This is a genomic window from Natronobiforma cellulositropha (genome assembly GCF_025629245.1).
Classification (GTDB): Archaea; Halobacteriota; Halobacteria; order Halobacteriales; family Natrialbaceae; genus Natronobiforma; species Natronobiforma cellulositropha.
In genome coordinates, this window is sequence record NZ_JANZXN010000059.1 from 1 (window position 1) to 56,542 (window position 56,542).

Sequence of the window (56,542 nt, forward strand, 5' to 3'; positions counted from 1 at the left end):
CGCTTCACTTCCTAGTAACCTCGACAAGTAGCAGCTCTTGCTAGAACCCTAGAACTTACTAGCCAGGGGCTCAGGAGGCCAATTTCGAACGTCTAAACAAGGCCGATTCGTCAACATCAGCTATGTGGTTACCTCCTTTGGACTCCCAATCATCGGAACCGATGAATTTTCGATCGTCAGTAAAGCAAATGAATAAATACCTATAACGTTGTTCTGTTCTTGTATTGGCTAAAGCGCTAACATGTTTTAGCAGTTTGAATTGTCTTTCTTTTCCTATGTCGGTATTGTCATTATGGATGAATATTTGTCTCTTGTCATCATAAAGTCGACTTTCTTCATTAGGGACTTTATCCTCTATGAATTTGATTATTGAGTCTCCGCTGTCCGAACCCGAGTCTAACATGGTGTGTAGGGTTTCAGTCCAATGAATAGAGTCGCTCTCAGACATATGACATAGATAGCTGATTCAAGCTAAGTGAATGTTTGGAAGCGAAGTTGTTTCGACTGTTTTGTCCACAGCATATGCATATGGCATCATGAGAGTCCACGCGTAGTACGGCGATTCCCAGCCCCTGTGTGGCGAATGGTGACGGGGTCGAACCGAAGCAAACCGGTCGCTCGTTCCGTTCGCGTTGTGACTTGCAGGATTCGAACCGTCAGCAATCTACTCCGTAAAGCTCGAGAATTGTTCGGTTTGCTCAATGGGCCCTGACGGATTCGAACTACGCCGTCACCTCGCTCCGCTCGGTGCCGTCTACTTCGAACCGTCAGTGCATCATTCCGCGAGGCTCACGACGTGTTCGCCTCGCTCCATGGGCCCTGACGGATTCGAACCATCGACCACTCGGTATCTCACACCCCCAGACCAGCCTGGAGACGTTATGAGCCGAGCGCTCTAACCAACTGAGCTAAGGGCCCTCACTCGAGCGAACAGACCCGTGCGCGATAGTTAACCCTTACTCTCTCGAGCGAAACCGCCCTCAGTCGCGGCGGGCGTACGCCAGGGTGTAGTAGTCGCGCTCGAGTAGCGCTGCGGGGTCGTCGGTGACGAGTGTCTCGCCCTGCTCCATGAACAGCCGTCGGCCGAAGGTGACCGTGTAGCCCGCCGCGGTCAGCTTCCGGTGGGTTTCGGGGGCGTCGGTCACTTTGAAGAGGATCATGCGGTCGGCGAGGGTGGGTGCGGCGCCGTCTGCGGCTTCGGCGAGTGCGAGGTCGCTCCCGGCTTCGATGTCGACGCCGAGGGCGGTCGCGAAGGCGGTGACCGAACTCACGCCGGGGACGACCTCGAGGTCGACGTCGGGGTGGTCGCGCTCGAGGGTGCGCCGGAGGTGGCCGAACGTCGAGTAGACGTTGGGGTCGCCGAGGGTGACGAACGCGGCGTCGGCTTCGCGTGCGGTGGGGGCGACGGTGGCTGCGGCCTCGCGCCAAGCGCGCTCGAGGACCTCGGGGTCGCGCGTCATCGGGAACTCGAGGTCGCTCAGCGTGTCTTCGTCGACGTACTCGGCGGCGACCGACCGCGAGAGGCGGCCGGGGGAGTAGACGACGGAGACCGACTCGAGGACCCGTTTGCCGCGGACGGTCAGCAGGTCGGCCTGGCCGGGTCCGAGACCGACGCCGTAGAGGGTCATCGCGGGACCTCCGGTGTGGTCGCCGCGAGCGGGCGGTCACTCCTCATTCTGGAACTCGGCGAGGCTCTGGTCGGCCGCGCCGACGCGGTGGCTGGTGGCGAGTCCGGCGAGGTGTGGGGCTTCGGGGACGATGAGTTGCTCGCAGGCGGTGCGGCAGGCGTTGGTGCTACCGGGCAGACAGAAGACGGGCGTGTCGGCGGCGATGCCAGCGGTGGCGCGCGAGGCCATCGCGCGCGTGCCGACTTCCTCCCAGGAGAGCGCGCGGAACAGTTCGCCGAAGCCGGGCAGTTCGCGCTCGAACAGCGCGGAGGTGGCCTCGGGTGAGACGTCGTCGGCGGTGACGCCCGTCCCGCCGGTGGTCACCACCACGTCGACGTCCCGGCGGGCGACCAGCGCACGGACGGCGGTGCGGATGGCCGCGTAGTCGTCGCGGACGAGTTCGCGCGCGCGGACCTCGTGTCCCGCCTCCTCGAAACAGGCGGCGATGGTGTCACCGCCCGGGTCCGCAGGCGTCTCGCCGCTCGAGCGGGCGTCGCTCGCGCGCGAACTCGAGACGGTGACGATGGCGACGTAGAGGGGGTCGATGACGTCGTGGCCGTGCTCGTCGGTGCTCCGTCGGGAGTCGGGAGTCATGGGCGGGGGTACTCACCCCGGGGGAAATACGTTTTCGACGTCGGGCGCTCGGCACCGAGACATCGCTCACTCCTCCGGGCGCTCCGCGAAGTAGGTGCGCATCGTCCGGCGCGAGCGCTCGAGGCGGCGCTCGCGTTCCTCGTGGTCGATCGCTTCGACGCCGTCCGGAACGGCGCGGTCGTAGGCCTCGTAGTAGCCCTCGGGAACGACCCAGTCGTTGTAGTACGACGGGCGGACGTCGCGGACGAGTGCGAGCGCGACGTGGGCGCCGTGGCCCGCGTTGACGATCGCCTGGTGGTGCTGGTCGGTGAGGCGACCGGCCGCGTAGATGCCCTCGACGGAGGTCCGGCCGTCGTCGTCGATCTCGACGATCGGGACGTGTCCGCCCTCCTCGATGCCCGTCTCGACGCCGACCGCCTCGAGGAACGAACAGTCCGACCAGGAGGCGACGAGGACGAACGCGGCGTCGATGACGCCGTCGGTGGTGGCGGCGCGAAAGCGACCCGCGTCGCCGTCGGTGCGCTCGACGGACTCGACGGTGGCGGTCTCGTAGGTACAGCCAGCGGTGCGGGCGTGATCGCGTGCTATCTCGAGGAAGGTCTGCGGGCGGACGCCGTCGGGGAAGCCGAGGTAGTTCTCGAGGTGGGCCGACTTGCGCAGGAGCGAGCGGCGGTGTTCGACGATGTGGGTCTCGAGTCCGGCGCGGGCGGTGAAGACGCCCGCAGAGCAGCCCGCGGGACCGCCGCCGACGACGAGCACGTCACAGCTCGTGGCGTCCTCGTGGCCCGTCTCGGCGGTCATCGCTCGCCCTCCGAGGGGGTTCCGTCACCGGCGGCCGACTCGCGGTAGCCGAACTCGCTCCAGCGGGTCATGTGCGGGACCGAGTGGAGTTCGGGACCGGTGGTGGTCGCTCGCTGGCCGAGGACGTACTCCTTGTAGTAGACCGGGATCACGGCCCCGGTGTCCATGACGCGGTGTTGGACCTCGCGGTAGGCGTCGTGTTTGACCGTCTCGTCGAGTGCGCGGTCACCGCGCTCGATGAGTTCGTCGACCTCGGGTCCGGGGTTCGAGACGCCCGTTCCCTCGGACTCGTAGAGCGCGCGGTTGTCCCCACCCATCGAGTGAAACTGCAGGTGGACGAGGTAGTCCGCCGCGCCGTTGATCGAACCCAGTTCGACGAGGATCAGGTTCGCCTCGCGCTTGTTCTCGACCTCGAAGAACGAACTCGAGTCGAGCTGTCGGATATCCATCTCGACGCCGATTTCGGCGAAGCGCGACTGCATGACCGAGGCGATGTCGTGTTCGTGTGGATTCGCGTTCGAGACGATCAGGTCGAGGTGGAGGTCGTCGGCGTCGTACGACGAGCGCTCGAGCAGGTCTCGCGCGCGCTCGAGGTCGGGACCGTAGGCCGGCAACTCAGCGTGGGCAGACCAGGGAATCGACTCGGCGTAGGGTCCACGCGCGGGGTCGCCGATGCCCTCTAAGACGGTGTCGACGATGGTCTCCTGGTCGATCGCGTAGTTCAACGCCCGGCGAACGTACTCGTCGTCGGTGGGCGCACGGTACAGGTTCACCATCGCCAGTCCCGTCCGTGGCTCGGTCTCGGTCCTGACGACGACGTCGTCGTCAGCTGCGAGCGAGTCGTAGTGTGAGCGGGGCAGGTCGAACGCGAGGTCGGTCTCGGCGCTCTCGAGTCCGAGCGAGCGGGTGTTCGGATCGACGACGCCCTCGAAGGTCAGCTCCTCGAGCTGTGGCGGGACGCCCCAGTAGGACTCGAAGGCGACGGTGTGAACCGGCTCGCCGAACTCGATGGCCGGTGTCTCGTAGGGACCGGTGCCGACCGGACGCTCGGGTTCGGCGTCGTCGCGGCGCTGGATGCCGAACAGCGGGTGGCTGAGGGTGCCAGGGAGTGCGCCGAAGCGCTCGAAGGGTTCGACGATCAGGTCGCCGTCTTCGGCGCTGAAACTGTCTTCGTCACACTTCGCCCAGTCGTAGCGCTCGTGTTCGAACAGCGTTCCCAGCGAGGTCGCGACGGCGTCGGCGTCCAGCGGCGAGCCGTCGTGGAAGGTGACGTCCTCGCGGAGCGTAAAGCGCCAGGTCTGGTCGTCGACCGCCTCCCAGTCGGTCGCGAGCCACGGCTCGATCGACTCGAAGTCGTGGGTCGCTGCGGTGAGCGTCTCGTGGACCGGCGTGTAGTACGGCGTCAGCCCGCCGTAGAGGTCCCAGTTTCCGTCGGCCGGGTCGCTGATCAGCGAGACGCGAGCGGCCCGTCGATCCCCCTCATCCCCATCGTCTGAGAGCGAACTGAAACAGCCCGCGAGCGCACCTGCCGTGACGGCCGCCGTCCCGGCGAGCGCGCGCCTCCGAGTGAATGTCGGTGCCATAGTTACCAACTTTAAACCTTTAGTTAATAAGAATTCGTAAATTTGATTTCTGTATTGGTAATATCGGGTGGGCCGCGGGCACGCCGTCGGAACCGGTCGTCTCGCCAGTCGTGGCGAGAGAAGTCACTCGAGTGTACGAACGGCCGAAGCGCCGAGCGCGTCGAGGAGGTTAGATCGTCGGCGGCGCCTCGAGGTCGACCGTCACCGTCGCGCCCATCGCGGTCGGTGCGGGGTTCTCGTAGCCGGTCCACTCGTCTTCGGCGGCGAGTTCCTCGTCGGTGAGCAGACACTCGTCGAGGCGGGCCGCCAGCGCCTCCACATCGAGGTCCCGGCCGATGAGTGCCAGCCGGCTCTCGCGGTCGCCCCAGCGTTCGTCCCACGGGAGGTCGGGCTGGCCGCGCCGGTAGGGCTCCTGGCGGCTCTCGGGGAGGCTCGCGATCCAGCGGCCGGTGACCCCGAGTGTGGTCTGGCTGCCCGCGAAGCTCATGGTGATCGCCTGATCTTCGCGGCCGGCGATCCAGCAGAGACCTTTCGCGCGGACGAGACCGTCGGGGAGCGAGGCGAGCAGGCGCGCGAAGCGTTCGGGGTGGAACGGCCGTCCGCGCCGGTAGCCGTCGACCTCGATACCGTAGCGTGCGTGTGCGCTCTCGTGGTCGTGACTCGAGTGATCGTGGTCGTGCTCGCACGCCTCGCCGTGGTCGTGGCCGCAGTCCTCACCGTGACCGTGGTCGTGCGAGTGCTCGTCGTGGCCGTGGTCGTGCGAGTGTTCGTCGTGGCCGTGGTCGTGCGAGTGCTCGTCGTGGCCGTGGTCGTGCGAGTGCTCGTCGTGGCCGTGGTCGTGCGAGTGCTCGTCGTGATCACCCTCGGCGGAGTCGTGACCGGTGTGAGTATCCAGGTCGTCCTCGAGTGACTCGACCGCCTGTTTCCAGCCAGCCGCGCGTTTGATCGACTCCAGATCGACACCGCCGCGCTCGAGGATCGTGTCGGGGTCGACGACACCGTACTCGGTGGTGACGACGTCCGCGTGTGGCTGGAGCGTCTCGAGCAGGGCGACGGCAGCGTCGCGCTCGTCGGCGCTGACGAGGTCGCACTTGTTGAGCACGAGGTGGTCGCAGAACTCGATCTGCTCGAGCAGGAGGTCCGAGAGCGGGCGGGTCGCGTCGGTGTCCGCGAGCGTCGAGCGCGTCGGCACCGTGCCGTCGCGGCCGGCGACGAAGCGGTCGTAGAAGTCGCGGGCGTCGACGACGGTGACGAGCGCGTCGAGGTCGTAGGGACCGCCGGCGGGACCGCGGACGAACTGCTCTGCGATCGGTTCGGGTTCGCCGACGCCGGAGGCTTCGATGACGAGCGCATCGAAGTCGTGGTTTCGCCAGAGGTCGATGACGGCCCGGGAGAGTTCGCCGCCGAGGCTACAGCAGATACAGCCGTTCTCGAGGGCGACGAGTTCGCCGCCGTCGGCGAGGTCGGTCCGGGCCTCGACGAGGTCGGCGTCGACGTTCACCTCGCCGACGTCGTTGACGAGGACGGCGACGTCGCGCTCGTCGCTCGCGAGGAGGTGTGAGAGCAGCGTCGTCTTCCCCGCGCCGAGTGCGCCACAGAGGACGGTGACTGGAGTCGAAGACATCTAGTCGTTGGCGAGCGCGAGTTCACGTCGCTCTTGCGGTTCGAACGGATCGGGGTAGGTCGACCAGTCCTCGTCCATCTCGGCGTCGGTGAGCGCACAGTCGTCGAGGGCGTCGATCAGGCCGTCGGCGTCGAACTCGCGTCCGATGAAGACGAGGCGGGTCATCCGGTCGCCCCACTGTTCGTCCCAGTCGTCTTTCAGTCCCGGCCGGGCGGCGAAGTACTGCTGGCGCTGGGCTTCGGGGAGCGTCGCGAGCCACGTCCCCGAGGGACCGGCGCGGACGGAGGTACCGGCCTTGTCCATCCCCATCGCGGCGTCCTCGCGGCCGGCGCTCCAGAAGAAGCCCTTCGCGCGGATGAGTTCGTCGGGCATGTCGCTGAGGAGTCGCGCGATACGCAGCGGGTGGAACGGCCGTTTCTGCTCGTAGACGAAGGAGGTGACGCCGTGTTCCTCGAGCGGGTCGTGGTGGTGGTCGTGCTGGAGTTCGTGTTTCCAGCCCGCACCGCCCTGGGCGGCCTCGAAGTCGAACCGGCCCGTTCCCAGGATCTGTTCGGGCTCGAGGTCGCCGTGGACCGTCCGGACGAGCGTCGCCCGCGGCTGGAGGCGCTCGAGGACGGCTTCGATCTCGTCGAGGGCGTCGTCGGGGACGAGGTCGCACTTGTTGAGCACGAGGACGTCACAGAACTCGATCTGATCGAGCAACACCTCTTCGGGAACGCGGCCGGCGTCGGGGGTCAGGCCATCGTCGGTGAGTGCCGCACCGGAATCGAAGGACTCGTAGAAGCTGTGGGCGTTGACGACGGTCACCATCGTGTCGAGTGCGTAGGTGTCGGTCGGGTCGAAACTGGCGTCTTCGAAGCCGAGTGCGAACGTCTGGGCGACGGGAATCGGTTCGGAGATGCCCGAGGACTCGACGAGCAGGTAGTCGAACTCCCGACGCTCGGCGAGGCGGCCGACCTCCTCGAGCATGTCGCCCCGGAGACGACAGCAGATACAGCCGTTCGAGAGTTCGATGATCTCCTCGTCGCCGCCGAGGTCAGACTGCTGGGCGACGGCTTCGGCGTCGACGTTCACCTCCCCCATGTCGTTGACCACGACGGCCACCTCGAGTCCGTGGTCGGCGCTCAGAATGTGGTTCAACACCGTCGTCTTGCCCGCACCGAGACTGCCGCTCAGGACGGTCACTGGAATACGGTCGTCAGGCATAGTTCGCTCGAGTGTATGATCTACAGCTACGTCAATGTTAGTTATTACGCTGCGAACCCCAAGTGAATAACAAATACTATTAGATGCATATTGTAGATTAATACATGCCTGTCGTCAGTGTCTCGATGCCAGCGGACTTGATCGACCGTCTCGACGCGTTCGCGGCAGATCACGATTACACCGGCCGAAGCGAAGTCGTCCGCGAGGGAGCGAGAGCCTTACTCACCGAGTTCGACAACGAACGTCTCGAGGAGCGTCCGCTCGCCGCCGTCGTGAGCGCCCTCTACGACTTCGGCTCGCGTCCCGCCGAACGCCGGATCACGCGTCTCAGACACGAGTACGAGGCGGAAATCGCCTCGAACGTCCACAGCCACGTCGACGAGTACTGTATGGAGCTGTTCGTCCTCGAGACCGACCTCGAGACGGTGTCGACGTTCGTCGGCCAGGTGCGCTCGACCGAGGACGTCCAGTCGGTCGAGTACTCGTTGCTCGCGCTCGATACGGTCGGTCAGCTACCGGAACGCTACGGGTGAGCACTCGGGTGTGACGGTCGCTCGAGGCTGACGGATCGCGTGAGACATCGGAGAGAATCGGAGCGCCGCCACCAGGACTCGAACCTGGGACCACCTCGTCTCTGCGGCGACCAGCCGAAACTGTGTCACCGTAACAGCGAGGTGCTCTACCATCTGAGCTATGGCGGCTCACCTGCAGTTTGTCGGGTGTATTTGATAGGGCTTTCGTTTTCTCCGCCCACCGTGTCGCCGGCTAGCAGTCTGCTCGGGAAATCCGGCCCGCCGTCTTCGACACGCTTTCCCGCTCGGCTCGAGTACTCCCCATCGATGACCGACGAGGATGCCGGGAGCGCCGAGGCGGCCGGGGACGCCTTCGAGGACGTGATTCGCTGGGCGCGCGAGCGCTTCGAACCGGACGCGGACGAGCGCGAGACGCTCGAGCAGGTCGCAGCCGCCCTCGCCGAGCGCGCAGAGACCGCGGCACTCGAGCTGTGTCCCGACGCCGACGTCCTGCGCGTCGGCTCGACGGCGCGGGGGACCTGGATCAGCGGCGACCGCGACGTCGACGTCTTCGTGCGTTTCCCACCAGGACTCGAGCGCGAGACCCTCCGGGAGTACGGGCTGACCGTCGGCCACGCGACGCTGCCCGACGGCCACGAGGAGTTCGCAGAACACCCCTACGTGAAGGGCGTCTTCGACGGCTTCGACGTCGACGTCGTCCCCTGTTACCGCGTCGAGCGGGCGACGGAGATCAAGTCGGCGGTCGACCGGACGCCGTTTCACAACCGCTACCTCGCCGACCGGCTCGACGACCGCCTCGCCGGCGAGGTCCGGCTCACCAAGGCCTTCCTGAAGGGCATCGGCGTCTACGGCAGCGACCTCCGGACGCAGGGGTTCAGCGGCTACCTGACCGAACTGCTCGTCTGTGAGTACGGCGGCTTCCGCCCGCTGCTCGAGACCGCCGCCGACTGGCAGCCCCCGGTCACTCTCGACCCCGAGACCCACGGGACGGTCAGTTTCGACGACCCGCTCGTCGTGATCGATCCGACCGACCCCGAGCGGAACGTCGCTGCCGTCTGCTCGGCCGAGAACGTCGCCCGGTTCCAGCACTACGCGCGCGAGGCGCTCGCGAACCCGCGTCGCGACCTCTTCGAGCCGGACGAGCCAGCACCGCTGACGGCGTCGGAACTCCGCGAGTACCTCGAGCGCCGCGAGACGACGGTGCTCGCGCTACGTTTCGACGCACCCGACGTCGTCGACGACCAGCTCTACCCCCAGCTTCGCAAGTCGCTCGCGGGCGTCACGAGCGGGCTCGAGCAGCGGGAGTTCCCGGTCTTCCGCTCGGCGGCGTTCGCCGACGACGCAGCAGTGTTGCTGGTCGAACTCGCGGCCGCCGAACGCCCGCGTGTCGAGCGCCACGAGGGACCGCCCGTCTCGGTCCGCGCCCACGCCGAAGGGTTCTACGAGACGTACGCCGCCGACCCCGACGTCTACGGCCCGTTTCTCGACGGCGGGCGCTACGTCGTCGAGCGCGAGCGCGAGTTCACCACCGCCCGAGCGTTCCTCGAGAGCGAGCACCTCTTCGACGTCGGTCTCGGCGCACACGTTCAGCGCGCGCTCGAGGACGGCTACGAGGTGCTCGAGGGCAACGCACTCGCGACGCTCCTCCCAGCGTTCGGGCCGGAACTTCGCCGCTACGTCGAGCCACAGCCCTGAGCGCGTCGGGACGGTCAGGCGCCCCGGTGTTAATACGCAATAATATATTTTAACCCCCATAATAGGAGCGCTTAATACGGTCGGCCGTGTGAGTCTGTATCATGGTGAACGCGAACCCGCAATCGCTTCCCACGCTGGCCACCACCGGTCACAGCCGACACTCGAGTGCGAGTCTCGAGGGTGGTCCTGGACGCCCGGGCTCGAGCGTCCGTTCTGCCTGTCACGTGTGGTTCACGTCACGAACCCGGCGGTCTGAGAGCGACCCCGACACGACGGAAGAGACAGGTGTGCCCTGCGCACCAGCACGTCAGATCGAGCCAGTCGAAGGCTACGCAACCCTGTGCCACGGTTTCGTGTAAGTGAGTCGCGAACGCGTCTCGTGTGCGCGCCGCGGCTGTCGCTCACGCGTTTTTCAGCCATGCCCCACGAGTCTCAGACGGACTCGTGGGCGTCAGTGACCGTCTCGAGCACCGCGGCGACGTCGTCGCTCACGTCGCCGTCGGGTTCGATCGGCGGCCGGCCGTCGAAGGTCTCGTGAACCATCGCGATGCTCTCGGCGAGGACGTCCAGTCCGTAGCCACCCTCGAGAACGAACGCGAGGGCGGCGTCGGTGTCGGCTGCGACCGTCCTGAGCCGGTCGCTCGCGAGCGCGTAGGTCTCCGTCGAGAGGCGAATGCGCGAGATCGGATCGTGTTTGTGTGCGTCGAAGCCCGCACTGACGAGCACGCAGTCGGGGTCGAACGCGGCCAGCGCCGGGTCGACCACGTCGTCGAACGCCGCGAGGTAGTCGACGTCGTCGCTTCCCGGCGGCATCGGGACGTTCATCGTCGCCCCCGCACCCGCACCGGTGCCGATCTCGTCGGCCGCGCCGGTGCCCGGGTACAGCCCCTGTTCGTGGAGCGAGATCACGAACACGTCCTCGCGGTCGGCGAAGATGTCCTGGGTGCCGTTGCCGTGGTGGACGTCCCAGTCGACGATGGCGACCCGGTCACAGCCGCAGTCGTCGAGGGCGTGCTGGGCGGCGACGGCGACGTTGTTGACGAAACAGAAGCCCATCGCGTCGTCGAACACCGCGTGGTGGCCCGGCGGCCGCCCCAGCGCGAAGGGCGTCTCGCGCCCGTCGGCCCCCTCGAGCGCCGACTCGGCCGCCCAGCAGGCCAGGCCCGCGCTCTTGGCGATGGCGTCCCAGCTCTCCTCGACCGCGGTCGTGTCGGGGTCCCAGTCACCGCCACCCGCCGCACAGAACTCGCGCAGTGACTCGAGATAGTCACGGTCGTGGACGGCGGCCATCGTCTCGAACGAGGCGGGTGGGGCGTCGACGTACTCGACACCGTGTTTGCGCTTCAGTCCCTCGCGGATCGCCCGGAGGCGGTCCGGCGTCTCCGGGTGGCGCGCGCCGGGGTCGTGTTCGAGGCAGACGTCGCTGTAACCGAATCGCATCAGAGGCTCACACTCACTCGAACAGCGCGAAGTAGGTCTCGATGTCGTCGGCCGTGATGGTCCGACGGTCGGCGTGACGCGCGAGCGTCGCCGCCGCGCGGGCGACGTTGTCCGCGTAGTCCTCGAGGATGTCGGCGAGAGCGACACGGGCGTTCATCGAGACCCGGTAGCGCTCGTCGATCTCGATGCGCGCGATGCGGTCGACCGGCGCGACCGGCAGCTCGAGGGTGTCGGTGTCGATCACCGTCTCGACGCCGAAGTCAGACGCCATGAGCGTCTTCCGGCCGTCGGCGGTCGCCCGCTCGGCGGCGTCCTCGGCGAGCGTCGCGCCGTGACGCTGGATCCGTCTGGCGAGTTCTTTCGAAGCGTCGGCGCTCACCCGAAGTTCCCCCGCGTTGCGCCGAATAATCGTGTCCACCGGCGCAAACGGTAGCTCGACGTTCATACCTTGATACCGGAAGCTGACACCCTTAACGATTTTGCAACGCCGCCGAGAGCACCCCTCGAGCGGTCAGAACACGTCGTTCGCGACGAGACGGCCGTCACGGACGACCCCGCGGGCGGTCACCTCCTCGCCGAGTCCGACGTCCGCGCTGGTCTCGACGCTCATCGTCGTCTCGCCGTCGTCGAGGACGACCGGGTCGCCAGCCTGGACGACGACACCCGTGAACTCGAGTTCTTCGCCCTCGTCGTCGGCCGGGTCCGCACTCGTACTCGCGCCAGTATCGCCACCGGCAGCGGCCGACCCCTCGTCGCTCGCACCCTCGTCCCCACTACCGGCAGCGCCGTCAGCGAACGCCGAGAGACCGACCGCGTCGTCGTCCGCCTCCGCACCGCCACTCCCGGTCGGCGAGGCGTCGAGCACCGTGATCGTCGAGCGCCAGCCAGCGGAGGCCTCGAGGTCGTCCTGCCAGCCGTCCTGAATCTCGACGTCCGCGAGCGCCACTTCGTCGCCCGGGCCGACGTCGACGTCCGCCTTCTCCCCCCAGAGGGCGACGCGGATGTCGCCGGTCGCGTCCTGGAGCCGGATGTTCCTGACCTGGCCTTCCGAGCCATCGTCGCGGTCGAACGTCCGGATCGGATCGGCCGAGCGGACCACGCCCGTCAGGTCGACGATCTGATCGATCTCGACGCTCTCGATGGGCGTGCTCTCGGGGACGTACTCGACCGACTCGTCGACCTCCTCGACCGCACCGCGCGAGCCGACGTGTAACTCGAGCGCGCCGTCTCGCTCGCGGACGTAGCCGTCGACGACCTCGACGGTCACCCCGCTCGAGAGTTCCTCCGCTCGGTCTGCCTGTTCGTCCCAGAGCGTCACGCGAATCCGTCCCGTCGAGTCGCCGAGGGTGAGGTTCGCCACCCGGCCCTCGGAACCGTCGTCGCGATCGAAAGTGCGCACCGTACCGGTGTCGAGCACCAGCCCGACGAGGTTCACGTTCGAGAGCCCGAGCGAGAGGCTCTCGACGGTGTGCGTATCGGTGATCTGGACGTCGATCTCGGCGTCCTCGTCGATCTCGACGTCGTTGACGCTCACCTCGACGCCGGTGAACCCCTCCTTGGGCCGGCCCGCGATCCGGAGCACCTGGCCGACCTCGAGTTCCTCGACGGCGGCCGCTGCGTGTTCGTCCCAGAAGGCCGCCCGCAGCGCCCCCGTCTCGTCGGCGACCTCGACGTTGACCACGCGGCCCTCGGCGTCCTCGCCCTCGCGCTCGAAGGTGCGCACCTCGCCGATGCTCACCACCTTCGCGAGGAACTTCGCCTCCTCCATCCCCGGCTCGACGTCCGCGACGCCGTTGACCTCCGTCTCGCCGAGTTCGTGGGCGACGAGCATCGCCGCCGTCTCCTCGTCGGCGAGCCCACCCATCTGTTCGACCTTCTCCGCGACGGCCTCACGAAACGCGTCGAGAGAGACGTCGGCCTCGAGGTCGTCGTAGATGTCCTCGATGTCGCTCATACTATGCTCGTGCAGGCGAACCCCGCGCATAAGCGTTATCCTCTGCCCGCGTCGACACGTCGGCGCAACGAGAGACCGAGCGCCGCCGCGACCGACGCGAAGCCCGCGAGAACGACGAACGCGGCGAGTACCGAGACCGTCAGCGCCACCCCGACGACCGTCGCCCCGAGCGCACCGACGCCGAACAGCGCCAGGTAGACGACGCCGAAGGAGAGTCCGCGCGTCTCGGGGTTCGAGTACTTCGCGATGGTCGCCTGCTCGAGCGGCTGCATCCCGAACAGCGCGAAGCCGAGGACGGCGCTGAGCGCGAGCAGTGGGAGGAGGCCAGCATTGGCGGCCGGGACGAACGCCAGCGAGATGACGACGAGCAGACAGAGCACGCCGACCAGCCCCCGGTCGGGTTCGATCGCGTCGCTGAGCCGTCCGCCGACGTACTGGCCCGCGATACCGACGGTCAACAGACCCACGTAGAGGTACTGAGCGAGGTCGAACTCATCGGCGAGCGGGCTCTCGGGGTCGAACAGCTGCGGGTCGCCGACGGCCGCCTCGAGAAAGTCCCCGAGGACGTCCGGCAGGAACGTCAACAGCCCGCGGTAGTAGAGTCCGACGAACGTCGCGAGCACGATCACGGTGAGAAACGCCGGGGTGAACAGCCGCCGCAGGTCGCCCGCGAGCGCGCCAGCCGACCGACGGAGCCGCTCCGAAAGCGGCGATGTGCTCGAATCGCCGCGAGCCGAATCGTCGGGCGCGTCAGCACGCGGGTTCCACTCACGCTCGCCCGCCTCGACGGCCGCGAACTCGTCGAAGCGGAGGAACCAGCCGACGGCGGCGGCGACCAGCGCGGGGACCGCGAGGACGACGGCGACGGTTCGCCAGTCGAACGCCAGCAACAACAGCGCGGTCGCGAGCGGTCCGGCCGCGATGCCGACGCTGCCCGCCATGCCGTGGTAGGCGAAGCCCAGCCCCCGCTCGTGGACGCCGTTGCTGATCAGGGCGAGTCCCGCCGGGTGGTAGACGCTCGCGGCGATGCCCCAGCAAGCGAGCACAGCCGTCAGCGAGGCGATGCCGGGGACGAGCGCCAGCGCGGCGAACGAGAGTCCCATCCCCGCCAGACAGGCACAGATCAGCGGCCGCGACCCGTAACGGTCGGCGAGCAGCCCACCCGGCAGCGCCCCCGCGCCGAAGAGCGCGTAGCCAACCGTCACCGCCCCGCCGAGCACCGCCGTCGTCACCGAGAACTCGAGCAGCCAGATCGTCATCAGGATCGGAATCGAGAGCTCGTAGGTGTGAACCAGCCCGTGGCCGACCATCGTGAAGCCGACGATCGAGCGGTCGTTACGCTCCACGGGCACGCTCACCTCGTCCGCGAGCGCCACCTACCCGACCGCCGCCGATGCGATCACCGCCGACGCGACCACCACCCCACCCGACGAGCGCCGGGTCGGTCTCGAGCCAGCCATCCATACGAGGAGTGTCGGGGCCGGACCTACGGCTCTATCGGAAGCGGTCAGGCGTGCAGAAAGGGGAGAACCAATGGCGTGTGTGGCGAGCGGCAGTCAGCGACGCGGCCGACCGATCGGCTGAGAGCCGCCCGACCCCTCGTGTCTGACGACGACGTCGGTGACGCTCGAGTCGTCCGAGAGACCGATCGCCGCCTTATAGCCGACCGTCCCGAGACACATGATACACGGCGTCGAGTGGGCCTCGAGTCCGATCGTCACGTACAGGGTGCTCCCGCGCTGGGCGATCGAACGGAACACCGCGTCGTGACAGGGGAACGACGCGGCGACCTGGCCCTGGATTTCGACGACGCCGTCGTCGATACTCGAGCGCGACCAGTCTTCTGACCCGCACTCGCGACTCGTGGTCTCGATGCGTGCGCTCGTCACCGATTCGGGCGTCTCTTCGCCTGCACCCGGGCGTGCCGCCGCGGCGGCGCTCGCGCCGACGACCGAGGCAGTCAGTGCCGATACGTTCCGGAGGAGGTTCCGACGAGTTCGTTTCATGGGTGTGTGTGACCCCGTGCCAACGAGATCGTCGGTACGTTTCCAACGGTAACGCATAATGGTTTTTCTGGGTAGAGAGGATGAGTGAGTGACAGATACGGGGGTCGGTGTAGAGTGCAGTGTGAAACCACGTGACTGCGCTTGCCCACGTTTCGAAAGTGCTTTAAGAGGAAGCGGGTTATGAACAGATGAGTCCTGGTAGGGTAGTGGACTATCCTCTTGGCTTGCGGAGCCAGGGACCGGAGTTCAAATCTCCGTCAGGACGTTTTCGGGAAACAACACGACGAGCGGAGCGAGGAGTCCGTTTCCCGAAAACGGCCCCGGAGATTTGAGCAGGGAAGTCGCAGCGGCCGAGCAACGCGAGGCCGACCGTCTTCACGAGTTCAAATCTCCGGACGACGGCAGTCGTCCGTGCGTGACGCTCACTCCGTTCGCCTCACACTCCGTCAGGACGCTCACTTTGTTCGCGGCCTGACGTGCGTTACGCTCGCTGACGCTCGCGTAACACTCCGTCAGGAAAGCCTCGAGCACCACACTCGAGCGTCCCTCCCACTCGCCTCTCGAGCCAGCGCGTCACCAACCAATGTGAAAATCCGGGGTGGATCACGACTCGATCGAGGAGTCGGTTCGGTCGACGTACTCGGCGAGGGCGACGAAGCCGATGGCCCAGACGATGGTGGCGAGCGCCGGGAGCGTGGCGAGACTCGAGCCCTGTTCGGCGCCGGGGAAGGCGAGCGAGGTCGCGCCGAGGAGGATGGCGATGGCGGCGGCGGCGTAGACGAGGGCGCGCCAGCCGACGGGCCGGAGTGCGCCCAGGAGCGCGAAGAGACCGACGGTCACCGTCGCGACGAGGACGAACTCGTAGTGGCCCATCGCGACGTGGCCGTCGCCGAGTGTGGTGTGGCTGACGTACTCGCCGACGGCGACGGTGGCGAAGCCGAGCGCGCCGAGCGCGGCGAGGGCGAGCAGGCGGCGGTCGAGACGCTCGAGCGACGGGACGAGCTGGCGACGCGCCGGGTGTAACAGTGCGATGAGGACGACCGGGACGACGAACACGAGGAGGTCAGCGCCAGCCGCCGGGCCGGAGGCGACGACCGTGAGCACGAACGCGGCGATGACGAACGCGAGCGCGGCCTGGAGTGCGCCGACGCGTGCTGTGGGGCGGTAGAGTTGGACCGCGATCGTCGCGGCGAACACCGTCAGCGTTCCGCCGATCAGCACGTGGTGGACGCGGTGGTCGGGGAAGCCGTAGCCTGCCCCCCAGGCGGTGACGCTCATCGTCATCGTCTCACGGAGTGCGAACAGGAGGAAGGCGAGAAACGCCGCGGTCACGAGGTAGAAGGCGGGCGCTCGAGCGCGGTGGGCGCTGGTTCCGACTGACGTCGTGAGTCTGCGGCCGGCGGTTCTCGTCGAGGAGGCGACGGTCATGGGCGGCCCTCGGCGGTGGACGGGGCGCGTATCGATCCCTCTCGGACGGAGTGTACGGCTGGTGGCATGACAATCAGTGATAGTACGCGCACTCAAGGCATAAACAAATTCAGCGATCGATGTGACTCTCTCGGTGCCGAGAGTCAGTCGCGGCCGCTCGAGTCACAGATACCCCCTCCCCAGAACCCCCGATGTGTCTACTCGGAGTGGCCGATGCCGCCGCCGATCACGGTCACGTCGTCGGGGGACGCCCCCTCGGGGAGGCGAACCCGCCCACGGTAGGGGAGACACGCGATGACCTGGATGCAGGCGTGGCCCGGCTCGAGCGTCGAGGCGAGACCGAGTTCGACGGTGAGGTCGTCGCCGTCGAACTCGACGCGTCGGAAGACGACCTCGTGACAGGGAGTGGGAGCGACGAGGTGGCCGCTGAAGTAAACGACGTTGTCCTCGGTTTCGACGGCGGCCGCGTCGGCGTCGTCCTCGGCGTCGGCGTCGCTCGCCGCCTCGTCTTCCGTGGACATCGGCTGGTGACAGTTGCTGTACTCCGGCGTACCCGTCGAGACGGTCGCCTCGAGCGCGGGAATCGCTCCACCGGCGCCGTCGTGGACGACCTCGAGGTCCGTATAGCCGGTGTCGCCGGGGAGGCGGACCGCCTCCTTGTAGCGCGCACAGCTGATGACGTCCGCGCAGGCGGTGCCGTCGTCCGGGGCGTCGGCACCGATCGTCACGCCGAGCGTGGAGTCACCGTAGTCGACGTCCTCGAGGACGGGATCGTGACAGGGTGTCGGGGTGACGAGCTGTCCGGCAACGGTGGCGCGGCGGGTGTCGAGGGCGATGGATGCGCGGTGTTCGTCACCGTCACAGTCACGCTCGAGTGCGGAGTTGAAGTCCTGGGCGGCCTCGTTTCGCGCGCGGTCGGCAGCGGGAGTCGCTGTCGCGCCGGTAAGCGTCGAGCCAGCGACGGTTGCGAGGGCGATACCGGAGACGGATCGAAGCAGTGTGCGTCGTGTTGGTGTCATGGTTTCGGGGGTCAGTCGCCGGCGGCGCGAGCGGTGACCGGCTGGAATTGTTCGCGCTGCCGACGGTCAGAGACTATTGACAGTCACCCCTAATAATTATTCGCGATAGTAGTTACCCGAACGGAGGTGCGGTGGTGATCGAGGAGACGGCGACGTCACTCGAGCGTATTGGTAGGTGAGAGGAGTAAGCCCCCTTCTGTTCGACCCGGCATTCGGCTGAGCAGTCGCGCCGCCCGCAGGCGTGAACGCCCGCGGTGTGTTCGGGCTACCAGCGACGCGACCTTGCACCGGTGAGGGTTCGCCGTTCCATCGATCCTCGGCCGTCTGTACGTCGGTGATCGCGGTGGACGCGACCTGCAGTATTGAACTACGACTGACGTACGAGGTTCGCGGCTTGCGCCGGTCACCAGTTCGGCGGTTACACCGCCTCACAGTCGCGATTCTCGCGCCAGAAGCGCTCCGAATCGCGTCTCCCTCAACAGGTCAACTCCCCTCCCTCGCGGTCGGGTTCGCGTGTATCATCGGTCGGGCCGAGACGTGTCGTTTCTGTTCCAGAGCCAGCGGTCTCCCGCTCCGGACGTTGCGTCCGGTCACCCGCCCAAACGGTGGGGGGACTTTCCTCGCAGGCGTGGCGCGACCGCGGGGGTCGGACGCCACGTTGGACGAGCGGACCGTCGCCGGTCCGGACGCCGCGGCAGCCAGGCTCTCTCTCCCAGTGAGTCTGGGGCGTCTCGGCGGTTAAGTCTCTCGGTGGTCAACACGGCAACAGTGAATGGAAGCGTTTTAGGTGCGGTAGAATCATGTACGTCTGTATGTCCCAGCGACAGGGCGTCGATCTCTCTTACGAGGACGGCGCGCGTGCGGTCGAACTCGCGCGTGAGTCCGTCGAATCCTACGTACGACACGGCCAGCGAGAACACCCAGGAAGCATGCGTGACGCGTTCTACGAGCGAACCGGGGCGTTCGTCCGCCTCGAGTCCACCCGCGGCCGGGGGAGCCTCCGAGGCTGTGCCGGCGGCTATCGCTCCGGCGATCAACTCGGCCACGTCATCGTCGACGCGGCGATCCAGGCGGCGAGCGACGACTCCTGTGGCTCCGAGGTGACCCCCTCCGAGCTACCGAACCTGACCGTCTCGGTCTGTACCGTCAAGAACGTTATTCTCACCGACGATCCGCTCGCCGACCTCGAACTCGGCATCCACGGTGTCTCCGTCGACGGCGGTGGCAAGAGCGGCTGGCTCTACCCGACGCTGCCCGTCGAGCACAACTGGACCGCCGAAGAGTACCTCGAGCGAACCTGCCGGAAGGCCAAACTCGCACCGGACGCCTGGGAGGACGACGACGTGATCGTCACCCTCTTCGAGGGACAGGTCTTCCGCGAGCGCGAGGCCGACGGCAGCATCGAACAGCTGTCGCGATAGCTCCGGAGTCAGTATTCGAAGAAGTGCCGGCCGCAGAGCGCCCGCTTTTGTAGCTCACACCGTTTCGCCGAAGCCGACCGCTCGAGCGTCGGCCAGACAGCGCTCGGTCGCCGCCTCGAGGTCGTCGACGTCGTCTCTGACCACCTCGCCGTCGCGGACGAGTGGCTCGAGTAGTGGCTCACCGCCGGCCGGTGGCGCACGGTCGGCGAGGGCGACGTGGTGGCCGCCGTCGGGCGTCCGGTAGACCTGCTTGACGCCGGAGAGCTTCCCGCGTTTCGAGACCGGTTCGCCGTCGAGTTCGACGATGTCGAGGCTGAAGTCGACCGCGGGGGCGCTCGTGATGGCGCTCCCGACGCCGAAGCCGTCGGCGAGGTCGCGCAGGTCGCGCAGGTCGGCGGGACCGAGACCGCCGCTACAGAAGATGTCGACCTCCTCGAAGCCGTGGGTGTCGAGTTCCCAGCGCACCTCGCGGACGATGTGACGGAAGTCCCCGCGGCGTGAGCCGGTGGTGTCGAGGCGGATGCCGTCGAGTGAGTCGAGCGTCTCGGCGGCGAGCAGACTCTCGCTCACCTCGTCCCAGAAAGTGTCACAGAGGGCGATCCGGGGCGTATCGGCGTCGACCGCCTCGTCGAACGCGCGCCAGGCGTCGGCCTGGTTGCCCTCGCCGAAGCAGAACATGAGTGCGTGAGGCATCGTGCCCGTCGCCTCGCGGCCGAGGAGATCGCCAGCGGCGACGTGTGAGAAGCCGTCGAGTCCGGCGAGCAGCGAGGCGCGCTCGACGACCGCCGCGATGGCGGGGTGGACGTGGCGCGCGCCGAAGGAGAAGAGCGTCGACTCGGGTGCAGCCTGGCGAACCTCGAGTGCGGCCGTCGCGAAGCCACTCGGCTGGGAGAGAAAGCCGAGTAAGGCGGTCTCGAGTGCGGCGAACTCGAGGTAGGGACCTTCGATGCGTGCGACCGGCCCGCCGTCGAAGAGGCGGCCGTCGCGGAGGGCGTCGACGTCGACGGCTCGTCCCTCGAACAGCGTCGCGAGGTCGGCGATGCCGGTACAGACTTCGAACGCGCCGGTGGGGAACTGGTCGGCGGTCACCTCGGTGACGACGTGCGGGTTCGTGCCCGCGTGCTCGAGCGTCTCGCGGGTGCGTTCGAAGTAGGCGTCGGTCGCCCCGCCAGCGAGGATCGTCTCCGAAGGGACCGTACCGAACGGGTTCGTCATGGAGGCAGGTTTCCCGAGGAGTGCGAAAAAGGTAGGCGATACGGGCAGAGCGGACGCTCTCGAGACGAAATCGGGTGCTCGAGTGGGTCCGCCTCAGCCCGCTCGGGGAGCGGGACCGCCGCGGAGGGACCGGAGAGTCCCGACGGGACAGGCGGCGTCACGGCCGACGAGGAGGTGGCGGCCGCCGGTTCGGGGGTCGCCACCCGGTCGGAGAGGTGCGCGAGCGACTCGCGGTCGGGCCCGCCGACGACCGTGAGTTCGTCGCCCTCGAGCGAGAGGTGGTAGGCACCGGCGAAGCCGTTCTCGTCGGGAATAACGTAGGTATCGGGGGCGACTTCCTCGGCGTCGTGGGTCTCGAGTAGGTCCCGGTAGGCGTCGGCGAAACGCGCCGCGTCGGTCTCGCTCTCCCAGGCGAGTCGCCAGACGTGGCCGGTTCGCGTCTCGTCGTCGCGGTCGTGGTAGACGGCGAGTGTGTCACCCGCCCAGCCGTCGGTGATCGGGTGGGAGTAGTTGTACGGCGCCGGTGGGTCGGCACCGTCGGTGATCGGCCGGTCGATGACCCCGTTGGCGTACAGCGCGGCGAACAGCGTCGCCTCGCCGACCGTCTCGGTGCGGATCGGGTCGTTCTCGTCCTCGCCGAGTCTGTCGGGTTCCCAGGACGCACTCGAGCGGTCCTCGAGGTCGACCTCGACGGGCGTGGCGTCGGGATAGCGCTCGGGGTGGATCACCTGTGACGTACTCGCCGGGCGCTCGTCGAACGCCTCGGTGACGGCGTCCCAGCCCTCGGTCTCGTGGAGGTGGGCGACGAAGCCGGGACCTTCGGCGTAGGGGACGAACACCGACGCGAAGAGACCGACGTTGAACGGCTGGCCCCCGAGTTCGGGCGCGGGTGCCGCCCGGCCATCGAGACACTCCCACTCCGTCTCACAGCGGTCGGCGTAGCGGTGGGGGACGTAGTTGGCCTCGCCCTCGATCAGTCCCTCCTCGGCGCGGCGTTCGTCGATGGTGCCGCCCTCGCGCGTGAGACCGACGTGCTGGTCCTGGAGCGCGTGGACGAGTTCGTGGACCAGCACGTCGCGGTCGACCTGCGGGTTCTCCGCGTCGTCGACGACGAGGACGACCTGGCCGTCGGCGTAGTAGCCCTGGACCGACCCGCCGTAGAGTTCCGAGAGCGCCTCGCCGTAGTCGGTCTCGCCGTCGACGACGAACGCCGCCCGCCAGACCTCGTTTTCGAACGGGTCGGACTCGCCACCGGTCCAGGGTGACGACTCCTGGTGGTCCTCGCGGCCGACCACCTCGAGGTCGACCGTCTCCTCGAACGGCAGTTCTCGCAACAGTTCGATCCGGGCCATCGCCCGGTAGGTGACCGCCTCGAGTTCGGTCTCCGAGAGCGCCCGGTCGCCGTCGAAGCCGAACTCGTCGTCGGCCGCGTAGCCGTTGACCTCGCCGAGGTCGCCCTCGAGTGAGGCGTTCCCGGAGTCCGACGGCGGCACCGAGCCGACGTCGGCACAGCCAGCCAGGACGAGGAGGACGACGAGAACGAACAGCGGGACGCGACGCATGGCTCGAACGGACGGGACGGACGGGAATAGTGCTTGTCCCACCGCTCAGTCGCGTCTCGAGAGCGCCAGCGCCGAGACGAGCAGCGCTGCCGCCGCCAGCGCGAGCGTGAAACCGGGCGAGCCGTCACTGTCGCCGGGTGCCTCGCCGTTCGTGCCGACCGTGTCGTCGGTCTCGCTCCCATCGTCTGCCTCACCCTCGTCGTCCGTCTCCGCCGCCTCGAGCAGCGTCACGTCGTGAACGTCGGTCAGGTCGTCGACCGTGGGTGCGGCGACGATCCAGAGGCGGTCGTCGTCGGGGACGGCGGTCATCGCCATCTCGAAGTCGCTCCCGTCGCCGAAGGTGTAGGTGTGGGCGTAGCCGTCGACGCGCTCGCCGCCGCGGTGGGCGACCAGGTGTTCGTAGGTCTCGAGGAAGCGAGTCGTCTCGGCTGCGTCGCGCCAGGCGAGTTTCCAGACGGTCGCCGTCTCGCCTGCGCCGTCGTGGTAGACGTGTAGCTGGTCGCCGCGCCAGCCGTCCGTCTCGGGGAGGGCGTAGTTGTACGGGTTCGTCGGGTCGACCTCGCCGAGACCGACGTAGTTGAGGAAGGCATCGGGCTGGACGATCGGGTTGCCGTCGAACGCCGGGTCGATCAGGATCGCCGAGAGTCCGGCCTGCCCGATCACGTCGTAGTTCGGACTCGCCGGTTCGTCGTCGTCCGCTGGATCGAGGTCGGCCTCGAGTCGCTCCCAGTCACCGGTGCTCGTGTCTTCGACGGCCAGCGCGTGGGGGTCGACCTCGAGTTCGCCGTACTTCTCGGGGTAGATGACGAAGAGCGACGACTGGGGCATCTCCTCGTAGACGGCGTCGACGGCGTCCCAGCCACCCTGCTCGTAGCGGTGGTCCGCGAACGACGGGCCGTCGCTGTAGGGCTGGAACTCGAGGAAGTGAAGCCCCCAGCTCGGCGGGTCGCCGAGGTCCGCAGCCGCCTCCTCGGCCGAACCGGTGCCGGTGACACACGGCTCGCTCCAGCGCTCGTCGGTACAGCGCTCGAGGTAGGCCTGTTCGACGCGGTGGACGTCGCCCTCGATCATCCCGAGTTTGCCCTTGTCGCGGTCGGTGGTGTCGCGGACGTAGCGCTCGAGGTCGAAGTGCTGATCCTGGAGCGCGTGGCCGAGTTCGTGTGCCAGAATCGCCTCGTCGATCAGCAGCGTCTCGGGATCGTCCGAGATCACGACGATCCGCTCGTCGATGAAGTCGTAGTAGCCGCCGACGGAGACGGTCCGGTCCTCTTCGCGGACGTCGATCGCGTCCTCGTCGCTGCCGACGAGCAACAGCGTCTCGAGGCGAGCGTTGTCGAAGAGGCGGGTCTCTTCGTCCACCTCGGCGTACGCCTCGCGTGTCTCCTCGGCGAACTCCTCGCGCGTCCGGATCTCGACCGGCGGCAGTTCCTCGAAGGGGAGACAGCGCATCGCCTCGAAGCGGGCGGCGGTGCGTGCGCTGAGTTTCTCGAGTTCTTCGGGCGTGATGCCGTCGCTGGCGTCGATCTCGAGCGGTTCGTCGTACCAGTAACCGTCGAACCAGCCGATGGTCGCGTTGCCGTCTGCCGGGTCGGCGAAGTCGTCGGGCGGCGTCGCCGCACACGGCTCGACGAGGTCGTCGTCGGGTGCGGCGAGGGTACCGGTGGGCGTCGGCTCCGTCTCTGCGACGGCGAGTCCGGTCGCACCGGCAGTCACGAGACCGACGAGTGCCACCGAAAAGACGAGGAGGGCGAGGCGGCGTGTCATCGGTCGATATCGTGACGCACAGTTGATAAATGTGTCCCTTCCGCTCGAGCGTACACACCGGACGATCAGGCCGCCTGACGGCGGTTCGGTGAGAGAAACACCTACGCTCTCGGCGTCCATCCGTCGCGTACGAGTCTCGAGTCACTCCTCGCGGAAGATCCGGTACGCCCCCTGACCGGTGGCGACGGTTTTCGGGCCGTCGTCGGGGGTCGTACTCTCGACGGAGACCTCGGCGACGCCGATGCTCGAGCCAGCGCGGACGACCTCGGCGCTCGCACGCAGGTCGCCCGTCGCCGGGCGCAGGTAGTTGACGGTGAGGTTGATCGTCGCGATCGAACCCGAGAGCGGGTCCTCGAGCGCCGTCCGCAGGACGAGACCGCCAGCGGTGTCGATCAGCGTCGCGGCCACCCCGCCGTGGATGTCCGGGGTGCCGTTCGCGTGCGGGTGGCGGTTGGTCAGTTTCTCGTCGTAGGGAACCGAGAGCACCATCCGTTCGGATTCGACCGTCTCGACGGTCGTGCCGAGCCAGGAGAGGAACTCGTGGTACTCGTCGATCGCTTCCTGGAGGAACGTCTCGAGCGGCTCGAAGTCGTCGGTCATATCCCACCCTGTGCGCGCCAGCGGTTTGGCTCCAGCGCTCTTCCGGGTGGTTCCGTTGAACCGAGTTCATCGGAGCGTGCGATTCGAGACCGACGATACGCGAGCGGCGATAGCTGAAACGGGCGTTTCACCCTCCAGAAAGGGTTTATCCGGACTCGAGGTAGGTCGGGTATGACTGATCGTTCTTCCATCCTGGCTCCCACCTCGAGCCGCCGCGCCGTGCTCGCACTGACCGGCGCGTTGCTCGCCGGTGCTGCGGGCTGTCTGAGCGACGACCCCTCGAGCGACGACGGGACGGACGACGACTCGAACGGCGGCCGGGGTTCGGGTGGCACCGCGAGCGGCGGTGAGGACGGCTTCGACGGCTACGACGTTCCCGACTTCCCCGAGTTGGCGCTGGCGACGAGTCCGGAGATCGACGGCGACGCACTCGCCCGACAGGTCCGCGGAAACGTCGCCTTCTCGCTCGAGTTGCTCGCCGAACTGCGCGAGGAAGCGCCGGGTGAGAACCTGTTCTGTTCGCCCTACAGCGTCTCGGTCGCGCTGGCGATGACCTACGCGGGCGCTCGCGGCGAGACGGCGAGCGAGATGGCCGAGGCGCTCTCGTTCGAACTCGAGGGCGACGACCTCCACGCGGCCTTCGGCGCGCTCGAGACGGAGTTCGAGCGCCGGAACGACGACGGCGAGGAGGTCGACGACCCGACCGGGACCGGCGGCGACGGTCCCGCCTTCCAGTTCACCACGACGAACGCGCTCTGGGGCCAGGAGGGCTACGGCTTCGAGGAGGACTTCCTCGAGTTGCTCGAGGCGTACTACGGCGCGGGGCTGCGACTGGTCGACTTCCAGGGCGACGCCGACGCCGCCCGCGAGGAGATCAACGCCTGGGTCGAAGCGCAGACGAACGACCGAATCGAGGATCTGCTGGGCGAGGGCGACGTCTCCGAACTCACGCGGCTGGTGCTGACCAACGCCATCTACTTCCTCGCACCGTGGTACCACCAGTTCGATCCCGCAGACACCGAGACGGCGACGTTCACGGGTCTCGACGGCAGCGAGAGCGAGGTTGCGATGATGCACCAGTCGGTCGAACTTCCCTACACCGAGATCGAGGGCCACCAGCTGGTCGAACTCCCCTACGCGAACCGCGACTCGAGCATGGTCGTGATCTTGCCCGCCGAGGGCGAGTTCGAGGCGTTCGAGGAGGCGTTCAGCGTCGACCGCCTCGCGACGCTGCTCGCCGAAACCTCGCGGCCGATGGTCGACCTCGCGCTCCCGAAGTTCGACATCGAGTCACGGTTCAGCCTCGTCGAGGTCATGCGCCGTCTCGGGATGGAACTGGCGTTCAGCGGCGGGGACTTCAGCGGCATGGACGGGACGGGCGGGCTCGAGATCAGCGAAATCGTCCACCAGAGTTTCGTCTCGGTCGACGAGGAGGGCACCGAGGCGGCGGCCGCGACCGCCGTCGTGATGGACGAGAGCGCGCCCGCCGACCACGTCGAACTGGTCGTCGACCGGCCGTTTCTCTTCTACATCCGGGACCGGCCCACCGAAACGCCGCTGTTCGTCGGGCGCGTCGTCGACGGCGAGACGCTCGCCGAGTGACGTCAGTCGGTCGTGGTCGCGTCGATGCCGACCTCGACGGTGTCGCCGACCGCGAGGCCGTGGTCCGAGGCAACGAGTTTCACGCCGGTGGCCGCTCGAGCGAGCGAGAGCGAAAGACCGGTGATGGGGTCGCCGTCGACGGTGACAGTCGTATCAGCCCAGGAGACGATTCGCCCGTGCGCCGTGCCGACGCGCTCGCCACAGAGGTGGACGGGTCCGTCGGGACCGCAGAACAGGCCACCGCGGTCGTAGTGGGGGAGACCGCCGTCGAGCGCCCCGCCGCCGTCGGCGGCGACACCTGCGACGCCAGCGCCGGGGTCCGGGTGCGCTGGCGCGTCGAGGACGGCGTAGGTCTCGCCCGTCTCGCACACCGTTCCGGTGCCGTCCCACTCGAGCGCCAGCACCGGTGACTCGAGTGCGATGGGGAGCGATCCCCGTGCGCGATAGGGGTTCTGGTCGGGACGGCGAAAGCCGACGTGGAGGTGGCGAGCGACCCAGGGGGCGAAGAAGCCCGCGCGGACGAGCCGTCCGAGGTCTTCGCCGACGGCCACCGTCTGGCCGGGGCCGACGGCCGGGTCGACGTGGAGGATGCGTGCGAGCAGGCCGGAGACCGCCGCCGGGGCGTGGCACTCGAGGACGAGCAGGTGGTCGTGTGTCGGCGCGTACGGCCGCGGCGGGGCGCGGACGGTCTTCACCTCGCGGACGACACCCGCGACGGGCGAGGGGGCGCGCTCGCCGCCCGGATAGAGGTCGATCGCACACCCCCGGTCGTGGGCCGGATACGGCGAGTTGTAGAGCGAGAGGCGGTCGTACCGCGCGAGAACCAACTCGGGAAGCGTGACTGGCGGCCGGTGGGTCTCGCGCGCTCGAGGAGTCGCCGCGTCGGTCCGCACGCGAGCGGGCCGCCCCGCCTCGTCTCCCGTCATGGCCGTCACTCGGCGGGGCGAGCGTTTAGGCGCGTCGGCGTGAACGGAGTGGTATGCAGGTGGTGCGCGGACGCGCGTCGACGCTCGAGGGCGACCGGGCGGTGACCGGGGAACTGTGTCGGGCCGCGGCCGACGGCGAGCGCGCCGTGCGGGTCTGGCTCCCGCACCGCCAAGTCGCATTCGGCAGGCGGGACACCGGGCTCGCGGGCTACGAACGCGCGCGGGCGCTGGCCCACGAGTCGGCGTTCGCCGCGGTCGAGCGGCGCGTCGGCGGGCGGGCGGTCGCCTACGACGGCGAGACGACCGTCGCGTTCGCCCGGGCCGAACCGGTGGACGACGTCCGCGAGGGCATCGGCGAGCGCTACGACCGACTGACGGCAGATCTCGAGTCGGCGCTCGCGACCCTTGGCGTCGAGACGAGTCGCGAAGAGCCGGCGAACTCGTTCTGTCCGGGCTCACACTCGCTGTCGGTCCGCGTCGAGGGACGGCCACGGAAGGTGGCGGGCATCGCCCAGCGCGTCCGGGCGGACGCCGCGCTCGTCGCGGGAATCCTGCTCGTCGACGCCTCGAGAGTCGTCGCCGTTCTCGAGCGGGTCTACGAGGCGCTCGAGGTTCCGTTCGACCCCGCGACGGTTGGGAGTCTCGCCGACGCGGGCGGGCCGGGCGAGCCAGCGCCGGTGCTCGAGACGCTCGAGGCGGCGCTCGGCGGCGAAGAGACGCCCACGGTGCGCGTCGTCGACACCTGAGCGGGGGAAGGCTTTTCCTCACGTCCCTCGGACACTCAGACATGACTATCGATCAGCGGCGGCCGCTCGAGGGGGAGCGATGAGCGGGGCCGACGACCCGACGGCAGGTGAGGCGTGGGACGACCTGCTGACGGACGCGACGGCGATGGGCGAGGAGTACCGCGAACACGACTGGGACGTGACGGTGCTCTCGCCGCTGGCCGTGAGTCCGGCCCACCGCGAGGGGCACGCCGGGTTCGACGTCCGCGTCCCCGACGAGACCTACGAGACGCTCGAGTCACTGCTCGAAGACGATGGGATGAGCGTCGACGGCGCGGAGGTCTTCAGCCGCATCGAGGACGGGGCGGTGTACGCCCTCGCGGTCGAACTCGACGACACCGAGGGCCGCGCCGTCGTCGTCCCCGTCGCCTACCACCCGGAAGAGTCGTCGGCGGTACTCGAGCGAGCGCTCGAGGAGGACGAACTCTCGCTGTACGTCCGACCGGCGGCCATCGACCGCTGGGTGACGTTCTTCCACGACGACCCCGGGCCGTTCCTCGTCACCGAAGACGACGCCGTCGGTGGAGACGACGAGACGGCAGGCGAGGAGACGGCAGACGAGGAGTGAGGACTCACTCGAGTTCGTCTTCCCGAAGCTCCCGGCTGGCTTCCCGGACCTCTCGCATCACCGTCGAGATGCGCTCTTCGGCCTCGAGTTCGTCCTCGACCGAGAGGTCGACACCCTCGACCTCGAGGAGGAATTTGGCGACCTCGGTGGTCTCGTACATCACGTCGTCGAGTTCTTCGGCGGTGAAGAAGTCACACATCGCGCCGTAGAGGAAGGTCGCCCCGGCCTTCCGAACCTTCTCCTCGAACGACGAGCGCGCCTGGTTGACCGCCTGCGGGGTGTAGGTGTCGGTCATGAAGGGGACGAGTTCCGGGAGGTTCTCGCCGATTTTGGTCATCTCGACGCCCGTCTCGGTGCGAAAGTCAGCGCAGAGGCGGGCGATGGCCCACTCGCGGGCGGTGACGTAGGTCCGATCACGCAGGAACTGGTTGACCCGGTCGTACTGCGCGCCGTCCATCTTCTGGAAGCGGGCGTACTTCTGGACGTCTTCGGGAACGTCGGGTTCGGCCGGAACGCCCGGCATCGGGGCGCTCGAGTCTTCAGAGTCCGGGTCGCTCGAGTCGGTGTCCGTGGCTTCGGTGCTCGAGTCGGTGTCTGAAAACTCGCTCGATCCCTCGGCGTCCGGACCGGTCTCGGCGGACGACGACCCGGGCGTCTCGGCGTCCCGTTCGTCCGCCTCGAGTGGTCCGTCCTCGGGGTGTGGCTGCTCGTCCATGCCGTGGCCTACCCACAGGGGTGGCAAAAGGGTTGTCCTCGTACAGCGGGTCGTGTGTAGTTTAGTAATGGGTTCCGATTCGTCGGTGAGGAGTACCCCAGAAAGCCCCGCCGCCATCGAGGGCTGCGACTCGCTGCGATCCTCGGACTTCGTCCTGCGGTTCTTGCGTCGTCTCGCTCCTCGATGGCGGCGCCCCTTTCAATCCCACCCAGTGGCGGTTGTCTGGTCAGTTTTCGCCTAACTAAACACCACCGCACAGCGCCCGGTGACAGACGCGAGTGGAGAAACTCGAGTTCGGTCACCGTCAGTTCCGTCCCGATTTAAGGGGCTGAGGCGTGTGTGTGGGTGTATGACGGAGCTTCAGACGCCAGTGATCGTACAGGCCGTGCGAACCCCGCAGGGGAGAGACGGCGGCGTCTTCGCCGACGTGCGCAGCGAGGACCTCTCGATTCCGCTCGTAGACCAGATCCTCGCGGAGACGGGGCTAAAAGGCGAGCACGTCGACGACCTGCTGTGGGGCTGTGCCCAGCAGCGCGACGAACAGGACAACAACCTCGCGCGGGTGATCTGTCTGCTCTCGGAGCTAGGTGAGGGCGTGCCGGGGGCGACGATCAACCGCTGGTGTGCCTCCTCGATGCAGGCGATCATCTCCGCGTCGGACGCGATCCGGGCGGGCCAGCGCGAGTGTCTCGTCGCGGGCGGCGTCGAGAACATGTCCCGGGTGCCGATGGGCGAGGGCGCTGCCCACCTCCACCCGCGGCTGGCAGCCGAGTACAACGTCGGCGAACTCCAGATGGGGATGACCGCCGAGAAGGTCGCCGCCGAGTTCGACGTCTCGCGCCAGGTCCAGGACGAGTACGCCCTCCGGAGCCACCGCCGGGCGGCCGCCGCGACCGACGAGGGCCGCTTCGACGACCAGCTCGTCCCCATCGAGACCGACGACGGCGTCGTCGAGGAAGACGAGGGCATCCGCCGAGACACCTCACTCGAGAAGCTCGCGGGTCTCCCCACCGTCTTCAAATCCGAGGGGACGGTGACGCCCGGAAACGCCTCCCAGATCTCCGACGGGGCGGCCGCCGTCCTCGTCACGAGCGAGGCGTTCGCCGAGGAACACGGTCTCGAGGTGCTCGCGAAAGTCGGCTCGAACGAGGTCCGCGGCGTCGATCCGACGATGATGGGCGTCGGTCCCGTCCCGGCGACGAGGGGCTTACTCGAGCGCGTCGGCCGCGAGATCGACGACTACGACCTCGTGGAGTTGAACGAGGCGTTCGCGAGCCAGGCGGTCTACACGCGCGAGGAACTCGGCATCGAGATGGAGCGATTCAACGTCAACGGCGGGGCGATCGCGCTGGGCCATCCCCTCGGGACGTCCGGAGCGCGCCTGCCGGTGACGCTGATCCACGAACTGCGCCAGCGCGGCGGCGGGCGCGGACTGGCGACGCTGTGTGTGGGCTTCGGTCAGGGGGCGGCGATCGAGTTCGTCGTCGACTGATCACGTCCGGTCGCGCCGGAACGCCGCGTAGGTGTCGAGGGCGTCGCGGACGAACGGCCGGACGTCGTCCAGCTGGAAGTAGTCGAAGCGGGGGTGGGCGTAGAGCGACTGAGTGACCTCGAGGAGCGCGCTCGAGAGGGCGGGCCGGTCGACGAGGTCGACCTCGTCGGCGAGGATCGAGTGGAGGTAGAGCAGTTCCCCGCGTAAGAGGTGGCCGCCGACGCCGACCTCGTAGTCGCAGTCGATGCGCTCTCTGCGGCCGGTCGCGAGCTGCCAGTAGTAGGCGGGGAAGTCGGCTCCGGCCTGGACCGAGAAGGGCAGCGACGACCAGAAGCGGGGGTTGATCTCCATCAGCTGGTAGGTGCCGGTGTGTTCGTCTCGGAGGAACTCGACCATCGCGAGGCCGTGCCACTCGAGGTGGTCGAGGAGGTCGCGGCCCGCGCGCTCGAGTGCAGGGTCCGAAATCGACTCGCGGAACGCGCTCGGGCCGCCGGCGTAGCTCCAGCCGCGACGCTGGCGGTGCTGGAAGGTCGCGACCGCCTCGCCCTCGTCGTAGAGGGCGAAGAAGCCGTACTCGCCGTCGGAGTCGACGTACTCCTGGCAGATGGGGACGTGGCCCATCGAGTCGACGAGGGCGTCGACGTCGGGTTCCTCGCCGGGGTGGAGGTAGGTCGTCGACGGCGGGGCGATACACACGTCGGCGGAGACGTCCTCGCAGTAGGTGTCGGTGAGAATCGAGTAGCGCGGTTTGACGATCCACTCGCGTCCCCAGTCGTCACACTCGTCGAGGGCGTGTGTCTCGGGCGCGGAGACGCCCGCCTCCTCGGCGGCGGCGAACAGCCGGCGTCGGTCCTGGACGGCCGCGAGCGTCTCGAGCGACGGCCAGGGCGTGCCGACGTGGGGTTCGAACTCGTCGCGGTGGGCGGCGAGCGCGTAGACGTCGGCCTCGCGAACCGGGATGATCGTCTCGACGGCGGGGCGCTCGGCGAGCGAGCGCAGCGTCTCGGTGTACACCGAGAAGTCCTCGTCGGGAGCGGCGGTGACGACCGCCTCGTCACAGTAGGCCGACTGAAAGGCGGGTGTCGTCTCGAGTTCGGAGACGGCGATGGTGCGGACGCCGGCGGGCGCGAGCGAGCGCAAGCAGGCGACGGAACTCGGTGCCGAGATCGCGGGGACGACGACGGCAGGGCGAGTATCCTGGGATCTGGGCCACGTGTGTGAACGGGAGTGACGGGATGACTTGGGGGTGACGGTCGTCATGGGTCGTGAGAGTTCGGTCTGTGTCGCGAGCGGCGGGTTCGAGTGGGATCCTCGAGTGAGCGAGACGGCCGGACCACCGTCGCTGGCGGACTGGCACGGGTCCGTCGTGTGCGCGGTGTCCGGAAGATCATCGAGGGGGATACTCGGGCGTACATCACACGGGGTCTAATAGTATTCCTCGTAGCACATCCCTACTCGGCGTGGAGACGGTGGTTGGAGCCGGTTAGGGTGGCGTAACCGGTTCCTGCACAAGCCGACGTGAGCGGACGCACGCCGGGGTGAACACCGCCAGCGAGGGCTCGAGCCGAGCGTTCGTCCCCTCGAGTGCGGGTAGCCAGCGACTACCGCCGAGTGATGGAGGGCGTCGGCGGTGGTCTCGGCCACATCTCCCGAAAAGTAATCTTTGGTAATAGTTAGTGGTGACATCGATGTCACGTAGTATCGGTTATGTCACCGAGAAACTAAATAGGTTCGGTATTGAATCAGGTAACGTAATGCAACCAGCAACCTGCGGCGCGGTCGAACGGCACGCACGGAGAACCGACGGCAGGATCGAGTGGAGGGCGAACTGATATGTCAGCCGATTCGACGCGCGTTCTCGTCACGGGTGCGACCGGAAACCAGGGTGGAGCCGTCGTCGACCACCTGCTCGAGTCGGACGCCGCGTTCGACGTGCGAGGGCTGACTCGAGACGCGAGCAGCGAGGCGGCAGCGGCGCTCGAGACCCGCGGTGTCACGATGGTCGAGGGTGACCTCGACGAGCCGGAGACGCTTTCCGAGCCGTTCGAGGGTGTCGACGCCGTCTTCGCGGTGACGGACTTCTGGGCGAACGGCTACGAGGCGCAGGTCGCACAGGGCAGACACCTGGCCGAGACCGCGAGCGAGGCGGACGTCGAGCAGTTCGTCCTCAGCGGCGTCGGCAGCCACGAGCGCGAGACGGGCATCCCACACTTCGACTCCGCCTGGGAGATCGAACGCTACGCAGCGGACCTCGACCTCCCGATGACCGTCCTCCAGCCGGTGTTCTTCTTCCAGAACTTCGAGGCGTTCGTCGACGACGTCCTCGACGGGACGCTGGCGCTCCCGCTCGCCGAAGGGGTCTCGCTCCAGCTGGTCGACGTCGACGACCTGGGACGGGCCGCCGCGGTCGCCCTCGAGCGGCCCGAGTCGTTCGTCGGCGAGCGCGTCGAACTCGCGGGCGACGCGGCGACGCTCGAGGAGATCGCGGCGGAGCTATCTGCGGTGACAGGTGTCGACGTCGACGCCGTCCACGTCCCGATCGAGGAGGCCTACGACTCCTTCGGCGAGGAGTTTACGGTCATGTGTGAGTGGTTGAACGAGGTCGGCTACCGGGCAGACGTCGACGCACTCACCGAGCGCTTTGGCTTCGAGTTCACCGACCTCGAGACCTACCTGCGCGAGCACGGCTGGGAGGAGAAGACCGGGATGGCGTCGGTGCCCGCCTGGGTCAAGGCGTTCGCCGAGTGACGGGCGCGGGAAGATACGGTTATGGTGAGCCGTCGACAACTCCCGGCAAATGCGCGACCTCGCCATCGAGACCGTCGGACTCACGAAGCGCTACGGGAACGAGACTGCCGTCTCCGAGGTAGCGCTGGCGGTCGAGCCCGGGACGGTGTACGGCTTTCTGGGACCGAACGGCGCGGGGAAGACGACGACGATGCGGATGCTGACGACGCTCACCCGGCCGACGGCGGGTGAGGCCCGGATCGCCGGCCGGTCGGTCACAGACCGGGAGGCGGTCATCCCCCACGTGGGCTACTTACCGGAGGAGCCGCCGGTCTACGACGAACTCACGGGCCGCGAACAACTCGAGTTCGCCGCCGACCTCCGGGACATTCCACGCGAGCGAGCACGAGCGCGCATCGACGGGTTACTCGAGCGCTTCGACCTGGTAGACGATGCGGACAAACGGATCGACGCCTACTCGAAGGGGATGCGCCAGAAAGTCGGCGTGATTCAGGCGGTGCTCCACGAACCGGCCGTGGCGTTTCTCGACGAGCCGACGAGCGGACTCGACCCGCGTGCAGCGCGGACGATGCGCGAGATCATCGCCGACCTCGCCGACCGGGAGATGACGATCTTCCTCTCGACGCACATCCTCCCGGTGGTCGACGAACTGGCGGACACGATCGGCGTCCTCGCCGACGGGCGACTCGTCGCCGAGGGACCACCGGACGCACTGAAACGCCGCGTCGAGACCGGCGAGGAGGGCACGCTCGAGGACGTGTTCCTCGCGGCGACTGCTGGCCGCCGAGGTCGGTGACGACGAGCGAACGAACACGACGGCTTTTATTCGCTCGAGTGAGAGGGAACCGCTATGTCACGGGAACGCCCCGAGGAGACGACCGTCGAAGACGTCCTCGAGCAACTCGAGACGCTCGAGCGGGCGGTCGACGACCCCGAGGAGCGAGCGGAGGTGGTCGAGGCGAGGCGGCTGGTCACCCGCCTGTCGCGGGGTGGCCTGTTCGGCTCGGTCATCACCTCGTTCACCAGGAAGGACAAGGCGGAGGCGTTCGTCGGGAGCGTCCTCATCGGCCTGCCGCTGTTAGTCGAAGACGGCGTCATCGAGATCGGCGAGTTCCTGGCGGCCCACCCGCCCTTTTTCGTCGCGAATCTGGTGTTCGCGACGGCGGTCGTGATCGGGATCCTCTACGTGTCGAAGTTCCAGGAGGTGAGAATTACCGACCCCTACTTCGGGGTCGTTCCCCGGCGGCTGGTCTGGGTGCTCGCCATCGCGTTCGTGACCGCGACGCTGCTGATGACGATGTGGGGACGGGTGACGTGGGACGAGCCGTGGGTCGATCTCTGTCGGGTCTCGGTGATCTTCACCGCGATGGCGATCGGTGGCTCGCTCGCCGACATCCTCCCCGGCGAGGACTGAAACGGAGGGACCGATGCGAGCGGACGGACACCGTTCACGTCGAGCGCGACGTACTCGAATCGAACAGAGTATATACTGTTGACACAACTCTGTGGTGAGTACAATGACGCAACCGACGGTAGGGAACGCGGTGAGAGGAGGGGAGGACGTCCGTCGACACGTCGAGCGTGAGGTCCCGAGTGGGCGGGGCGACGAGAACGGGTCGGCCAACGGGACACTCGTCGAGCGGGAGCGATGGCGATGAGAGGCGACCTCGGGGCGCTCGAGTTCCGCTGGAGCGCGCGCGGGTTCGCCCTCAAACTCGCGCTCTTGCTGGCGGCCGTCGGGGTGCTCTACCTCGTCCGGCCGCTCGTTCACGGCATCGTCTACCGGGCGGTCTACAGCCCCGGTGGCCTGGTCGTCGTCGGGCTGACGACGGTCACGGCGGTCGTTCTCTGGCTGGGACCGGCAATCGACCGGCCGTACAACACCTCGCTCGAGACGAAGCTGACGATCCTCGGCGGGGTCTTCGCGTTCGCGCTCCTCGCCGGTGCCGTCGTCGGCGTCCCGGCGGGGATGGTCGAAGAACGGACGCTCGCCGAGGAGACGATGGACGGCGCACTCGAGGTCGAGGAGTTCCCCGGCGTCAACGCGGAGAACCCGCGGATCGTGCCGCGGTCGGTCGCCGATACGCAGACGCGGGGGTCGGTCTCCTACCGGCAGTACCGGCTCGGGACGAGTGACATCGCGCGGATGGAAGACGGACGGCTGGCCTGGTCGTATCCGGTCGAGCCCGACGGCTTCCGGAACACGCTGTTCGAACACCAGCAGGGCGTGGTGATGAGCGACATGACGCGGATGGAGAACCGGGAACTGCTGACGGTCGACGACCAGCCGTTCGCCGTCGGCGAGGGGATGGCGCTGACCCGGAGTGCCGACTGGCACCTGAAGAAGGGCGACTTCTGGGCGCAGTACAACGACGATCCGGTCGAGTTCGTCCACGACGGGACGGCCTACATGTACTACCCGAAGACGGGCCACGAGTGGCACCTGACGCCGATTCCGCACACGACGCCAACCTGGGAGGGTGGGGCGCTCGTCGCCCCCGACGGGACGATTACGCACCTCACGCCGGACGAAGCCCAGGAGAGTGAGATCCTCGACGGCCAGCGTCTCTACCCGCTGTACAACACCGAGCGCGCGATGGGGTCGCTCGGCTACCGGAACGGGATCGTCAACCAGATGAACGTCGTCGGCGCACACGAGGGCCACGTCGAGGTCGCGGCGTTGCCTTCGGGCGCGGGCAACAGCCAGCCGTTCGTCATCGACCTCGAGGGCGAGCGGCTCTCGTACGTGACGGTGATGGAGCCCTACGGTGAGGATACCCGCGGGCTCGACGAGGTGTGGTTCGCCGACGCGGCGACCGGCGAGTACCGCTACTACGCGACCGGCAGCGAGACGCTGACCGGTCCCGAGCGGGCGATGGGCATCGTTCGCAGCGCCGACTCGCGCACCAGCTGGGGTGACAACTTCGTGGTGATCGAACCGGTTCCGGTGACCATCGACGGACAGCTGTGGTGGCACAGCAAGGTCGTACCGACCGACTACACAGCCATTACGCGGAACGTCTTCGTCAACGCCCACACCGGCGAGGCCGTCGAAATCTACGACACCGAGACCGTCCGCGAGTTCCTCGCCGGTGAAGATCCCGACGAGGTCGAAACGATCGGTACCGAACCTGCACCGGACGACCCCGAGGTCGCCTACTACGTCGTCGTCACCGACGAAGACGGGGCGGAGCTCGAGCGAATTGCGGTCTCACCGGGACAGGAGATCTCGATCGTCCAGGGCGAGTAGCAGGGGTCGACAGCCTTTTCCCCCAGCCGTCGAAGCGCTAGGTATGCGGAGACGATGGGACCGATTCCGGGCGGCTGGGTCGATCGTCGCAATCTCGGTACTGCTCGGTCTCGGCTTGCTCGTACTCGCCGACGCCTTCTCCGAGCCACTGCTCGAGTACGCGGCCGTCGCGACGGTCCTCGTCGGCTGTCTGGTGTTCGTGCCGCTGTACTACTTGGTCGCAACCTGGAGTGACGAGACCGCCGCACTCGGTGTCGACCCCCAGGAGCGCGACTGGTCGCGCTGAGAGGCGCCGGCCGTGAGAGCCGGCGCTCGAGAGATAGTGGGTTCGTATCGCTCGGCGTGTCACTCACCCCCGATGTGGAAAATCGTTACAGACTCGTGTCGCGAACGTAGTGCATGGCGAATCTGAACGACGAGATGGGTGCTGTCAAAGACGAGTTAGACGACGTCCGAGAGCTACTCCGCGAAGAGCTGCCCGCCCAGTTCGACTTCGACGTCACCGTCGGCAACATCGCGTACAACGCGAACACGAACAGCATCTCGGCGACGGCCGAGCCGAGTTCGGAGGCCAGAGACCAGCTTTCGGAACGCTTTGGCGGCGTCAGCGTCAGCGCAGAGGGCGCACTCGAGTTCGAGTTCCGGTTCACCTCGGATCCCGAGGCGGACGACTACTCGGCGTAAATGTCGTCGACGAGACCCGAGAAGTGCTGGAGGATGACGCGGCGTTTCTTCTTCATCGTCGGCGTGAGCATCTCGTTCTCCTCGGTGAACTCCTGTGGGATCAGGCGGAACTGTTTGATCCGCTCGTGGGGTTCGAACGCCTCGTTGACCTGGTCGACGGTCGAGGCGACGTAGGCGTGGACGCGCTCGTCTTCGACCATCGCTCCGGGGTCGTCGGGGAGGTCGATCCCTTCCGCGCTGGCCCACTCGCGGACGTGGTCCGTGTTGGGGACGATCAACGCGGCGACGAACTTCTCCTCGTCACCGATCACCATACACTGTTCGACGACCGGCGTGGTCGCGAAGGCGTCTTCGATGGGGCCGGGCGCGACGTTCTTGCCGGTCGAGAGGACGAGCAACTGTTTCGAGCGCTCGCGGAACTCGACGTAGCCGTCGGGCCGGAGGTGGACGACGTCGCCGGTTCGGAACCAGCGGCCGTCCGCACCGCTCGCTGCGGTGCCACCGTCGGCCTCGCGGGCGGGCACCTCGTCGGTGAACGCCCGCGCCGTCGGCCCGGGTTTGTTCCAGTAGCCGCGGGCGACGTTCGGCCCGCGAACGAGCAGTTCGCCGACGCGTCCCGGATCGTCGAACGCCTCCCGGTCGACGACCGACTCGTCGATCTCGATCTCGAGGTCGGGAAGCGGCGGCCCGATCGTCCCGACTTTCGGTTCCTCGATCGGGTTGACCGTCACGACGGGCGCCGTCTCGGTCAGCCCGTAGCCCTCGTAGATCGGCAGCCCCATCGCGTGATAGAGCGTGCACAGCTCGGCCGAGAGGCTGCCGCCGCCGCTGATGAGCAGTTCGACGTTGCCGCCGAGGGCTTCGCGGACCTGCGAGAAGACGAGTCGGTCGGCGACGCGGTGTTTCGCGCGCAGGGCAGCCCCCGGGTCGTCGCTCTCGTAGTGCTCGCGGCCGACCGCGGTCGCCCACTCGAAGATCCGTTGCTTGACACTCGACTCGCTCGCCTGCTCGCGAACCGCGTCGTAGATCTTCTCGTAGACCCGGGGAACGCTCGTCGCAGCCGTCGGCGAGACGGCCGAAAAGTCCTCCTGGAGCGTGTCCGGACTCTCGGCGTAGGCGACGCAGGCCCCGCTCGCGAACATGATGAAGTGGCCTGCCAGCCGTTCGAAGACGTGAGCCAGCGGCAGGTACGACACCGTCTGCATCGTCTCGTCGATCGACGGCAGGGCGGGGTCGCGGTCGGGACGGGGACCGAAGCGCTTGCGGATCTGATTGACGTTCGACCGGAAGTTCCGGTGGGTGAGTTCGACGCCCTTCGGCGTGCCGGTCGTCCCGCTCGTGTAGATCAGACTCGCGAGGTCGTCCACGGCGGGGGCGTCGACCCACGACTCGTAGGCGTCGGCGTCGAACGCCGACGCGCCGCGGACGTAGACGTCACCCAGCGTGAGCACGTCCTCGCGGTCGAACGCCGGTTCCTCGGGCAGGCGATCGATCGACGCGACGAACGAGAGGTCCGTCTCGAGGTCGTCCTCGAGCGAGAGCACCGTCTCCGTGAGGGCGGCGTCCTCCGTGACGACGGCTGTCGCACCCGGATCGTCGAGGAGGTAGCGGATTCCATCCGGCGACGAACCCGGGTAGACCGTCGTGACGACACAGCCGGCAGCGAGCAGGGCGAAGTCCGTCTGCGCCCACTCCATGCGGGTGTTCGAGACGATGGCGACCCGGTCGCCGCCCTCGAGACCGAGGTCGCGAAAGCCGGCGGCCAGTCCGCGGACGACCTCGCGCATCTCGGCGTACGAGAGCGCGCGGAACCCACCGGGTTCGGCGGCGACCACCGGCGACTGTCCGTCGGTTTCGTCACTCCAGAGCGAGCGGTCGTAGACGCCACCCTTGTAGCGCTGGGCAGGGCGGTTCCGGTAGCGCTCGGCTGCGTCCTCGAACAGCCGTCCGAGCGTGGTCATCCCGATGACCTCGTCGTCGTAGTCGCGTTCAGCCTCGAGCCAGTCCATACCCATGTGTCAGCACCCCATACACGATAAAACGTGAGGAAACCGCGGGCGCGACGACACCGGTTTACCGAGGAATCGCCGTCTAGGCCGTCCGAAGCTGTCCGCCATCGACCACGATCGACTCGGCGGTGACGTAGCCCGCGAGGTCGCTCGAGAGGAAGGTCGCGACGTTGGCGACGTCTTCGGGCGTGCCGAGGCGGCGTAGTGGGACCGCCTCCGCGGTGGCTTCCTCCTCCTCGGTGCCGACGATGGGGAAGTCGTCGGTCGTCATCGCCGTCTCGATCACGCCCGGATGGATGACGTTGACGCGGATACCGTGTGGGCCGAGTTCGGCCGCCAGCGAGTAGGTGAGCAGGCGGACGCCGCCTTTCACCATCGAGTACGGCGAGATGTCCGCGTAGCCGACCATCCCCGCGACGCTCGACATGTTGAGGATGCTGCCACCGCCGCGCTCGATCAGTCGCTCCGCGGCGACCTGACAGCCGGTGTAGACCCCGTCGAGGTTGATCGACCGGAGCCGTTCGTACTCCTCTCGGCTCACCTCCTGGATGGGCGAGATGGGACCGACGATACCCGCGTTGTTCACCATCACGTCCAGGCCACCGAACTCGTCTGCGGCGTCGACCGCCGCCTCGAGGTCGCCGCGTACGGTGACGTCACACTCGACGAACGTCGCCCCGGCGTTGGTCTCCGCACGGATCCACTCGTGAGTCGGTGGTCCCTCCTCTCGGGGTTCCTCCTGGACGTCGGCGACGACGACATCCGCGCCGTGGGTCGCGAAGGTGTGACAGATCTCGCGGCCGATACCACTCGCACCGCCGGTGACGACGGCAGTTCGGTCTGACAGAAGTGCTGTCATAGGGGCGAGTTCCACGAGCGCCGTCAAGAGCTTTTTACAGGGAGAGTGATATCTCTCGTGTCACTCGAGGCGGTCCAGATACGCACACACGCCACGAACGTTCATCGCGGTCTCGGCGGTCGCCTTGCGCTCGCCCCAGACGTCGGCCATCTCGGTCTCGCTCGCGAAGTGCTCGACTACCGCCACGTCGTCGCCCAGTTCCTCGCGTTTCGCGGTGACCGCTTCGACCCAGTCGGTGAGGACGGTCTCGTACGCAGCGAGGGCCTCTCCGGTCTCGCGGGGACCGAAGTGGGTGTAGAGCAAGGTGCTGCGCTCGAGGGCGCGCAGGGCCGCCACGTCCTCGAGACAGCGCTCGAGGTCGAACTGCGGGGGCGGACTCGTCTCTTTCAGTACCTCGACGGACGGCACCCAGATACCGGCGGCGTCGGCCGTGAAGATCGCGTCGTTCGCGGGGTCCTCGAAGACGACCTGGTGGGGGGCGTGGCCCGGCGCCTCGTGGACCCGGAGTTCGTGGGTCCCGAGATCGATGGTGTCGCCCTCGGAGAGTGCGGTGAGGCGGTCTTCGGGGACCGGTTTCGGCTCGGTGTAGAACGCCCACTGGTCGCCGACGGCGGCTTTCGTTCCGGCGACGAGTCTCGAGGGGTCGGCCAGGTGTGGGAGACCGAGTTCGTGGACGTACACCTCGGCGTTCGGGCAGGCTTCGGCGAGAACGCCGGCCCCGCCCGCGTGGTCGAGGTGGACGTGCGAGACGGCGATCACGGCGAGGTCCTCGCGGGCGATGCCGACCGTCTCGAGCGCCTCGAGGACGAGGTCGTGGTTCGTCCCGATGCCGGTCTCGACCAGCGCCGGGCGCTCGTCCGAGAGGAGGTAGACCGCGCCGTACTCGGCGGTGCCGTACATCCCGGTGTCGACGTAGTGGAGGTCGGTACAGTCGCCGCGGGTGACCGCGCGAACGTCTCCGATTGCCATAGCGAAGAGGCGTGCGCCGGTCGGATAACCGTTGTCGTCGCCGGTACTCGGCTCGGCGTGTTGCTAACTTAATCACAAGTCTTAATAATATATGCTAAGGTTGTTCGGTTAGATGATAACGATGGAGTCGACGGGCGAGGAATCGGCGCTCGAGGAGCGCGCGAGTCCGTGGATCGCGTTCACGCGCGTCTTCGCGGGGCTGCTCGTACTGTACGAGGTCGTCGCGGGCGGCTGGTGGAAAGTCGGCACCCCCAGTACGGGGACGAACCCGGAGTGGTTCGGCGCGGAGGCCGGGAGTGCGATCACGCGCGTCGCCGAGCGGGCGATCGACGAGGGCGTCTACGGCTGGTACGCCGCGGTGCTCGAGTCGGTCGTCTTACCCTACGCGACGGAGTGGGCCACCCTCGCGGCGGTCGGCCAACTCCTCATCGCGCTGGGGCTGATCGTCGGTCTCTGGACCCGCCCGGCGGCGATCTTCGGCCTGCTCTACTTCCTGCCGGTGTTTCACTTCGGGACGATACGCACCTCGCCGCTGTTCGCCGTCCCCATCGCGTTCGCGCTCGTGGCGAACGCGGGCTACCACTACGGGCTCGACGGCTGGCTCCGCGAGCGTGGGAGCCGCGGTGCGCGCCTCTCCGACCGGGTCGCCTCACTCGGCGGACTCACGATCCCACGACGGGCCTACCCCGGACTCGCGGCCGCCTCGGCGGTCGTCGCCGTCTACTACCTGCTCTCGATCAGCCAGTTCGAGAGCGGGCGGCTCGCGCTCGTCGGTCTCGAGCTAACCGTCTTCTTCGCGATTCTCGCCGGCTGGTTCGCCCTCGCCGCGCGCGGGAAGGAGACGGTCGCCCTCGCCGCCGACGGTCTCCGGATCTTCGTCGGCTACCGCTTCCTCCAGGAGATCTTCGTCCGGAGCGATCCCGGGCTGAACGCGCTCCCCGGCTGGGCGAGCGCCGGAGACCAGGCGGCGGTGTTCGAAGCGGTCGCCGCGACACACCTCGGACCGGTGAGCCTGCTGCTCGAGTCGGTGGTCCTCCCCGCCATCGGCGCCTGGGTGGTGGCGTTCGCGCTGGTCCAGACCGCCTGCGGCGTGGCGCTGCTCGTCGGCTACCGGACCCGCCTGTTCGGGACGGTCGCCGTCTCCTACCTGCTCGTCCTCGTCGCACTCGGCTTCGTCAGACTCGCCCCGCTCGTCCTCGCGAGCGCGGTCGCGGCGGCGGCCCTCGGCGGGCGCTACGCCAGCCTCGACGCGGTCGCCGGGCGGAGAGAGGGCCCACCAGCGGTCCCCGCTCGCCTCGCCCCCGCGTTCGTCGGCGTCACCGTCGGCTTCGGCACGCTCGGCATCGCCCTCGGCGTCGAACCGGGCGGCTACGGCGAGACGACCGGCGCGATCACGCTCGTCATGCTGGCTATGCTGGCCGCGGCGGCGGCCGTCGCGGCGCGAGCCGGGGACTCGAGCGAGCCAGCGCGAGGACGGCCGAGCGGGAACGAGGCGGTGAGTGACTGAGACCGCACGACAGGGTCTCAGAGGTCGGCCGCAGCGAAGCGGGTGTAGCCGACGGCGAGCACGACGGCGAGCCAGCAGGTGAGCACGAGGACACCGACCTCGGGAGCCGCGTACGTTGCTCCGTCGGTCCCGGCGCCGCCACCGGCGGCCGCCCCGGCGTCGCTCGCGAGGTCGGGCAAGAACGCGACGGCCGTCGAGAAGTACGCCGACGAGGGCGGCACCTGCGCGAGGAGGGCGAGCCAGTCGGGACTCTCGGCCGGGAGCGAGAAGCCCGAGACGACGTAGAGCACGCCCAGCGGGACGACGTCCCAGACCAGTTCGAAGACGACGAAGAAGCCGAGTGCGAGCGCCGTCGCCCGCGTCGTCGAGCCGGTCGTCGCCGAGAGACTCGTCACGATGGCCGCGTAGACGGCGGCGAACGCCAGCGTGACGAGGACGAAGACGGCCATCGGGACCGGCTCGAGGCGGCCGAGCAACAGCGCACCCACGCCGAGGCCGACGAGGAGACCGACGCCGAGACCGAACGCGAGGACGCTCGCCCGGCCGAGGACCGTCCCGAAGAAGACGTGGCGGCGGTTCGTCGGCAGCGAGAGCAGCAGTTTGATGCTCCCCAGCTCGCGCTCACCGGCGAGTGACTTCTGGCAGACGACGATGGCGGCGAGCGGGACGAACAGCCCGGTGAGTCCGACCGTGAAGAAGAGCAAGCCCCCGAGTGTCGGTGCGGCGGGACCGCCGAACAGCTCGGGAACCTCGACGTAGGCGTAGGTCGAGCCGACCGAGAGGAGGACGAACACCGCCACGAGCGCCCACAGCGCCCGCGACTGGACGGCGTCCCGGAAGTCCTTCTTCGCGACGGCGAGCCAGGTCATCGCGAGCCCTCCCCACCCGCCGTGTAGCGGACGAACAGGTCCTCGAGCGAGGACTCGACGACCGAGAAGTCCCGGATCGGGGCGACCTCCGCGTCGATGGCGTGTAAGACGGCGAACTTCGAGACGCCGTCGACGCGGACGCGGAGGTGGCCGTCCTCGAGTGCGGCCTCGGCGACACCCTCGAGCGCCGCGACCGGGCCGACCATCGCCTCCGAGAGGTCGTCGACGGCGACGTAGAGGGTCTCACCGGTCTCGCTCGCGTCGCGCAGGCCGTCGATCGAGTCGACGGCGACGAGGCGGCCACGGTCGACGATGGCGACCCGGTCACAGACCGCCTCGACCTGCTCCATGACGTGACTCGAGAAGAAGACGGTCGTCCCGCGGGCGTTCTCCTCGCGGATGATCTCGCGCATCTCGCGCGCGCCGTTCGGGTCGAGACCGGTCGACGGCTCGTCGAGGACGAGTAGGTCGGGATCACCGACGAGCGCCATCGCGAGGACGAGGCGCTGGGTCATCCCCTTCGAGTAGCCACCGGCCTTGCGGTCGGCGGCGTGGGCGATACCAACCCGCTCGAAGAGGGCGTCGAGGTCCGCCGTGGCCGCTTTGAGTTCGCAGACGAACTCGAGGTGCTGGCGGCCGGTGAGGCGGTCGTAGACGTGGTAGCCGTCGGGGAGGACACCCGTCCGGCGACGAACCGCCTCACCCTCGCGCTGGGCGTCGTAGCCGAGGACGGTCGCCGTCCCCGCCGTCGGCCGGATGAAGTCGAGCAGCACGTCGATCGTCGTCGACTTGCCCGCGCCGTTCGGCCCGAGAAAGCCGAATATCTCCCCCTCCTCGACGGTGAGGTCGAGACCGTCGACTGCGAGCACGTCGTCGTACCGTTTCGTCAGCCCCTCGAGTTCAATCGCCGCCATCGTCACCCCCCGCGTTCACCGGCTCGGCCGTGGTCGCTCCGTCTGGTCGCATACCCAGTGGAGACCGTCGCGTCGGGATAAGTCTTGTTGTTATTCCAACATTTTGACAGGGCGGCAACTCAAACGGATTTGAGGAGCGAGGTTCGCCTCACTCCTCGAGCGGCGTGGCCGCGCCGGATCCGTCGACGAGAACCGAGAGCGTCTCGCCCGCGAACGAGAGGTCGACGCGAACCTCGAGCGGCTCACTCGAGTGGGGCGTCGTCGAGAGCGCACCCGTCGAGAGCAGGCCGAGCAGTTCCCAGAGCGGGAGGTCGAAGAGCGAGACGCCGTGGTCCCAGAGAAAGCCGACGGCCCGCGGGTGGGAGACGGCGGCGACCTCGACGGGCAGGTGGACCTGGAGGTCGCACGTGCGACAGGTGTTGCGGTGGGTGTAGCGCGTCTGCCCCGCGTGGTCGTGGCGGTCCGCGGTGGTGTCGACTCGGCCGTAACACGCCGGGCAGACGCCGCCCCGGAGCAGGACGGACGAACTCCAGATGCGGGTGGCGGCGCTCTCGACGACCGCCTCGGGGGACCGCTCGCGGGTCTGACTCCGCGGGAAGTAATCGCTCAGAACCGGCGTCTCACACGCCTCACACCGGACGACGAACCGCTCGTCGGCGAGCGTCGCGACGAGCGACGCCGACCCACAGCCGAGACACACCCCCTTGAGCGCCCGCCCCTCGAACGCGGGCGCGCTCTCGTAGACGCCCGAACGAAGCACGCGGACGATCCGGTCACCCGCGTAGGTGAGCCGGTAGCCCGCCTCCGTCTCGGCGACGAACTGCCCGACGAGACGCTCGAGGTGGTAGGCGAACTGCGAGGAACTGTCGATATCGACCGCCTCGTACAGTTCGGTGAACGTCATCGCGTGGCCGTCGACCTCGAGTTCGCGCCCGCGCTCGGCGAGCGCGAGCAACACCTCGAGTCGGTAGGCGTTTCCGAGCGCGCCGATGGCGTCGACGACCGCGTCGTCGATCTCGTCCGTCGGGGTCATCGTCGCGGGTTCGTCCCGGTCCGGCTTAAGCCGTGTGTCAGCGCGAGCACCCCGTCCGCCCCGTTCGGACACCGAGAGTGCGTTTCGTAACTCCTTTACTGGCGCTCTGAGTAGCCTCGCGCATCCGGGCGATGGGGCCCGCCTGATCCAACCGCCGGTGGCAGACCCTCTCGAGTCACCGGCTGACGGTCCCTGGACTCACCAGCCATGTCCAGTGACCGACCCCACCCACTCGCCCGCCTCGAGACGCTCGCCCTGATCGCCATCGGCGGCTTCGCCGGGGCGAATCTGCGCTTTTTCACCCTCGGCGTCGTCCCCGACGTCGTCGCGATTACGGCCGTGAACGCCGTCGGCAGCCTCCTGCTCGGCCTGCTGGTCTACGAGGCGCGGATCACCGGCATCGTCGGCCGCCGCGCCCGACTGGTCTTTACGACGGGCTTTCTCTCCTCGCTGACGACCTACAGCGGGTTCGCCTTCCAGACCGCCATCGCGGGCGACCCGCGGGCGCTGCTCGCCATCGTCGCCGCCAACTACGCCCTCGGCTTCGCGGGCGTCCTCGCCGGACGCGCCCTCGCCCGCCGCCTCGGAGGTGAGCGCGCGTGAGCCTCTCGACACTCGCCCTCCTCGCGTTCGACCCCGAACCCGCCCACCTCGTCGGTACCGGCGGCGCACTCGGCGCGCTGGCTCGCCACTGGGTGTACAGTCACCTCTCGAGCGAGCGCTTCCCGGTGGCGACGCTCCTCGTCAACGTCGTCGGGAGTTTCGTCTTCGCGCTGGTGGCCTTCGGTGGGGCGAGCGAGTCGGCGCTCCAGTTCGTCGGCGTCGGTGCCTGCGGGGCGTTCACGACCTTCTCGACGTTCTCGGTCGACACCGTACAGCTGTGGGAACGCGGCGACAGACGGCTGGCAGTCGTGAACGCGGTCGGCAATCTGGTCGCCGCGCTCGCCGGGGTCGGACTGGCGTGGGCACTCGTCGGGACCGTCTGATAATATGACTGATAAGTGAAAGAGATATCGTTGAGATGTGAGGAGGTTCGCTGTTTCGCTGATCACTCTGCTAGCGGGAAAGAATCGGCACAACCCTAGCTTTTTCGGTGGGTAGGGGCCAGTTGGGGCAGAAGCTGTCCGAATGGATGGAATTCTCAGACGTTATTTCCCGATACGTTCTACAACAGGATCACGAAAGCTGAACGCGGCTCTTTACTTTCTGGTGGAAAGTATGAAGTGTAACAGTTGCGGAGAGACTACCATGGCGATATCTGAGTTCCTCACGCCCCGGGACGAAGTGAAGGAGGGGCAATTTCAGGGAGTTCTCCAGGCTCACAAGGTAGGTGAGTCCAGTCAGCGATTAGAGAACGACCCCCAGCAGTTGCTCTCAATGACGTACCCCTCGAATGCCCTCCGAAGTGCGTTTGAACACGTTGGGGACAAACTAAATGGGCGTGATAACCAGGGCGCAATCACCCTCTCTGGTCCGTACGGGGCCGGTAAATCGCACGGCCTGCTCGTTCTCTACCATCTGTTCAACGACCCCATCGTAGCCCAGGATTGGCTTGACCAATGGGACATTCCGATCAATCTCCCAGACTCCGCGAAGGCCTCAATCCTCTCGACGAGCAAGACCGACGCGGACCTGATTTGGGAGCCAATCTTCGACGACTTGGGTGGCCAGAATATACTCGACGATATTGAACGCTATCCTACGACGGATCACATCGAGGAGCTGATTTCAGGGGAGAATGCAGCGATTTTCTTCGACGAGATCGAGACTTGGTGGGAATCATTCGACAAACAAGAGGATGAGGAACTGCTGAACCGGAACGAGTTCTTCCTCCAGAACCTGCTCGAGGTGGCGAACGATCCTAAGGAGGGGCTGTTCGTCTTCACGACGCTGCTTGACAAAAGCCAGGACCTGAAGCGGATTCTCAACCGGACCAACCCCTACGCGGTCGACCTAAACGCGACCGGTGACCGGGAACGCATCATCCTTCACCGGCTCTTCGAGACACGGCGAAACGAAATCGACGAGCGTGCGGTCCGGGACGTTGTTCAGGAGTACATCGAGGGGTACGGTTACCCAATCGAACTCGAGGAGGAGAAACGCTACGAGAACCGGATGGTCGAGACGTATCCGTTCCATCCGGAGCTGCTCGACCTGCTCGACAGCCTCTACGAAGGTGGCCGTGAGCGACAGAACGTCCGGGGAGCAATGAACGTACTAGCGGAGACGGTTCGGAAGCGGTACGACGAGACCAGTCTCATCATCACGTCGGATATCGAGGCCGCGGCGTTCCGCGGCATCAACCAGACGTTGTTCAACCGCTACGTCTCCGACCAAGAGGCGATCGAGGATATTGACTTCGGCGACGAACTGCTGAAGACCATCCTCCTGTATACACTCGACGAACGTTCGCAGATGGCGTCAGTGACCGAGTGTCTGCTCGGGACGTACAAGCCCGGGAAGACGTCCATCTCGAAGTTGGATATGTCCTTGGGGAGCCTCTACGGGACCGCGCACTACCTGGACAGGGACGAGCAGCAGGAGCACTACTATATCACGGAGGACCCGAAGTTGACCGCGCTCGTCACACGCGAGCAAGAGCGGGTTCTGAGCCGGAACCGCGACTCCATCGAGGCGAAGCTCGCGGAGGTAGTCAAGGACGACGTCTGGAACGGTGAGATCTACATCTACCCCGATGACGTCCCAGACACGAACGAGATTTCCGTCGTGGTGACGCTCGACTATCTCTCGAACGGGGCACTCCAGGCGGAACTCGAGGAATTCTTCGAAAAACGGACCTACGCGAACACCGCGCTGTTCGTCACGCCGAACCAGAAGATCCGGGACGACAACGAGATTATCAACAAGGCCGCACGGGTGCTCGGTGCGGAGAATCTTCGCGGGAAGGTCGACGACGACAACGGCGAACTCGGGAGAATCATCCGCGACGAACGTCGCGAACTCCGGAACGAACTCCAGGACCGGTACGGGAGCTGGGTTAAGTGGAGCGAGGACCCCAAAGGTGGGCTCAGGATGCGGAAGAAGAGTATCACGGCCGACGTCCAGGACGTGAAGAGCAAGGTCGGGCGGGACAAGGCGTATGTCGGCGAGAAAATCATCGAGGAGGTTCGAGAGACAGACGGTGGTATCGCAATCGAGTCGATGCTGAACGACTTCCACCAATTCCGCCGGATGCCAGTGCTGCTCGACCGGAGCGTGTTCACCTCAGCGCTCGGTCAGCTCTACCGGGACGAGAAGATCGTGCTCGAGGGTGACCGTGGAAAGTTCTCCGCGAAGCAGAAGAATGATCGGCTCCCCGACCTCGGCGACCAGCTCACCATCCACCATCCGGACAATCTCGACGAGTCCGTCTACACGGAGCAGACGTCGGGAATCGAGAGTAGTGGCGGTGCGTCCACGACGACGAGCGAAGGGCAAACCACGATTACGGAGGGGCAGGAGAGCACGATGAGCACGACGACGACAGTCGTCGATGATGACGACGACACGGAGTCGACCGTCGCCACAGAGACGGAGACGAAGCACGTCACGCTCCAGGGGCCGAACGCACGGGTGCTCCGGAGTCACGCCGAAGCGCGGGTCAACGGAGATTCGGATACCGTGACGAGTATCGACCTGTCCTACGACGTGGACGAGCTTTCAAAGGAGGAGCTAATCGAGTTCGTCGAGAGCCTTCCATCTGGGAACCACATCGACGCAACGGTGGTGATAGAGCGTGAAGTTTAGGACTGAGGCGCTGACCGGGCTGGTCGAGGCGGACGACCCTGTTGAGAGCGTCTGGGAATCGATGTGGGGGATCTGGAGTCCACCTGCCGAGTCTGTGAGCGACCACTACGACCGCGAGACGCAGATGAAGACCTACGAGCGGTTGCTCGTTGACATCTATCAGGAGTTCTACGGCGACGTGCTTGCGGACCGGTGTGTCAACGAGGCGTCCATGACCGTGCCCGAGGATGGAACCTTCGTCGTGATGGACGCGATGAGCGTCCGCGAGGGAAGCTTGCTTGTCGGGTACCTCCAAGACGAGGGCTACGAGCCGTCGGTCGGGTACTCGTTCTCGACGGTTCCCTCGGAGACGACGCCGTACCGGGAGCGCATCGGTTATACAGACCTGAAGCGGGAGTACAAGCAGCGGGACGTAAAGGACGACGACCCGTCGCTGGACGGCGACGAGGACATCGTCTGGTGCCGGTTCCCCGACGCGCTGCTGGAAAACATCCAGGAGGGGAAGACGAAGCTCTCGACCATCGAGGAGATGTACGAGAAGACCGAGCGGACGTTCGGGCGCATCGTTGAGCAGCTCGACGCCGAGCGCATCGTCGTCGGGTCCGACCACGGCTACATCCGACTCGACTCCGGAAACACCTTCCCGGTCGGAGAGCAGAACAAGAAGCGGCTTCAGGAGACATTCAGCGGGCGCTTCGAGAGCGTCGCCGACGTGAACGCCGACGCTCTCGTTGAGGAGGGCCTCGTAGTCGAAGCCGACGGATACTACATGCCCATCGGAAGGTACACCTGGCCAGCACGGGGCAAGTACTCTACGTTCACTCATGGCGGCCTCAGCCTCACCGAATGCATCACACCGCGAATCGAATTCGAACTCTAATCCATGACCGAAGACGACATCGACAGACGGCCTATCGAGATTACGTTCCCTATCGAGCAAGTCAACGAGATTGCGGACAAGGAGGCTCACGCGAAGCGGTACTATCGCCCTGTCTACACCATGCACAAGTGGTGGGCACGACGACTCGGCTCGGTATTCCGGAGTATGCTAATCTACGCACTCGCTGATGAGGAGATAACAGTCGATGGAGACCGTCAGTCAAAGCTCCAAGACGACGAAGGACTCCCAGTTGTTGACTGGGAGAACCCAGATGCACTTTGGGAATACTATCTCGAAGATGTGGATTTAGGAGGGAAGACAATTCTCGATCCCTTCATGGGTGGCGGTACCAGCATCGTTGAATCGATTCGCCTCGGGTGCAACGCGATTGGTAGCGAACTCAATCCCGTTGCTTGGTTCGTGGTCAAGAAAGAGGTTGAACCCGTTGATTTGGACGAGATGGATACTGCTCTAAAATCCATTGAAGAGAATGTCGGGCAAGAGATTCAGGACTATTATCGGACTGACTGCCCACACTGTGGAGGGGATGACCACTGTGCGGACTCAATGTACTATTTTTGGGTCAATGAACTCCCCTGTCGAAACTGTGGTGAAAACGTTGCCTTATTCAAAGACTACAGAATTGCAAACGCACGATCCTCGAAGGACGATTACTATAATGTAGCTTGTCCCGAGTGCTTGCATGTCTTCCAAACCGACGATTACCGTACTGATACCACCTGCCCTGAGTGCTCGTGTGAGTACGTGCCGAATGAAGGGAACGTCCACAGAGGAACCTACACCTGCCCCCATTGTGACGAGCACCCCGAGATGTCCATTGTGGAAAGCGTGGACCGGTTTGGAAAACCAGAGCAAAGACTCTATGCTGTCGAATATTATTGTTGGGAAACAGACGAGAAAGGATATAAGTCCGCTACAGAATTCGATCGGGAACTGGTTAAAATGGCGAAAGAGGAACTTTCAGAGAAATCTGAGGACCTCCTAATACCAACCACTCAGAGATACCGAGGAAGTTCTGACCGGGCACGGAGGCACGGGTTTGAAACATACGACCAGATGTTCAACGACCGGCAACTACTCTGTCTCTCCAAACTTTTGGCTGAAATCGATAATCTTGATAATCAGAACATCAAGGAGTTCCTCCTTCTAGCATTTTCAAGTTCTCTCGCATACAACAATATGTTCTGTGAATATGATAAGCCATATAACAAATTAACAGGTATCTACAAACGGCACACAATTACTGCGAGACACACTCCCGTCGAAAACAACGTATGGGGTACAAAGTACGGTCGTGGTAGTTTCACAGGCGAATACAACAAGATGCGCGCTGGCAAGGAGTTCTGCCAGAACCCGTACGAGAAGTACGTCGAAGATGGGGAGACGAAGCAGCGAGACGGTGTCGGGAAAATCGAGGGTCACCTCGTCAACGACCCATCGGAGTTGGGGAAGGAAGGGAACGTGTTCCTCCGCTGTGGAACCTCCGAGTACCTCCCGATAGAGGATGATAGCGTGGATGCAGTCATCACAGATCCCCCGTACTTCGACAACGTGATGTACTCCGAGACGGCGGACTTCTACTACGTCTGGCTCAAGCAAATTCTCGAGGACGAGTACGAGCACTTCACCGCCGAACTCACGCCGAAGGCCAGCGAGGTGGTGAGTGACCCCGCCGGTGAGGATAGCGTCGATACGTACCGGGACGAAGACCACTTCGTCACGGGGCTGACGAACGTCTTCGACCAGGCGAACCAGAAGTTGAAGGACGACGGCATCATGGCCTTCACCTTCCACCACAAGGAGACCGAGGGATGGAGTACGGTCCTGAAGTCCGTTCTCGAGGCGGGGTTCTACGTCACTGCGCTCTACCCTATTCGCGGAGAGATGCGGGGCAGTACCCACATCTACGAGAAAGCCAACATCGAGTACGACATGATCGTCGTCTGCCGGAACCGGGAGGTGGACCCCGAGCCGGTGAGCTGGCGCTCCCTTGAAGACGACATCTACTTCCGGGCGAGCGACGAAATCAACCGCCTCGAGGAGAGCGGCTCCCGGCTCACCCAGGGCGACATCTTCGCAGTAACGATGGGCAAGTGTCTCGAAGTATTCTCGAAGCACTACCCGAACGTCACCCACGAGGGCAACCCGATGTCCGTCGACGACGCGCTGGAGACCATTCGCGACATCGTCGACGACCAATTGATGGCCGAGCGGGTTCAGATCATGAGCGACGAGATGGACGCCCTGAGCGCCGTCTATCTCACCTACGTGCTTGGTCGCGGGAGCACCGTCTCCTACAACGCGCTGAACAAGGACCTTCGACAGCGCGGCGTCGACGTCTCCGAACTCGTCCACGAGGGGCTGCTCAAACAGGATGGCGACTCGCTCCAAGTGCTGTCACCCAAGCAGCGCGCCGAGCGGATCGAGAGCAAGAAGAACCCGTTGGCCGTTGACAAGGCGCACTACCTCTACTACCTCCTCGAGACCGACGAACTCTCCCGAAAATTCGGGAAGTGGACCGACAAGGAGGCGATTGCCGCTCTCGGCCGACTGGCCGAGATCCACAACGACGACGATTACGCGGAGATTGCGGAGTACGTACACAAGAATTCCGATACCCAGGCCGAGATTGGTCGGTTCTTCTGACTGGGCCGTTGTAATACTGAGATTTAAGGCAGATAACGCATCACTTAATACCAGTTCAATGAACTTCGATATCGGATATCACGTTGTTGCTCGCGACGCACTCAACCAAGAGAACATGTTCGATGCCGAAATGAGTGTGGTCGAGTTCCTCCGTCAGGTAGAACAGATGGGTGAGATTCCCTATAACGTCACTGTGCATGGTCTCGACACCTATCTCCAAGGTGCTGAGAGCCCCGAAGAACTCTGTTCGTTCATCAACCGTATCTTCTCTGAAAGAGTGAATTTTCTGTTGAATAAGAACCCCATTGTTCAGTTCGTGGTTGACGATGTCGAGTTCTGGGACGAACCGGTCATTCCGAACGACGACGGGGACATCAACCTCAATATGATTTTCCAAGGTTCTCTGGAACCTGAGGGTCCAAGCTGGCACTACAGTCGACTCAATATCACGTCTTGAGAAGACATCCACAGAATTCGGGGAATTAATGCCAATCTGAACTTGCTACGGAGGTGACGCCAGGCGCTTTGCTGTTTCGGATTCATAGATATTTCTTGATGCTGAGATAGGTTCACGGTCTACTCTGCGGGCTCGAGAGCAACAGGCGACATTGAACGACTGCCAGTGATACTAACCTAGGAAACGGTAAAGGTCTCTGCTTCCAACGCCTCGGTCTACTCGGTTACCCCTCTCGATTTGTTCGGTATGTCGTACCTATCGAGGTAGGCCTTTTCCCTTCGTTGCTGCTCAAGCCCCTTGCCTACCCCCTTTTAACAGGACATCGCTGCTCGTTTTTTGAGCTGAACGACCACCTTTGGAGCAGGGGTAGTGACCACGGCAGAGATGAGTTAGCAGGGACAACACCCAGCCGTTCACACACATCCGACACGGTTTTGCCGGGGCGTGCGGAATCGAGAGACGAGAATGCTCGACCGGAACACCCTGCGCGACGACACCGACGAGGTGCGGGCGGCCCTCGAGAACCGGGGGACCGACGTCGACCTCGAGGCGGTGCTCGCGCTCGACGAGCAGTGGCGGGAGTTGAAGGCCGAAGGCGACGACCTCAGACGCCAGCGCAACGAGGTCAGCTCGCAGATCGGCCAGCTCAAAGCCGAGGGCGACGAGCAGGCCGCCCAGGAGGCCATCGAGGCCTCCGGCGCGCTCAAAGCCGACATCGAGCGCGTCGAGGCGGAGGCCGCCGCGCTCGAAGCGGACCTCGAGACGGCGCTGCTCGAGTTCCCGCAGGTGCCCCAGGAGAGCGTCCCCGTCGGCGCGGACGAGGGGGACAACGTCGAACACCGCCGCTGGGGCTTCGACGACCTCCGGGAGCTACCCGAGACGGTGGTCCCCCACTACGACCTCGGCGAGGACCTCGACATCATCGACGAGGCGCGGGCGGCGAAGACCACCGGCTCCGGCTTTTACTTCCTCAAGGGTGACGGCGCGCGACTCGAGCACGCGCTGATCCAGTTCATGCTCGACGTCCACCGCGAGCAGGGCTACGTCGACGTCTGTCCCCCGGTCCCGGTCAAGAGCGCGTCGATGCGCGGCACCGGCCAGTTGCCGAAGTTCGCCGACGACGCCTACCGGCTGGGCGGGAGCAACGAGGAAGCCTACACGGACGAGGACCTCTGGCTGTGTCCGACCGCCGAAGTGCCGGTGACCAACATGTACGCCGAGGAGATTCTGCTGCGCGAGGACCTCCCGCTGAAACACCAGGCCTACACCCCGAACTTCCGTCGCGAGGCGGGCGAACACGGCACCGAAACCAGGGGCATCGTCCGCGTCCACCAGTTCAACAAGGTCGAACTCGTCAACTTCGTCGAACCCGAGGAGAGCGACGACCGACTCGAGGGCTTACTCGAGGAGGCCGAAGCGGTCTTACGACGGCTCGGACTGCCCTACCGCATCCTCGAACTCTGTACCGGCGACCTGACGTTCGCGAGCGCGAAGACCTACGACATCGAGGTCTGGGCACCCGCCGACGACTTCGAGGACGGTCCCGAGGAGGGTGGGCGCTGGCTCGAGGTCTCGAGTGCGTCGAACTTCGAGGACTTTCAGGCCCGCCGGGCGGGCATCCGCTACCGCCGGGAACACCACGAGTCGGCCGAGTACCTCCACACGCTCAACGCCTCCGGTCTCGCCCTCCCGCGGGTGATGGTGGCGGTGCTCGAGTACTACCAGAACGAGGACGGGACCGTGACGGTTCCGGAGGCGCTCCGGCCGTACATGGGCGGCCAGGAGGTCATCGAGGGCCACGAGAAAGTCGGCGAGAGCGCACTCGGCGCGGGCGAGTAAGCCACTCGCGCGTCGGGTGAGCCAGCAGGCAGGGATTCTTCTCTCGAGCGGCCGTAGACCCCCCAATGGTCGAGGAGGACACAGACCGGAACGAGCGTGAGGCGGGCGAGGACGCCGATGGCGAGCGAGGCGGTCCGCTCGAGATTCGCTACGAGCGCCACGAACGCGTCCGGCGGCTGCTCGATACGATCCGGTTCTGTCTCGAGGAGTTCTCGCTCGCGAGCGACGAGTCGGCGGGGAAGCCGCCGGGAATGTACGTCGCAGTGGTCTCGGGGCACTCGATCGCGGCGTTCGCCGATCCGATCCGTAACGAGCGCTGGCCGGTCGAGCAGTGTTCGGAGGTGCTCGGCGACCTCGACGCGTTCTGTGCGGCGGCCTCGGAAGTGGCGCGGTCTCGAGACGGCGCGGTCGTCGTCAGCGTCGACGGCGTGATCCAGGCGCAGATGGTCCGGTTCAGAGACTTCCCTCGAGCGCAAGCGGGTGAGGCGTCGCCGTACGCCGACTGGATGGGGACGCGCCACATGAGCGCGCTCGACACCTCGAGACGCGAGTCGGTCGTCGCGACGGTGACGCTGAGCCAGGAGACGGGCCGGGTGACGGTGTTCGAAGACGGGAGCTACGACTCGGTCGAACCCGAGACGTTCGCGACGCGGTGGATCGATACGACGGGCGGCGACCAGTAAACGGTCGTGACACGTGGACCGACACGGCGGTCTCGTTCGACGATCACGCGGGTCGGATCGGGCGGTGTCTACGCACCGCAGACGCTCCGGTGCGCTCCGCCTGGACTCGGCCAAAGCGCTAGCCTCCGCTCTCCTCTCTCTCTCAGCAGACCGGCCAGCCACCGCGGGGGTGGGACTGAAAGGGGCCGGTTCCGTCGGGGACGGCGGGCGACGCAAGCACGTGCGAGCGGAGCGAGCACGCGCGCAGCGAGCCCCCCGACTCGACGGGACCGGGGGCTTTCGTCGTCGTTGTGGTCGGCGACGAGGGCTCAGTGTCGTCTCCCACCGGCGGCGACCTTTAGGCGTTCGCGCCAGTATCGAGAGCCATGGTCACGACACTCACTGCCGAGCGGCTCGCGGAGATGCTCGACACCGGCGAGGCGTTCGCCCTCCTCGACACCCGCACCGAAGAGAGCTTCGAGGCCTGGCACATCTCGGGGGCGAGAAACGTCCCCTTCGGTCCCGAGGCAGACCTCGACGGGGACCTCGAGCGCGTCCGGGAGGCGATCGGTGACGCGGAGCGGGTGGTCACCATCTGCGCGAAGGGCATCTCGTCTGCGAACCTCGCGACGCAACTCGAGTCGGCGACCGACGAGTACGAGGTCTACGCCGTCGAGGGCGGGATGAAAGACTGGAGCGGCGTCTACGACCACGTCGACGCCGACGTCGACCACGTCAGGGTGGTGCAGGTCCAGCGGCGCGCGAAGGGCTGTCTCGGCTACGTCGTCGGCGACGAGACGGGCGAGGCGGTCGTGATCGATCCGACCGACGACACCGACGAGTTCGAACTGGCGGCCATCGAGCGCGGCCTGCGCATCGTCGGCGTGATCGACACGCACGTCCACGCCGACCACATCTCGGGCGGGAGACGCCTCGCCGACCGTCTCGAGGTGCCCTACTATCTCGGCGAGCGCGCGGCCGAGCGCGGTGTGGAGGTCGCGTTCACCCCACTCGCGCGAAACGAGGTGCTCGAGGTCGGCGACCTCGCGGTGAAGGCGCTGTTCACCCCCGGCCACACGAGCGAGATGCTCACCCTGCTCGTCGACGACCGGGCGCTGTTCACGGCGGACACCCTCCACGCGAACTCGGTCGGCCGGACGGAACTCGAGTTCGGCGAGGACGCGGGCGAGCGCGGGGCGCGACTGCTCTACGAGTCGCTCCACGGAACGGTGCTCAGCCAGCCGGAGC

49 protein-coding genes, 3 tRNA genes and 1 other RNA gene (1 of these 53 cut by a window edge) are annotated in these 56,542 nt (G+C 66.4%); 24 read left to right on the forward strand and 29 right to left on the reverse strand.

Translation table 11 applies throughout. The annotated features are described in order from the left end of the window. Positions 1–813: 813 nt before the first annotated feature. The 7 genes from N0B15_RS16855 to N0B15_RS16885 all read right to left on the reverse strand — a co-directional run bounded on the left by N0B15_RS16855 (position 814) and on the right by N0B15_RS16885 (position 7,475). Positions 814–918: transfer RNA gene (locus N0B15_RS16855), tRNA-Ile, on the reverse strand. A gap of 62 nt (positions 919–980) precedes the next feature. Continuing rightward, positions 981–1,628: a cobalt-factor II C(20)-methyltransferase gene (locus N0B15_RS16860; protein ID WP_263020879.1), complete on the reverse strand. Its 648-nt coding sequence runs from the start codon at positions 1,626–1,628 to the stop codon at positions 981–983. Positions 1,629–1,664: 36 nt separating this feature from the next. Further along, the gene (locus tag N0B15_RS16865) at positions 1,665–2,261 is read right to left on the reverse strand and encodes a MogA/MoaB family molybdenum cofactor biosynthesis protein (protein ID WP_263020880.1); all 597 of its coding nucleotides are present in this window, start codon (positions 2,259–2,261) and stop codon (positions 1,665–1,667) included. A gap of 66 nt (positions 2,262–2,327) precedes the next feature. Further along, complete coding sequence (locus N0B15_RS16870) at positions 2,328–3,062, reverse strand: NAD(P)/FAD-dependent oxidoreductase (RefSeq protein ID WP_263020881.1); 735 nt, start codon at positions 3,060–3,062, stop codon at positions 2,328–2,330. Beyond that, positions 3,059–4,645, reverse strand: coding sequence for an ABC transporter substrate-binding protein (locus N0B15_RS16875; protein ID WP_263020882.1), 1,587 nt, complete (start codon positions 4,643–4,645; stop codon positions 3,059–3,061). The genes N0B15_RS16870 and N0B15_RS16875 overlap by 4 nt, the downstream gene beginning before the upstream one ends. Before the next feature lie 169 nt (positions 4,646–4,814). Beyond that, positions 4,815–6,269, reverse strand: a complete 1,455-nt coding sequence (locus tag N0B15_RS16880) for a GTP-binding protein (protein ID WP_263020883.1) — start codon at positions 6,267–6,269, stop codon at positions 4,815–4,817. Next, positions 6,270–7,475 carry a GTP-binding protein gene (locus N0B15_RS16885; RefSeq protein ID WP_263020884.1) on the reverse strand — a complete coding sequence of 402 codons (1,206 nt, stop codon included), beginning with the start codon at positions 7,473–7,475 and terminating at the stop codon, positions 6,270–6,272. A gap of 104 nt (positions 7,476–7,579) precedes the next feature. Here N0B15_RS16885 and N0B15_RS16890 point away from each other — a divergent pair, with 104 nt between their 5' ends. Then, on the forward strand, positions 7,580–8,008 hold the full coding sequence (locus N0B15_RS16890) for a CopG family ribbon-helix-helix protein (protein WP_263020885.1): 429 nt from the start codon (positions 7,580–7,582) through the stop codon (positions 8,006–8,008). A 63-nt stretch (positions 8,009–8,071) separates the two neighbouring features. Here N0B15_RS16890 and N0B15_RS16895 read toward each other — a convergent pair. Further along, a tRNA-Asn gene (locus tag N0B15_RS16895) sits at positions 8,072–8,176 on the reverse strand. 138 nt (positions 8,177–8,314) lie between these two features. Here N0B15_RS16895 and cca point away from each other — a divergent pair. After that, on the forward strand, positions 8,315–9,703 hold the full coding sequence (cca, locus tag N0B15_RS16900) for a CCA tRNA nucleotidyltransferase (protein WP_263020886.1): 1,389 nt from the start codon (positions 8,315–8,317) through the stop codon (positions 9,701–9,703). A 432-nt stretch (positions 9,704–10,135) separates the two neighbouring features. On the opposite strand, the gene N0B15_RS16905 is transcribed toward cca, so the two are convergent. The 5 genes from N0B15_RS16905 to N0B15_RS16925 all read right to left on the reverse strand — a co-directional run bounded on the left by N0B15_RS16905 (position 10,136) and on the right by N0B15_RS16925 (position 15,103). Beyond that, the gene (locus N0B15_RS16905; RefSeq protein WP_263020887.1) at positions 10,136–11,143 is read right to left on the reverse strand and encodes a histone deacetylase family protein; all 1,008 of its coding nucleotides are present in this window, start codon (positions 11,141–11,143) and stop codon (positions 10,136–10,138) included. 13 nt (positions 11,144–11,156) lie between these two features. Then, the gene (locus tag N0B15_RS16910) at positions 11,157–11,588 is read right to left on the reverse strand and encodes a histone (protein WP_263020888.1); all 432 of its coding nucleotides are present in this window, start codon (positions 11,586–11,588) and stop codon (positions 11,157–11,159) included. A 66-nt stretch (positions 11,589–11,654) separates the two neighbouring features. After that, the gene (locus N0B15_RS16915) at positions 11,655–13,097 is read right to left on the reverse strand and encodes a single-stranded DNA binding protein (RefSeq protein ID WP_263020889.1); all 1,443 of its coding nucleotides are present in this window, start codon (positions 13,095–13,097) and stop codon (positions 11,655–11,657) included. 35 nt (positions 13,098–13,132) lie between these two features. Further along, complete coding sequence (locus N0B15_RS16920; RefSeq protein WP_425494251.1) at positions 13,133–14,443, reverse strand: MFS transporter; 1,311 nt, start codon at positions 14,441–14,443, stop codon at positions 13,133–13,135. Positions 14,444–14,653: 210 nt separating this feature from the next. Continuing rightward, positions 14,654–15,103: a hypothetical protein gene (locus tag N0B15_RS16925; protein WP_263020890.1), complete on the reverse strand. Its 450-nt coding sequence runs from the start codon at positions 15,101–15,103 to the stop codon at positions 14,654–14,656. Positions 15,104–15,295: 192 nt separating this feature from the next. Between N0B15_RS16925 and N0B15_RS16930 the strand changes: the two genes are divergently transcribed. After that, positions 15,296–15,368: transfer RNA gene (locus tag N0B15_RS16930), tRNA-Arg, on the forward strand. Between the two features lie 338 nt (positions 15,369–15,706). Here N0B15_RS16930 and N0B15_RS16935 read toward each other — a convergent pair. The 3 genes from N0B15_RS16935 to rnpB form a co-directional block, all read right to left on the reverse strand. Continuing rightward, positions 15,707–16,531, reverse strand: a complete 825-nt coding sequence (locus N0B15_RS16935; RefSeq protein WP_263020891.1) for a hypothetical protein — start codon at positions 16,529–16,531, stop codon at positions 15,707–15,709. Positions 16,532–16,728: 197 nt separating this feature from the next. Beyond that, positions 16,729–17,550: a hypothetical protein gene (locus N0B15_RS16940; RefSeq protein ID WP_263020892.1), complete on the reverse strand. Its 822-nt coding sequence runs from the start codon at positions 17,548–17,550 to the stop codon at positions 16,729–16,731. Positions 17,551–17,723: 173 nt separating this feature from the next. After that, an RNA gene (gene rnpB / locus N0B15_RS16945) (RNase P RNA component) lies at positions 17,724–18,264 on the reverse strand. 98 nt (positions 18,265–18,362) lie between these two features. On the opposite strand from rnpB, the gene N0B15_RS16950 reads away from it, so the two are divergent. Next, entirely contained in the window at positions 18,363–18,971 is a 609-nt protein-coding gene (locus tag N0B15_RS16950) for a TIGR00296 family protein (RefSeq protein WP_263020893.1), read from the forward strand. Positions 18,972–19,025: 54 nt separating this feature from the next. Here the strand turns inward: N0B15_RS16950 and N0B15_RS16955 are convergent, their stop codons facing one another. The 4 genes from N0B15_RS16955 to N0B15_RS16970 all read right to left on the reverse strand — a co-directional run bounded on the left by N0B15_RS16955 (position 19,026) and on the right by N0B15_RS16970 (position 24,112). Beyond that, positions 19,026–20,186 (reverse strand): nicotinate phosphoribosyltransferase, encoded by a 1,161-nt coding sequence (locus N0B15_RS16955; protein ID WP_263020894.1) that lies wholly within the window; start codon positions 20,184–20,186, stop codon positions 19,026–19,028. Further along, positions 20,183–21,748: an Hvo_1808 family surface protein gene (locus N0B15_RS16960; RefSeq protein WP_263020895.1), complete on the reverse strand. Its 1,566-nt coding sequence runs from the start codon at positions 21,746–21,748 to the stop codon at positions 20,183–20,185. The genes N0B15_RS16955 and N0B15_RS16960 overlap by 4 nt, the downstream gene beginning before the upstream one ends. 45 nt (positions 21,749–21,793) lie before the next feature. Further along, on the reverse strand, positions 21,794–23,512 hold the full coding sequence (locus N0B15_RS16965) for an Hvo_1808 family surface protein (RefSeq protein WP_263020896.1): 1,719 nt from the start codon (positions 23,510–23,512) through the stop codon (positions 21,794–21,796). Between the two features lie 141 nt (positions 23,513–23,653). Further along, positions 23,654–24,112: a PaaI family thioesterase gene (locus N0B15_RS16970; RefSeq protein ID WP_263020897.1), complete on the reverse strand. Its 459-nt coding sequence runs from the start codon at positions 24,110–24,112 to the stop codon at positions 23,654–23,656. A 171-nt stretch (positions 24,113–24,283) separates the two neighbouring features. Between N0B15_RS16970 and N0B15_RS16975 the strand changes: the two genes are divergently transcribed. Next, entirely contained in the window at positions 24,284–25,714 is a 1,431-nt protein-coding gene (locus tag N0B15_RS16975; RefSeq protein ID WP_263020898.1) for a serpin family protein, read from the forward strand. Between the two features lie 2 nt (positions 25,715–25,716). Here N0B15_RS16975 and N0B15_RS16980 read toward each other — a convergent pair whose 3' ends face one another. Beyond that, positions 25,717–26,640, reverse strand: a complete 924-nt coding sequence (locus tag N0B15_RS16980; RefSeq protein ID WP_263020899.1) for a DUF8155 domain-containing protein — start codon at positions 26,638–26,640, stop codon at positions 25,717–25,719. Between the two features lie 53 nt (positions 26,641–26,693). Between N0B15_RS16980 and N0B15_RS16985 the strand changes: the two genes are divergently transcribed. Next, positions 26,694–27,386: a lipoyl protein ligase domain-containing protein gene (locus N0B15_RS16985; RefSeq protein WP_263020900.1), complete on the forward strand. Its 693-nt coding sequence runs from the start codon at positions 26,694–26,696 to the stop codon at positions 27,384–27,386. A 79-nt stretch (positions 27,387–27,465) separates the two neighbouring features. After that, complete coding sequence (locus N0B15_RS16990; protein ID WP_263020901.1) at positions 27,466–27,993, forward strand: DUF7529 family protein; 528 nt, start codon at positions 27,466–27,468, stop codon at positions 27,991–27,993. A 4-nt stretch (positions 27,994–27,997) separates the two neighbouring features. On the opposite strand, the gene N0B15_RS16995 is transcribed toward N0B15_RS16990, so the two are convergent. Further along, complete coding sequence (locus N0B15_RS16995; RefSeq protein ID WP_263020902.1) at positions 27,998–28,708, reverse strand: DUF5806 family protein; 711 nt, start codon at positions 28,706–28,708, stop codon at positions 27,998–28,000. 349 nt (positions 28,709–29,057) lie between these two features. On the opposite strand from N0B15_RS16995, the gene N0B15_RS17000 reads away from it, so the two are divergent. After that, positions 29,058–30,200, forward strand: coding sequence for a thiolase family protein (locus tag N0B15_RS17000; RefSeq protein WP_263020903.1), 1,143 nt, complete (start codon positions 29,058–29,060; stop codon positions 30,198–30,200). On the opposite strand, the gene N0B15_RS17005 is transcribed toward N0B15_RS17000, so the two are convergent. After that, positions 30,201–31,340, reverse strand: coding sequence for a carboxylate--amine ligase (locus N0B15_RS17005; protein WP_425494252.1), 1,140 nt, complete (start codon positions 31,338–31,340; stop codon positions 30,201–30,203). Positions 31,341–32,033: 693 nt separating this feature from the next. Here N0B15_RS17005 and N0B15_RS17010 point away from each other — a divergent pair. The 6 genes from N0B15_RS17010 to N0B15_RS17035 all read left to right on the forward strand — a co-directional run bounded on the left by N0B15_RS17010 (position 32,034) and on the right by N0B15_RS17035 (position 36,882). Next, a complete protein-coding gene (locus N0B15_RS17010) occupies positions 32,034–32,948 on the forward strand; it encodes an NmrA/HSCARG family protein (RefSeq protein ID WP_263020905.1) in 915 nt (304 codons plus the stop codon). Positions 32,949–32,997: 49 nt separating this feature from the next. Beyond that, complete coding sequence (locus N0B15_RS17015) at positions 32,998–33,744, forward strand: ABC transporter ATP-binding protein (RefSeq protein WP_263020906.1); 747 nt, start codon at positions 32,998–33,000, stop codon at positions 33,742–33,744. A 54-nt stretch (positions 33,745–33,798) separates the two neighbouring features. Continuing rightward, positions 33,799–34,362, forward strand: a complete 564-nt coding sequence (locus tag N0B15_RS17020; protein WP_263020907.1) for a DUF2391 family protein — start codon at positions 33,799–33,801, stop codon at positions 34,360–34,362. Positions 34,363–34,596: 234 nt separating this feature from the next. Next, positions 34,597–36,198, forward strand: coding sequence for a hypothetical protein (locus N0B15_RS17025; RefSeq protein WP_263020908.1), 1,602 nt, complete (start codon positions 34,597–34,599; stop codon positions 36,196–36,198). Positions 36,199–36,241: 43 nt separating this feature from the next. Next, the gene (locus N0B15_RS17030) at positions 36,242–36,484 is read left to right on the forward strand and encodes a hypothetical protein (protein ID WP_263020909.1); all 243 of its coding nucleotides are present in this window, start codon (positions 36,242–36,244) and stop codon (positions 36,482–36,484) included. A 113-nt stretch (positions 36,485–36,597) separates the two neighbouring features. Then, complete coding sequence (locus tag N0B15_RS17035) at positions 36,598–36,882, forward strand: hypothetical protein (protein ID WP_263020910.1); 285 nt, start codon at positions 36,598–36,600, stop codon at positions 36,880–36,882. Here N0B15_RS17035 and N0B15_RS17040 read toward each other — a convergent pair. The 3 genes from N0B15_RS17040 to N0B15_RS17050 form a co-directional block, all read right to left on the reverse strand. Further along, entirely contained in the window at positions 36,870–38,891 is a 2,022-nt protein-coding gene (locus tag N0B15_RS17040; protein ID WP_263020911.1) for an AMP-dependent synthetase/ligase, read from the reverse strand. The two genes, N0B15_RS17035 and N0B15_RS17040, sit on opposite strands and share 13 nt — an antisense overlap. Positions 38,892–38,973: 82 nt before the next feature. After that, positions 38,974–39,750 carry an SDR family oxidoreductase gene (locus N0B15_RS17045; protein ID WP_263020912.1) on the reverse strand — a complete coding sequence of 259 codons (777 nt, stop codon included), beginning with the start codon at positions 39,748–39,750 and terminating at the stop codon, positions 38,974–38,976. A gap of 60 nt (positions 39,751–39,810) precedes the next feature. Then, positions 39,811–40,719: an MBL fold metallo-hydrolase gene (locus N0B15_RS17050; RefSeq protein ID WP_263020913.1), complete on the reverse strand. Its 909-nt coding sequence runs from the start codon at positions 40,717–40,719 to the stop codon at positions 39,811–39,813. 112 nt (positions 40,720–40,831) lie between these two features. On the opposite strand from N0B15_RS17050, the gene N0B15_RS17055 reads away from it, so the two are divergent. Continuing rightward, positions 40,832–42,226, forward strand: coding sequence for a DoxX family membrane protein (locus tag N0B15_RS17055; RefSeq protein ID WP_263020914.1), 1,395 nt, complete (start codon positions 40,832–40,834; stop codon positions 42,224–42,226). Positions 42,227–42,243: 17 nt separating this feature from the next. On the opposite strand, the gene N0B15_RS17060 is transcribed toward N0B15_RS17055, so the two are convergent. From N0B15_RS17060 to N0B15_RS17070, 3 genes are all read right to left on the reverse strand, one after another. Further along, a complete protein-coding gene (locus tag N0B15_RS17060; protein ID WP_263020915.1) occupies positions 42,244–43,095 on the reverse strand; it encodes an ABC transporter permease subunit in 852 nt (283 codons plus the stop codon). After that, the gene (locus tag N0B15_RS17065; protein WP_263020916.1) at positions 43,092–44,009 is read right to left on the reverse strand and encodes an ABC transporter ATP-binding protein; all 918 of its coding nucleotides are present in this window, start codon (positions 44,007–44,009) and stop codon (positions 43,092–43,094) included. Before N0B15_RS17065 ends, N0B15_RS17060 begins: the two co-directional genes overlap by 4 nt. A 148-nt stretch (positions 44,010–44,157) precedes the next feature. Further along, entirely contained in the window at positions 44,158–45,042 is an 885-nt protein-coding gene (locus N0B15_RS17070) for a DUF7351 domain-containing protein (protein WP_263020917.1), read from the reverse strand. A gap of 207 nt (positions 45,043–45,249) precedes the next feature. Between N0B15_RS17070 and N0B15_RS17075 the strand changes: the two genes are divergently transcribed. The 9 genes from N0B15_RS17075 to N0B15_RS17115 all read left to right on the forward strand — a co-directional run. After that, entirely contained in the window at positions 45,250–45,645 is a 396-nt protein-coding gene (locus N0B15_RS17075) for a fluoride efflux transporter FluC (RefSeq protein ID WP_263020918.1), read from the forward strand. Further along, positions 45,642–46,028: a fluoride efflux transporter CrcB gene (gene crcB / locus N0B15_RS17080; RefSeq protein WP_263020919.1), complete on the forward strand. Its 387-nt coding sequence runs from the start codon at positions 45,642–45,644 to the stop codon at positions 46,026–46,028. Before N0B15_RS17075 ends, crcB begins: the two co-directional genes overlap by 4 nt. Positions 46,029–46,290: 262 nt before the next feature. Next, positions 46,291–48,789: a DUF499 domain-containing protein gene (locus N0B15_RS17085; protein ID WP_263020920.1), complete on the forward strand. Its 2,499-nt coding sequence runs from the start codon at positions 46,291–46,293 to the stop codon at positions 48,787–48,789. Continuing rightward, positions 48,779–49,669, forward strand: a complete 891-nt coding sequence (locus N0B15_RS17090) for a PglZ domain-containing protein (protein ID WP_263020921.1) — start codon at positions 48,779–48,781, stop codon at positions 49,667–49,669. Before N0B15_RS17085 ends, N0B15_RS17090 begins: the two co-directional genes overlap by 11 nt. A 3-nt stretch (positions 49,670–49,672) precedes the next feature. Next, positions 49,673–52,336, forward strand: a complete 2,664-nt coding sequence (locus tag N0B15_RS17095) for a DUF1156 domain-containing protein (RefSeq protein WP_263020922.1) — start codon at positions 49,673–49,675, stop codon at positions 52,334–52,336. Positions 52,337–52,394: 58 nt separating this feature from the next. Continuing rightward, positions 52,395–52,793 (forward strand): DUF8076 family protein, encoded by a 399-nt coding sequence (locus tag N0B15_RS17100; protein WP_263020923.1) that lies wholly within the window; start codon positions 52,395–52,397, stop codon positions 52,791–52,793. A 465-nt stretch (positions 52,794–53,258) separates the two neighbouring features. Continuing rightward, on the forward strand, positions 53,259–54,632 hold the full coding sequence (gene serS, locus N0B15_RS17105) for a serine--tRNA ligase (RefSeq protein ID WP_263020924.1): 1,374 nt from the start codon (positions 53,259–53,261) through the stop codon (positions 54,630–54,632). A gap of 65 nt (positions 54,633–54,697) precedes the next feature. Beyond that, positions 54,698–55,315 carry a DNA integrity scanning protein DisA nucleotide-binding domain protein gene (locus tag N0B15_RS17110; protein ID WP_263020925.1) on the forward strand — a complete coding sequence of 206 codons (618 nt, stop codon included), beginning with the start codon at positions 54,698–54,700 and terminating at the stop codon, positions 55,313–55,315. A gap of 365 nt (positions 55,316–55,680) precedes the next feature. Beyond that, positions 55,681–56,542: the 5' portion of an MBL fold metallo-hydrolase gene (locus tag N0B15_RS17115; protein WP_263020926.1), read on the forward strand. The gene runs 275 nt beyond the window's last position; only the first 862 of its 1,137 coding nucleotides appear in the window; the start codon lies at positions 55,681–55,683; its stop codon lies beyond the right edge, outside the window.

Excerpts from the sequence above, each read along its gene's own strand:
- N0B15_RS16910 (WP_263020888.1), bottom strand. The coding sequence starts at position 11,588 with ATGAACGTCGAGCTACCGTTTGCGCCGGTGGACACGATTATTCGGCGC.
- N0B15_RS17015 (WP_263020906.1), top strand. The coding sequence starts at position 32,998 with ATGCGCGACCTCGCCATCGAGACCGTCGGACTCACGAAGCGCTACGGG.
- N0B15_RS17010 (WP_263020905.1), top strand. The coding sequence starts at position 32,034 with ATGTCAGCCGATTCGACGCGCGTTCTCGTCACGGGTGCGACCGGAAAC.
- N0B15_RS17050 (WP_263020913.1), bottom strand. The coding sequence starts at position 40,719 with ATGGCAATCGGAGACGTTCGCGCGGTCACCCGCGGCGACTGTACCGAC.
- N0B15_RS17055 (WP_263020914.1), top strand. The coding sequence starts at position 40,832 with ATGATAACGATGGAGTCGACGGGCGAGGAATCGGCGCTCGAGGAGCGC.
- N0B15_RS17100 (WP_263020923.1), top strand. The coding sequence starts at position 52,395 with ATGAACTTCGATATCGGATATCACGTTGTTGCTCGCGACGCACTCAAC.
- N0B15_RS17045 (WP_263020912.1), bottom strand. The coding sequence starts at position 39,750 with ATGACAGCACTTCTGTCAGACCGAACTGCCGTCGTCACCGGCGGTGCG.
- N0B15_RS16860 (WP_263020879.1), bottom strand. The coding sequence starts at position 1,628 with ATGACCCTCTACGGCGTCGGTCTCGGACCCGGCCAGGCCGACCTGCTG.
- N0B15_RS17070 (WP_263020917.1), bottom strand. The coding sequence starts at position 45,042 with ATGACCCCGACGGACGAGATCGACGACGCGGTCGTCGACGCCATCGGC.
- N0B15_RS16990 (WP_263020901.1), top strand. The coding sequence starts at position 27,466 with ATGAGCGGGGCCGACGACCCGACGGCAGGTGAGGCGTGGGACGACCTG.
- serS (WP_263020924.1), top strand. The coding sequence starts at position 53,259 with ATGCTCGACCGGAACACCCTGCGCGACGACACCGACGAGGTGCGGGCG.
- N0B15_RS17025 (WP_263020908.1), top strand. The coding sequence starts at position 34,597 with ATGGCGATGAGAGGCGACCTCGGGGCGCTCGAGTTCCGCTGGAGCGCG.
- N0B15_RS16975 (WP_263020898.1), top strand. The coding sequence starts at position 24,284 with ATGACTGATCGTTCTTCCATCCTGGCTCCCACCTCGAGCCGCCGCGCC.
- N0B15_RS16890 (WP_263020885.1), top strand. The coding sequence starts at position 7,580 with ATGCCTGTCGTCAGTGTCTCGATGCCAGCGGACTTGATCGACCGTCTC.
- N0B15_RS16925 (WP_263020890.1), bottom strand. The coding sequence starts at position 15,103 with ATGAAACGAACTCGTCGGAACCTCCTCCGGAACGTATCGGCACTGACT.
- cca (WP_263020886.1), top strand. The coding sequence starts at position 8,315 with ATGACCGACGAGGATGCCGGGAGCGCCGAGGCGGCCGGGGACGCCTTC.
- N0B15_RS17110 (WP_263020925.1), top strand. The coding sequence starts at position 54,698 with ATGGTCGAGGAGGACACAGACCGGAACGAGCGTGAGGCGGGCGAGGAC.
- N0B15_RS16950 (WP_263020893.1), top strand. The coding sequence starts at position 18,363 with ATGTCCCAGCGACAGGGCGTCGATCTCTCTTACGAGGACGGCGCGCGT.
- N0B15_RS16980 (WP_263020899.1), bottom strand. The coding sequence starts at position 26,640 with ATGACGGGAGACGAGGCGGGGCGGCCCGCTCGCGTGCGGACCGACGCG.
- N0B15_RS17075 (WP_263020918.1), top strand. The coding sequence starts at position 45,250 with ATGTCCAGTGACCGACCCCACCCACTCGCCCGCCTCGAGACGCTCGCC.
- N0B15_RS16935 (WP_263020891.1), bottom strand. The coding sequence starts at position 16,531 with ATGACCGTCGCCTCCTCGACGAGAACCGCCGGCCGCAGACTCACGACG.
- N0B15_RS16885 (WP_263020884.1), bottom strand. The coding sequence starts at position 7,475 with ATGCCTGACGACCGTATTCCAGTGACCGTCCTGAGCGGCAGTCTCGGT.
- N0B15_RS17095 (WP_263020922.1), top strand. The coding sequence starts at position 49,673 with ATGACCGAAGACGACATCGACAGACGGCCTATCGAGATTACGTTCCCT.
- N0B15_RS16970 (WP_263020897.1), bottom strand. The coding sequence starts at position 24,112 with ATGACCGACGACTTCGAGCCGCTCGAGACGTTCCTCCAGGAAGCGATC.
- N0B15_RS16965 (WP_263020896.1), bottom strand. The coding sequence starts at position 23,512 with ATGACACGCCGCCTCGCCCTCCTCGTCTTTTCGGTGGCACTCGTCGGT.
- N0B15_RS17060 (WP_263020915.1), bottom strand. The coding sequence starts at position 43,095 with ATGACCTGGCTCGCCGTCGCGAAGAAGGACTTCCGGGACGCCGTCCAG.
- N0B15_RS16960 (WP_263020895.1), bottom strand. The coding sequence starts at position 21,748 with ATGCGTCGCGTCCCGCTGTTCGTTCTCGTCGTCCTCCTCGTCCTGGCT.
- N0B15_RS17030 (WP_263020909.1), top strand. The coding sequence starts at position 36,242 with ATGCGGAGACGATGGGACCGATTCCGGGCGGCTGGGTCGATCGTCGCA.
- N0B15_RS16865 (WP_263020880.1), bottom strand. The coding sequence starts at position 2,261 with ATGACTCCCGACTCCCGACGGAGCACCGACGAGCACGGCCACGACGTC.
- N0B15_RS17035 (WP_263020910.1), top strand. The coding sequence starts at position 36,598 with ATGGCGAATCTGAACGACGAGATGGGTGCTGTCAAAGACGAGTTAGAC.
- N0B15_RS16870 (WP_263020881.1), bottom strand. The coding sequence starts at position 3,062 with ATGACCGCCGAGACGGGCCACGAGGACGCCACGAGCTGTGACGTGCTC.
- N0B15_RS17085 (WP_263020920.1), top strand. The coding sequence starts at position 46,291 with ATGGCGATATCTGAGTTCCTCACGCCCCGGGACGAAGTGAAGGAGGGG.
- N0B15_RS16940 (WP_263020892.1), bottom strand. The coding sequence starts at position 17,550 with ATGACACCAACACGACGCACACTGCTTCGATCCGTCTCCGGTATCGCC.
- N0B15_RS16915 (WP_263020889.1), bottom strand. The coding sequence starts at position 13,097 with ATGAGCGACATCGAGGACATCTACGACGACCTCGAGGCCGACGTCTCT.
- N0B15_RS17065 (WP_263020916.1), bottom strand. The coding sequence starts at position 44,009 with ATGGCGGCGATTGAACTCGAGGGGCTGACGAAACGGTACGACGACGTG.
- N0B15_RS16905 (WP_263020887.1), bottom strand. The coding sequence starts at position 11,143 with ATGCGATTCGGTTACAGCGACGTCTGCCTCGAACACGACCCCGGCGCG.
- N0B15_RS17000 (WP_263020903.1), top strand. The coding sequence starts at position 29,058 with ATGACGGAGCTTCAGACGCCAGTGATCGTACAGGCCGTGCGAACCCCG.
- N0B15_RS17040 (WP_263020911.1), bottom strand. The coding sequence starts at position 38,891 with ATGGACTGGCTCGAGGCTGAACGCGACTACGACGACGAGGTCATCGGG.
- N0B15_RS16995 (WP_263020902.1), bottom strand. The coding sequence starts at position 28,708 with ATGGACGAGCAGCCACACCCCGAGGACGGACCACTCGAGGCGGACGAA.
- N0B15_RS17020 (WP_263020907.1), top strand. The coding sequence starts at position 33,799 with ATGTCACGGGAACGCCCCGAGGAGACGACCGTCGAAGACGTCCTCGAG.
- N0B15_RS16880 (WP_263020883.1), bottom strand. The coding sequence starts at position 6,269 with ATGTCTTCGACTCCAGTCACCGTCCTCTGTGGCGCACTCGGCGCGGGG.
- N0B15_RS16985 (WP_263020900.1), top strand. The coding sequence starts at position 26,694 with ATGCAGGTGGTGCGCGGACGCGCGTCGACGCTCGAGGGCGACCGGGCG.
- N0B15_RS16955 (WP_263020894.1), bottom strand. The coding sequence starts at position 20,186 with ATGACGAACCCGTTCGGTACGGTCCCTTCGGAGACGATCCTCGCTGGC.
- N0B15_RS16875 (WP_263020882.1), bottom strand. The coding sequence starts at position 4,645 with ATGGCACCGACATTCACTCGGAGGCGCGCGCTCGCCGGGACGGCGGCC.